Annotated in this window: 52 protein-coding genes and 1 riboswitch (2 of these 53 cut by a window edge); of the genes, 26 read left to right on the forward strand and 26 right to left on the reverse strand. The window is 60.6% G+C overall.

Going from position 1 to position 56,609, the window contains the following annotated elements:
* Positions 1-747: the 5' portion of an FAD-binding oxidoreductase gene (locus tag RLCC275e_RS11190; RefSeq protein ID WP_033182453.1), read on the reverse strand. It extends 693 nt beyond the left edge of the window; 747 of the gene's 1,440 nt are visible here — the first part of the coding sequence; its start codon is at positions 745-747; the stop codon falls past the left edge of the window.
* Positions 748-996: 249 nt separating this feature from the next.
* Between RLCC275e_RS11190 and RLCC275e_RS11195 the strand changes: the two genes are divergently transcribed.
* Both RLCC275e_RS11195 and RLCC275e_RS11200 read left to right on the forward strand, forming a co-directional pair.
* On the forward strand, positions 997-3,309 hold the full coding sequence (locus RLCC275e_RS11195) for an NADP-dependent malic enzyme (protein WP_033182351.1): 2,313 nt from the start codon (positions 997-999) through the stop codon (positions 3,307-3,309).
* 61 nt (positions 3,310-3,370) lie between these two features.
* Positions 3,371-4,048 (forward strand): hypothetical protein, encoded by a 678-nt coding sequence (locus RLCC275e_RS11200; RefSeq protein ID WP_033182350.1) that lies wholly within the window; start codon positions 3,371-3,373, stop codon positions 4,046-4,048.
* Positions 4,049-4,075: 27 nt separating this feature from the next.
* Here RLCC275e_RS11200 and RLCC275e_RS11205 read toward each other — a convergent pair whose 3' ends face one another.
* The gene (locus RLCC275e_RS11205; protein WP_033182349.1) at positions 4,076-4,609 is read right to left on the reverse strand and encodes a ribonuclease H family protein; all 534 of its coding nucleotides are present in this window, start codon (positions 4,607-4,609) and stop codon (positions 4,076-4,078) included.
* Between the two features lie 250 nt (positions 4,610-4,859).
* Here RLCC275e_RS11205 and RLCC275e_RS11210 point away from each other — a divergent pair, with 250 nt between their 5' ends.
* A complete protein-coding gene (locus RLCC275e_RS11210) occupies positions 4,860-5,954 on the forward strand; it encodes a DUF2865 domain-containing protein (protein WP_033182348.1) in 1,095 nt (364 codons plus the stop codon).
* A gap of 117 nt (positions 5,955-6,071) precedes the next feature.
* Here the strand turns inward: RLCC275e_RS11210 and RLCC275e_RS11215 are convergent, their stop codons facing one another.
* The gene (locus RLCC275e_RS11215; RefSeq protein WP_033182347.1) at positions 6,072-6,818 is read right to left on the reverse strand and encodes an SDR family NAD(P)-dependent oxidoreductase; all 747 of its coding nucleotides are present in this window, start codon (positions 6,816-6,818) and stop codon (positions 6,072-6,074) included.
* Between the two features lie 314 nt (positions 6,819-7,132).
* On the opposite strand from RLCC275e_RS11215, the gene RLCC275e_RS11220 reads away from it, so the two are divergent.
* Positions 7,133-7,975, forward strand: coding sequence for a PhzF family phenazine biosynthesis protein (locus tag RLCC275e_RS11220; RefSeq protein ID WP_033182346.1), 843 nt, complete (start codon positions 7,133-7,135; stop codon positions 7,973-7,975).
* 241 nt (positions 7,976-8,216) lie between these two features.
* Here the strand turns inward: RLCC275e_RS11220 and bluB are convergent, their stop codons facing one another.
* On the reverse strand, positions 8,217-8,903 hold the full coding sequence (bluB, locus tag RLCC275e_RS11225) for a 5,6-dimethylbenzimidazole synthase (protein ID WP_033182345.1): 687 nt from the start codon (positions 8,901-8,903) through the stop codon (positions 8,217-8,219).
* A 42-nt stretch (positions 8,904-8,945) separates the two neighbouring features.
* Positions 8,946-9,133: riboswitch (cobalamin riboswitch) on the reverse strand.
* Positions 9,134-9,306: 173 nt separating this feature from the next.
* On the opposite strand from bluB, the gene RLCC275e_RS11230 reads away from it, so the two are divergent.
* The 4 genes from RLCC275e_RS11230 to RLCC275e_RS11245 all read left to right on the forward strand — a co-directional run bounded on the left by RLCC275e_RS11230 (position 9,307) and on the right by RLCC275e_RS11245 (position 14,911).
* A complete protein-coding gene (locus tag RLCC275e_RS11230; RefSeq protein ID WP_130707662.1) occupies positions 9,307-10,713 on the forward strand; it encodes an MFS transporter in 1,407 nt (468 codons plus the stop codon).
* Positions 10,714-10,934: 221 nt separating this feature from the next.
* Entirely contained in the window at positions 10,935-12,821 is a 1,887-nt protein-coding gene (locus RLCC275e_RS11235) for a methyl-accepting chemotaxis protein (RefSeq protein ID WP_033182344.1), read from the forward strand.
* 59 nt (positions 12,822-12,880) lie between these two features.
* Complete coding sequence (locus RLCC275e_RS11240; RefSeq protein ID WP_033182343.1) at positions 12,881-13,462, forward strand: hypothetical protein; 582 nt, start codon at positions 12,881-12,883, stop codon at positions 13,460-13,462.
* 381 nt (positions 13,463-13,843) lie between these two features.
* Positions 13,844-14,911: a 3-deoxy-7-phosphoheptulonate synthase gene (locus RLCC275e_RS11245; RefSeq protein ID WP_033182342.1), complete on the forward strand. Its 1,068-nt coding sequence runs from the start codon at positions 13,844-13,846 to the stop codon at positions 14,909-14,911.
* Positions 14,912-15,147: 236 nt separating this feature from the next.
* Here the strand turns inward: RLCC275e_RS11245 and RLCC275e_RS11250 are convergent, their stop codons facing one another.
* Positions 15,148-15,714: a hypothetical protein gene (locus RLCC275e_RS11250; protein WP_028741215.1), complete on the reverse strand. Its 567-nt coding sequence runs from the start codon at positions 15,712-15,714 to the stop codon at positions 15,148-15,150.
* A gap of 409 nt (positions 15,715-16,123) precedes the next feature.
* Here RLCC275e_RS11250 and RLCC275e_RS11255 point away from each other — a divergent pair, with 409 nt between their 5' ends.
* Positions 16,124-16,579 (forward strand): hypothetical protein, encoded by a 456-nt coding sequence (locus RLCC275e_RS11255; RefSeq protein ID WP_245276839.1) that lies wholly within the window; start codon positions 16,124-16,126, stop codon positions 16,577-16,579.
* 60 nt (positions 16,580-16,639) lie between these two features.
* Here RLCC275e_RS11255 and RLCC275e_RS11260 read toward each other — a convergent pair whose 3' ends face one another.
* Both RLCC275e_RS11260 and RLCC275e_RS11265 read right to left on the reverse strand, forming a co-directional pair.
* A complete protein-coding gene (locus RLCC275e_RS11260) occupies positions 16,640-17,470 on the reverse strand; it encodes a TolB family protein (RefSeq protein WP_033182341.1) in 831 nt (276 codons plus the stop codon).
* A gap of 62 nt (positions 17,471-17,532) precedes the next feature.
* Entirely contained in the window at positions 17,533-19,212 is a 1,680-nt protein-coding gene (locus RLCC275e_RS11265; RefSeq protein WP_033182452.1) for an NAD+ synthase, read from the reverse strand.
* A gap of 194 nt (positions 19,213-19,406) precedes the next feature.
* Here RLCC275e_RS11265 and RLCC275e_RS11270 point away from each other — a divergent pair, with 194 nt between their 5' ends.
* Positions 19,407-19,937, forward strand: coding sequence for a DUF1003 domain-containing protein (locus RLCC275e_RS11270; protein WP_033182340.1), 531 nt, complete (start codon positions 19,407-19,409; stop codon positions 19,935-19,937).
* On the opposite strand, the gene RLCC275e_RS11275 is transcribed toward RLCC275e_RS11270, so the two are convergent.
* A complete protein-coding gene (locus RLCC275e_RS11275; RefSeq protein WP_033182339.1) occupies positions 19,934-20,332 on the reverse strand; it encodes a GFA family protein in 399 nt (132 codons plus the stop codon). The two genes, RLCC275e_RS11270 and RLCC275e_RS11275, sit on opposite strands and share 4 nt — an antisense overlap.
* A gap of 366 nt (positions 20,333-20,698) precedes the next feature.
* Here RLCC275e_RS11275 and RLCC275e_RS11280 point away from each other — a divergent pair, with 366 nt between their 5' ends.
* The 3 genes from RLCC275e_RS11280 (at position 20,699) to RLCC275e_RS11290 (ending at position 24,902) form a co-directional block, all read left to right on the forward strand.
* Positions 20,699-21,121 (forward strand): TadE/TadG family type IV pilus assembly protein, encoded by a 423-nt coding sequence (locus RLCC275e_RS11280; RefSeq protein ID WP_033182337.1) that lies wholly within the window; start codon positions 20,699-20,701, stop codon positions 21,119-21,121.
* Between the two features lies 1 nt (position 21,122).
* A complete protein-coding gene (locus RLCC275e_RS11285) occupies positions 21,123-22,859 on the forward strand; it encodes a pilus assembly protein TadG-related protein (RefSeq protein WP_033182336.1) in 1,737 nt (578 codons plus the stop codon).
* Between the two features lie 204 nt (positions 22,860-23,063).
* Entirely contained in the window at positions 23,064-24,902 is a 1,839-nt protein-coding gene (locus RLCC275e_RS11290; protein WP_033182335.1) for an ABC transporter ATP-binding protein, read from the forward strand.
* Positions 24,903-25,238: 336 nt separating this feature from the next.
* On the opposite strand, the gene RLCC275e_RS11295 is transcribed toward RLCC275e_RS11290, so the two are convergent.
* Complete coding sequence (locus RLCC275e_RS11295; RefSeq protein WP_003540243.1) at positions 25,239-26,612, reverse strand: class II 3-deoxy-7-phosphoheptulonate synthase; 1,374 nt, start codon at positions 26,610-26,612, stop codon at positions 25,239-25,241.
* A 219-nt stretch (positions 26,613-26,831) separates the two neighbouring features.
* Between RLCC275e_RS11295 and RLCC275e_RS11300 the strand changes: the two genes are divergently transcribed.
* Entirely contained in the window at positions 26,832-28,121 is a 1,290-nt protein-coding gene (locus tag RLCC275e_RS11300; RefSeq protein ID WP_033182334.1) for a vWA domain-containing protein, read from the forward strand.
* A gap of 179 nt (positions 28,122-28,300) precedes the next feature.
* Here RLCC275e_RS11300 and gor read toward each other — a convergent pair whose 3' ends face one another.
* Positions 28,301-29,686 carry a glutathione-disulfide reductase gene (gor, locus tag RLCC275e_RS11305; RefSeq protein WP_033182333.1) on the reverse strand — a complete coding sequence of 462 codons (1,386 nt, stop codon included), beginning with the start codon at positions 29,684-29,686 and terminating at the stop codon, positions 28,301-28,303.
* Between the two features lie 249 nt (positions 29,687-29,935).
* On the opposite strand from gor, the gene RLCC275e_RS11310 reads away from it, so the two are divergent.
* A complete protein-coding gene (locus RLCC275e_RS11310) occupies positions 29,936-30,148 on the forward strand; it encodes a hypothetical protein (protein WP_003540246.1) in 213 nt (70 codons plus the stop codon).
* A 170-nt stretch (positions 30,149-30,318) separates the two neighbouring features.
* Here the strand turns inward: RLCC275e_RS11310 and RLCC275e_RS11315 are convergent, their stop codons facing one another.
* From RLCC275e_RS11315 to rpiA, 3 genes are all read right to left on the reverse strand, one after another.
* Positions 30,319-30,603, reverse strand: coding sequence for an acylphosphatase (locus RLCC275e_RS11315; protein ID WP_033182451.1), 285 nt, complete (start codon positions 30,601-30,603; stop codon positions 30,319-30,321).
* A 97-nt stretch (positions 30,604-30,700) separates the two neighbouring features.
* Complete coding sequence (locus RLCC275e_RS11320; protein ID WP_003559913.1) at positions 30,701-31,264, reverse strand: DUF2059 domain-containing protein; 564 nt, start codon at positions 31,262-31,264, stop codon at positions 30,701-30,703.
* A 15-nt stretch (positions 31,265-31,279) separates the two neighbouring features.
* Positions 31,280-31,978, reverse strand: a complete 699-nt coding sequence (rpiA, locus tag RLCC275e_RS11325) for a ribose-5-phosphate isomerase RpiA (RefSeq protein ID WP_012757713.1) — start codon at positions 31,976-31,978, stop codon at positions 31,280-31,282.
* Positions 31,979-32,203: 225 nt separating this feature from the next.
* Between rpiA and RLCC275e_RS11330 the strand changes: the two genes are divergently transcribed.
* Positions 32,204-32,920: an HAD family hydrolase gene (locus tag RLCC275e_RS11330; RefSeq protein WP_171816951.1), complete on the forward strand. Its 717-nt coding sequence runs from the start codon at positions 32,204-32,206 to the stop codon at positions 32,918-32,920.
* Between the two features lie 321 nt (positions 32,921-33,241).
* Here the strand turns inward: RLCC275e_RS11330 and RLCC275e_RS11335 are convergent, their stop codons facing one another.
* A complete protein-coding gene (locus tag RLCC275e_RS11335) occupies positions 33,242-35,155 on the reverse strand; it encodes a L,D-transpeptidase family protein (protein WP_033182332.1) in 1,914 nt (637 codons plus the stop codon).
* A 94-nt stretch (positions 35,156-35,249) separates the two neighbouring features.
* Positions 35,250-35,486: a hypothetical protein gene (locus RLCC275e_RS11340; protein ID WP_141653425.1), complete on the reverse strand. Its 237-nt coding sequence runs from the start codon at positions 35,484-35,486 to the stop codon at positions 35,250-35,252.
* Between the two features lie 91 nt (positions 35,487-35,577).
* On the opposite strand from RLCC275e_RS11340, the gene fumC reads away from it, so the two are divergent.
* Complete coding sequence (gene fumC / locus RLCC275e_RS11345) at positions 35,578-36,969, forward strand: class II fumarate hydratase (protein ID WP_033182331.1); 1,392 nt, start codon at positions 35,578-35,580, stop codon at positions 36,967-36,969.
* 127 nt (positions 36,970-37,096) lie between these two features.
* Here fumC and RLCC275e_RS11350 read toward each other — a convergent pair whose 3' ends face one another.
* Positions 37,097-37,930 carry a VCBS domain-containing protein gene (locus tag RLCC275e_RS11350; RefSeq protein ID WP_033182330.1) on the reverse strand — a complete coding sequence of 278 codons (834 nt, stop codon included), beginning with the start codon at positions 37,928-37,930 and terminating at the stop codon, positions 37,097-37,099.
* A 231-nt stretch (positions 37,931-38,161) separates the two neighbouring features.
* On the opposite strand from RLCC275e_RS11350, the gene RLCC275e_RS11355 reads away from it, so the two are divergent.
* Positions 38,162-39,769 (forward strand): fumarate hydratase, encoded by a 1,608-nt coding sequence (locus tag RLCC275e_RS11355; protein WP_033182329.1) that lies wholly within the window; start codon positions 38,162-38,164, stop codon positions 39,767-39,769.
* Between the two features lie 25 nt (positions 39,770-39,794).
* Here the strand turns inward: RLCC275e_RS11355 and RLCC275e_RS11360 are convergent, their stop codons facing one another.
* The gene (locus RLCC275e_RS11360; protein WP_033182328.1) at positions 39,795-40,001 is read right to left on the reverse strand and encodes a hypothetical protein; all 207 of its coding nucleotides are present in this window, start codon (positions 39,999-40,001) and stop codon (positions 39,795-39,797) included.
* A gap of 347 nt (positions 40,002-40,348) precedes the next feature.
* Here RLCC275e_RS11360 and RLCC275e_RS11365 point away from each other — a divergent pair, with 347 nt between their 5' ends.
* Entirely contained in the window at positions 40,349-41,416 is a 1,068-nt protein-coding gene (locus RLCC275e_RS11365) for a GGDEF domain-containing protein (protein WP_033182327.1), read from the forward strand.
* Positions 41,417-41,624: 208 nt separating this feature from the next.
* Here RLCC275e_RS11365 and RLCC275e_RS11370 read toward each other — a convergent pair whose 3' ends face one another.
* Together RLCC275e_RS11370 and RLCC275e_RS11375 are read right to left on the reverse strand one after the other, a co-directional pair.
* Positions 41,625-42,236 carry a pyridoxamine 5'-phosphate oxidase family protein gene (locus RLCC275e_RS11370; protein WP_033182326.1) on the reverse strand — a complete coding sequence of 204 codons (612 nt, stop codon included), beginning with the start codon at positions 42,234-42,236 and terminating at the stop codon, positions 41,625-41,627.
* Positions 42,237-42,273: 37 nt separating this feature from the next.
* Positions 42,274-43,254 carry an alpha/beta hydrolase gene (locus RLCC275e_RS11375; RefSeq protein WP_033182325.1) on the reverse strand — a complete coding sequence of 327 codons (981 nt, stop codon included), beginning with the start codon at positions 43,252-43,254 and terminating at the stop codon, positions 42,274-42,276.
* A gap of 47 nt (positions 43,255-43,301) precedes the next feature.
* Between RLCC275e_RS11375 and RLCC275e_RS11380 the strand changes: the two genes are divergently transcribed.
* Positions 43,302-43,769, forward strand: coding sequence for a MarR family winged helix-turn-helix transcriptional regulator (locus tag RLCC275e_RS11380; protein WP_033182324.1), 468 nt, complete (start codon positions 43,302-43,304; stop codon positions 43,767-43,769).
* Between the two features lie 3 nt (positions 43,770-43,772).
* On the opposite strand, the gene RLCC275e_RS11385 is transcribed toward RLCC275e_RS11380, so the two are convergent.
* Positions 43,773-44,963: a low temperature requirement protein A gene (locus RLCC275e_RS11385; RefSeq protein WP_033182323.1), complete on the reverse strand. Its 1,191-nt coding sequence runs from the start codon at positions 44,961-44,963 to the stop codon at positions 43,773-43,775.
* 62 nt (positions 44,964-45,025) lie between these two features.
* Positions 45,026-45,400, reverse strand: coding sequence for a gamma-butyrobetaine hydroxylase family protein (locus RLCC275e_RS11390; protein ID WP_032980674.1), 375 nt, complete (start codon positions 45,398-45,400; stop codon positions 45,026-45,028).
* A gap of 136 nt (positions 45,401-45,536) precedes the next feature.
* Between RLCC275e_RS11390 and moaA the strand changes: the two genes are divergently transcribed.
* A complete protein-coding gene (gene moaA / locus RLCC275e_RS11395; protein WP_033182322.1) occupies positions 45,537-46,583 on the forward strand; it encodes a GTP 3',8-cyclase MoaA in 1,047 nt (348 codons plus the stop codon).
* 277 nt (positions 46,584-46,860) lie between these two features.
* On the opposite strand, the gene RLCC275e_RS11400 is transcribed toward moaA, so the two are convergent.
* On the reverse strand, positions 46,861-47,646 hold the full coding sequence (locus tag RLCC275e_RS11400) for a class I SAM-dependent methyltransferase (RefSeq protein ID WP_033182321.1): 786 nt from the start codon (positions 47,644-47,646) through the stop codon (positions 46,861-46,863).
* Between the two features lie 115 nt (positions 47,647-47,761).
* Here RLCC275e_RS11400 and RLCC275e_RS11405 point away from each other — a divergent pair, with 115 nt between their 5' ends.
* Genes RLCC275e_RS11405 through RLCC275e_RS11415 form a run of 3 tightly spaced genes read left to right on the forward strand, consistent with a single transcriptional unit; the run spans position 47,762 to position 50,721 of the window.
* A complete protein-coding gene (locus RLCC275e_RS11405) occupies positions 47,762-48,898 on the forward strand; it encodes an ABC transporter substrate-binding protein (RefSeq protein ID WP_033182320.1) in 1,137 nt (378 codons plus the stop codon).
* A 6-nt stretch (positions 48,899-48,904) separates the two neighbouring features.
* On the forward strand, positions 48,905-49,975 hold the full coding sequence (locus RLCC275e_RS11410; RefSeq protein WP_033182319.1) for a FecCD family ABC transporter permease: 1,071 nt from the start codon (positions 48,905-48,907) through the stop codon (positions 49,973-49,975).
* Positions 49,969-50,721 (forward strand): ABC transporter ATP-binding protein, encoded by a 753-nt coding sequence (locus RLCC275e_RS11415; RefSeq protein ID WP_033182318.1) that lies wholly within the window; start codon positions 49,969-49,971, stop codon positions 50,719-50,721. The genes RLCC275e_RS11410 and RLCC275e_RS11415 overlap by 7 nt, the downstream gene beginning before the upstream one ends.
* 25 nt (positions 50,722-50,746) lie before the next feature.
* Here RLCC275e_RS11415 and RLCC275e_RS11420 read toward each other — a convergent pair whose 3' ends face one another.
* From RLCC275e_RS11420 to RLCC275e_RS11435, 4 genes are all read right to left on the reverse strand, one after another.
* Positions 50,747-51,697, reverse strand: a complete 951-nt coding sequence (locus RLCC275e_RS11420) for a sugar-binding transcriptional regulator (RefSeq protein ID WP_033182317.1) — start codon at positions 51,695-51,697, stop codon at positions 50,747-50,749.
* Between the two features lie 21 nt (positions 51,698-51,718).
* A complete protein-coding gene (locus tag RLCC275e_RS11425) occupies positions 51,719-53,185 on the reverse strand; it encodes an FGGY-family carbohydrate kinase (protein WP_033182316.1) in 1,467 nt (488 codons plus the stop codon).
* Between the two features lie 67 nt (positions 53,186-53,252).
* Positions 53,253-54,209: a transketolase family protein gene (locus tag RLCC275e_RS11430; RefSeq protein ID WP_033182315.1), complete on the reverse strand. Its 957-nt coding sequence runs from the start codon at positions 54,207-54,209 to the stop codon at positions 53,253-53,255.
* Positions 54,209-55,018, reverse strand: a complete 810-nt coding sequence (locus RLCC275e_RS11435; protein WP_011652254.1) for a transketolase — start codon at positions 55,016-55,018, stop codon at positions 54,209-54,211. The genes RLCC275e_RS11430 and RLCC275e_RS11435 overlap by 1 nt, the downstream gene beginning before the upstream one ends.
* 206 nt (positions 55,019-55,224) lie before the next feature.
* Between RLCC275e_RS11435 and RLCC275e_RS11440 the strand changes: the two genes are divergently transcribed.
* Positions 55,225-56,205 (forward strand): ABC transporter permease, encoded by a 981-nt coding sequence (locus RLCC275e_RS11440; RefSeq protein WP_033182314.1) that lies wholly within the window; start codon positions 55,225-55,227, stop codon positions 56,203-56,205.
* A 117-nt stretch (positions 56,206-56,322) separates the two neighbouring features.
* On the forward strand, positions 56,323-56,609 hold the 5' portion of the coding sequence (locus tag RLCC275e_RS11445) for a sugar ABC transporter substrate-binding protein (RefSeq protein WP_003540275.1). It continues 643 nt past the right edge of the window; the window shows 287 of its 930 coding nt (coding positions 1-287); the start codon lies at positions 56,323-56,325; its stop codon lies beyond the right edge, outside the window.

The following is a 56,609-nucleotide window of genomic DNA, read 5'->3' on the forward strand; positions in this document are numbered from 1 at the left end:
TTCCAGCGCCTGTCGGTACTCCTTGAGCACCTTTTCCGCATCGGCAAAGGGGTGTACGACCAGCCCGGCCAGAACCTCTGTGTTGAGAGGGTTGAGCTGGAATTCGAAGGAAGTGACAACGCCGAAATTGCCGCCGCCGCCGCGCAACGCCCAGAAGAGGTCCGGCCTTTCCGTCTCACTCGCCTTGACCAGCCCGCCATCGGCCGTCACCACATCAACCGAAAGCAGATTATCGAGCGTCAGCCCGAATTTGCGGGTCAGCCAGCCGAAACCGCCGCCGAGCGTAAGCCCGGCGATGCCGGTGGTGGAATTGATGCCGGTCGGCAGCACCAGCCCGAAGGCCAGCGTTTCCTTGTCGACGTCGGCAAGTGTTGCGCCGGGCTCGATCCTGGCGCGCTTGGTCTGCGGATCCACCCGCACCGATTTCATCGCCGACAGGTCGATGACGATACCGCCCTCGCAGACGGCGTTGCCGGCAATACCGTGCCCACCGCCACGCACCGAAACGAGCAGATTATTGTCGCGTGCAAACCGCACCGCCCGCACGACATCGGCAGCACCGGCGCAACGCGCGATAAGCCCGGGCCGGCGGTCGATCATCGCATTCCAGATCGTCCGCGCTTCGTTGTAATCCATGTCTTTACTGGTTAGGAGACTGCCGCGAAATCCGGCGGCAAAAGCATCGATGGCCACGTCATTGACCATCGTCTGGCCCCTTTGCAGGGTCGTGAGGTTCAAATTGTCCATGATTTCCTCCATGCGACCGGCGCCCCGCACCGTCGCGGCCGGCATCCTGCGCCTGTTGAGGTCGTCAAACAAGTTTTCCAAAAGGATTAGCTAACCGGGGCAACCATATCGACCGCCTGGCATCAAGGCCGAATAGTCGTGCCGTGGGCACCCACCACGAAAACTTCTCCCACCACCCATTTCCATACTGTCCCCCTCACCCGATTGATGTATGGAGAAAGTTCAAAAAAGACGTGCACGGAGGCGGCGATGGATCACCCGGAAAAATCGAAGACGGAAAAGAACCTGACAAGCGGCGATCTCGACGAACAGGCGCTTTTCTTCCACCGCTATCCCCGCCCCGGCAAGCTTGAGATCCAGGCGACCAAGCCGCTCGGCAACCAGCGCGACCTGGCGCTCGCCTATTCGCCCGGCGTTGCCGCCCCTTGCCTTGCCATCCGCGACAATCCCGAAATGGCGGCCGAATATACCTCGCGCGCCAATCTCGTCGCCGTCATTTCCAACGGCACCGCCGTGCTTGGCCTCGGCAATATCGGCCCACTTGCCTCCAAACCGGTCATGGAGGGCAAGGCCGTGCTCTTCAAGAAATTCGCCGGCATCGACGTCTTCGATATCGAGATCGATGCCCCAGGCGTCGACCAGATGGTCTCGACCATCGCCTCGCTGGAGCCGACCTTCGGCGGTATCAACCTCGAAGACATCAAGGCGCCGGAATGTTTCGAGGTCGAGCGGCGCCTGCGCGAGAAGATGAAGATCCCCGTCTTCCACGACGATCAGCACGGCACGGCGATCATCGTCGCCGCCGCGATCCTGAACGGGCTGGAACTTGCCGGCAAGAAGATCGAGGACATCAAGATCGTCGCCTCCGGCGCCGGTGCTGCCGCCCTTGCCTGCCTCAACCTGCTGGTGATCCTGGGTGCCAAGCGCGAAAACATCTGGGTCCACGATCTCGAAGGCCTGGTGTATGAGGGCCGGATCGAGCTGATGGACGAATGGAAATCCATCTATGCCCAGAAGAGCGAAACGCGCACGCTGGCCGAAAATATCGGCGGCGCCGACGTCTTCCTCGGCCTTTCGGCCGCCGGCGTGCTGAAGCCGGAACTGCTGGCGCAGATGGCAAAAAAGCCGCTGATCATGGCACTTGCCAATCCGACGCCGGAGATCATGCCGGATCTCGCCCGCGCCGCCCGGCCCGACGCGATGATCTGCACCGGCCGCTCGGATTTCGCCAACCAGGTCAACAACGTCCTCTGCTTTCCCTATATCTTCCGCGGCGCGCTCGATTGCGGCGCCGAGACGATCAATGAGGAAATGAAGATGGCCGCCGTGCGTGCCATCGCCGCCCTTGCTCGCGAAGAACCGTCCGACGTCGCCGCCCGCGCCTATTCCGGCGAGACCCCGGTCTTCGGCCCCGATTATCTGATCCCCTCGCCCTTCGATCCGCGCCTGATCCTGCGCATCGCGCCTGCTGTCGCCAGGGCTGCCGAACAGAGCGGCGTCGCCCGCCGCCCGATCCAGGATTTCGACGCCTATCTCGACCAGTTGAACCGCTTCGTCTTCCGCTCCGGCTTCGTCATGAAGCCGATCTTCACCGCCGCCAAGGCCGCCGAGCGCAAGCGCGTCATCTTTTCCGAGGGCGAGGACGAGCGCGTGCTGCGTGCCGCCCAAGTGCTGCTCGAGGAAGGCCTTGCCGAACCGATCCTGATCGGCCGCCCGCAAGTCATCGAGACGCGCCTCAAGCGCTACGGCCTGCGCATCCGGCCGCTGCAGGATTTCGAGGTCATCAACCCGGAAGACGATCCGCGCTTCCGCGAATATGTCGATCTCTATTTCTCCCTCGTCGGCCGCCGCGGCGTCATCCCGGAAGCTGCCCGCACCATCGTTCGCACCAACACGACAGTCATCGGCGCACTGGCGCTGAGGCGCGGCGAGGCCGATGCGCTGATCTGCGGCCTCGAAGGCCGCTATGAGAAGCATCTGCGCGATGTCCGCCTGATCATCGGCAAGCGCAAGGATGTCCGTGATTTCTCGGCCCTCAGCCTGATGATCTCGCAGCGCGGCGCCACCTTCTTCACCGACACCTACGTCACCTTCAATCCGACTGCCGAGGAAGTCGCCGAGGCGACGGTTCTGGCCGCCGAGGAAATCCGCCGTTTCGGCCTCACCCCGCGCGCCGCCCTGGTCTCGCATTCCAATTTCGGCTCGCGTGAATCCGAAAGCGCCACGAAGATGCGCAACGCCCTGCAGCTCGTGCGCGAAGCCGCGCCCGATCTCGAGGTCGATGGCGAGATGCACGGCGAAAGCGCCATCACCGAGGCACTGCGCAAGCGCGTCATGCCGGACACGACGCTGCACGACGAGGCGAACCTCCTAGTCTTCCCGAACCTCGATGCCGCCAACATCACGCTCGGTGTGGTGAAGTCGATGACGGACGGCCTGCATGTCGGCCCGATCCTGCTCGGCACCGCCCTGCCCGCCCACATCCTCGCCCCCTCGGTTACCTCCCGCGGCGTCGTCAACATGGCAGCACTCGCCGTCGTCGAGGCATCGCAGCCGGCGTGAGCCGGTTGCTCCACGCATCAAAGAGTGAATAGTAGCTCATCGGTCCAACCGGGGAGCTATTATGGATTTCATGCGGCTGCTGAAGTCGTTCGAGGAGTTTCTGTATGAGATTGCCTCGTGGATCGTGTTCTATCCGATAACGATGTGGCGAACGCTACGCCACCCCTCTCAGATGATGCGCTATGCGGATGCCGAATTGCTCGATAATGAGGCCGATCAATACACCGACACGCTGAGCCCTCCGCTCTTTCTGCTGGTGACCCTGTTGATCGCGCACGGCATCGAGTTGAGCTTTTCGCGCCAGGACTCATCCGTCGCTCTGTCCTTTCTCTCCACCGATGCCAACCTGCTGATGTTTCGCGCCATCTCATACAGCATCTTTCCCTTGCTCATGGCTTTGAAATTGTTGCGTAAATCCAAGACCCCAATAGATAGAAAAACGCTTCGGCCGCCATTCTACAGCCAGTGCTATCTGGCGGCACCCTTCGCGCTCGGAATCGGTATCGCGACGATCCTGATACGAACAGGCACGGACATTCCGAGGCTGGCGGGACTTGCGGTTCTCCTGTTGGCGCTCGCCTGGTACCTGACGATAGAGACGCGGTGGTTTCGCGCTGACCTCGGCATCTCGACAATAAGGGCCGCTTTGGCAGTGGTCGTGACCGTCTGCGAAGCAACGGCCGTTGTCATCCTCTGCGGGGTGTTCGTCGTCTACGGTATGCCCGGCAAGACTGGTTAGTTGCCGTCGCGATAGCGCGCGCACATATCAAGTGTTCAATATCGACAGCCGTCCTCTATCCGCAAGCTCATCCGCGCGTTCATTGCCGGCAATGCCGGAATGGCCCTTGCACCAGGCAACTGATATCAGCCGGTTCTGCGAGAGCTGAAGATCGACCGCTTTCCAGAGTTCCGCATTGGCGATCGTTCGGCTTCGGCCATTCCCGTTCGGGCTGCGTTTCTTCCAGCCGTTGTTCTTCCAGATATGTCGCCTGATGTTGCAGCCTGTGACGGCGTAGATGGAATCGGACCAGATGACCGCATGTTCGCCAGCGGCCTCGCTGTTGATCCAGATTGCCGCCCTGAGGACGGCGGTCAATTCCATCGAATTATTAGCGGAATCTTCGACCCCACCGAAGCCGGACGCGATTTCCGCGGCATCGCGATAGACGACGAATGCCCAGCCTCCGTGCCCAGAACCGGGTTCATAACAACCGTCCACGAAGACGTGGAAGCCGTGTTGGGTTTCCGGCAGCCCGACTGTCGTTGCGGGGGAGCTGAGTTCGTTGGCAATACCTGTCATTTTCGACGTCCGGATATGAGTACGTTCCCCAAGCGACTGAGGAGATTGGAGTGGAGCACTTAGCCTCGTTGATTATCACCGGCAGCATCTTCATAGTCGAATACTGGGTCTCTGGCTGTCCGCTGGATAAAATCGCGAAAATACGCTAAGTATTTATTCCAGCTTATTAAGAGAAATACCCTAAGAGAAACCCGCGGCGATCAACGCCGCAATCGACCGATCGATTCTTTGCTCATTCCGGGACGACGCCGTGAAACGCCGAAACCTGTCTCTTGCCCTTCTCCTTGCCCTTGCGGCGCCTGCCGCCGCGCAAAGCAGCGCCGTCTGTGAGGACCTGCGCGGCCGCCTTGCCGACCTGCCGCGATCGATCGGCAATGGCAACGGCCCGGTGGCGCGCCAATATTCCAGCGCCATGGCCGAACAGAACCTTGAGCTGCGCAAGGTTCGCAACGAGCTGCGCAGCAATGACTGCACCTCGGGTAGCATGGTCGTGATCGGCGGCGAGAATGCCGATTATTGCGCCGAACTCTCGCAGTCCGAAGCCCGCATGATCGACAATATCCGCTATCTCCAGGACCGCCGCAACGAACTGGCCGGCCAGAACGGCGCCGATGACGGCGCACGCCGCGAACTGGTCGCGGCTCTCGACCGCAATGGCTGCAGCAGCGAAAACTTCTATGCCCCGAGCGATCGCAGCGCCAACGAACCGGCTCCGAGCGTCGAAGAACAGGCGATGCGCACCGATACCTTCATTCCGCTCGGCGGCGGTGAAGAGGTCGATCCGCGCTACGGCGTGCCGCGGGCCGAGATGCTCTCACCGGTCAGCACCATGTGCGTGCGCAGCTGCGACGGCGGCTTCTTCCCGATCAGCTCGAACGCCACGTCGGTCGATTTCGGCCGCGACGCCCAGACCTGCGCCAAGATGTGCCCGGGCATCGAGACCGAACTGTTCTATCGTGACGTGACGAGCACCGAAGCCTCGAACATGATCTCGGTTGCAACGGGTACGCCCTACAGCGCCATGAAAAATGCCTTTGCCTACAAGAACCGCACGCCCGGGGAAAAGTCCACCTGCGCCTGCAATCTCACCGCCTACTACGAGGAGATGCGCGGCAAGCAGGCGGTAAGCGAACCGCCGCAACTGGGCTCGATCACCACCATCCGCACCAATCCCCCGAAAGATGCCGCAGCCGCCGCGCCGCAACCATCCGTTCCCGAGCGCCCCTACGATCCGACGCAGAACCGCGTCCGTCAGGTCGGCCCGCAGTTTCTGGCCGGCGATCAGGGCTCGATCGACCTCGCCAATCCGGCAACGTCAGGTCCGCAGCCGCAACAGCAGCAGTGATCGAACAGCTGGCACGGCGGTGGCCGAGCCATAGCGGCGTCCTCCCAGGGTGGATGAGATGACGGCGATGTCACGTGAACGTGCGGCGGGATGTGAATGCGGATCGCTTGAGCATGGTCAGTAGGTCGTACGACCGCCGCTCAGGTCGAACGCCGATGCGGTCGTGAAGGAGTTCTCCTCGGAGAGCAGCCAGACGACCATCGAAGCGATCTCATGAAGTTCAACAAAACGGTCACGCGGAATGCGGACGCGCATATATTCGATAAACTCGGATGTCAGCCCGTCCAATATAGGTGTCTTTGCTGTGGTCGGCGTTACCGCGTTCACCGCGATTCCCGTCTTTGCGAGTTCCTTGCCAAGCGACTTGGTGAAGCCCAGCACACCAGCTTTCGCTGCGCTGTAGGCGGCGATGTTCGGATTTCCTTCCTTGCCCGCAACCGAGGAGATGTTCACGATCCGCCCGTAGTCGCGCTTTAACATGACCGGAACGACGTGCCGGCAACAATTGAAGGTTCCGGTGAGGCAGACATCGACGACGTCTTTCCACTCACCGAAGTCGTATTCGATCGTGGGCTTTACCGGGCCGGTAATCCCGGCGGAATTGACGAGGCCGTCGATACGGCCAAAAATCTCCTCGGTCGTCGCCGCCGCGTTTTTCACTGATACAGGATCTGCGACGTTGACGCTGAAAGCGACCGTGCCAGATCCGAGAGCGGAAGCGCTGTCCTTCGCCATGTTTTCGTTCAGGTCCCAGATGGCCACCTTGCCACCAGACTGGATGACGCGCTCTGCGATGGCGTAGCCGATGCCGCGCGCACCGCCTGTGATCACGATGATCCGTTCCTTCAAGTCGATCATGTTCATTGGGCCGTTATCCTCCGATTGAGCCGCCGATAGCCGAATATCTATTGGAAATTCCGGGATTTCTCCTTCAGCGTATCGATGTGAAGGTCAGGAATTTATCCCGAGTCCGAAACTATGCCGAGCCCATTCCCTAAAGCCCGAGATTTCCGGTAATCAAGGATTTAAAAGCTCGGCGTAATTTGAACGCTTTGGAAGACCGGGTATGGCCCGAAGCGAAAATCTTTGTCTGCATCCGTTACTCCGAAAGGCATTCTGCAGCCCCTTGTGTATAGACATTGCCGCACGCCATTAGCGAACGAACAGTAGGAGATGCTATGAACAGCAATCTTAAAGAGCTATCGTTTCAACAGGTTGATGTTTTTTCCTCGGAGCGAATGGGTGGAAATCCACTTGCGGTGGTAGTGGATGCGGACGATCTTGATACATCAACGATGGCCAAGTTTGCCAACTGGACCAATCTAAGCGAGACGACCTTCCTCCTAAAGCCGACGGTCCCGGATGCTGATTATCGCGTCAGAATTTTCACGCCACATCAGGAGCTACCCTTTGCCGGACACCCGACTTTGGGTAGCTGCCACGCATGGCTGACCTTGGGCGGAAAGCCAAAGCAGCCAGTTGTCATCCAGGAATGTGAGGCGGGTTTGATCCGGATCAGAAGAGACGACGATATCCTCTCATTTCTGGCTCCAGATTTGATCAAGACTGGACATATCGATAACGATCTAATGAAACGAGTTATGAGCGGTCTAAGTCTGTCACCTGAGATGATAGTCGATGCGAGTTGGGTAGACAACGGTCCCGGTTGGATGGCCTTGCTCCTGAAAAGCAGAGACGATGTCCTACGTGTCCGTCCGAACTACAAGAGTATTTCCGGACTAAGGGTAGGCCTGATTGCACCATGTTTGGGGGACGTCGATGGCGTGGATTTCGAGGTCCGCGCCTTCACCGCCGCTGGTTACGAAGACCCAGTCACTGGTAGCCTAAATGCGGGTTTGGCAAAATGGCTCATTTCCGCAAATCTCGCTCCGCCTTCATACATCGCTGCGCAAGGGACGGTCTTGGGCAGGTCAGGGCGGGTACATGTCCGGCTCGAATCCGAAGATGTTTGGGTTGGCGGCAATGTCGTTACCTGCATAAACGGAAAAGCTATCCTCTAAGACAGTCATCGGCCTGAGGCCGATGACTGCAATTGGCGCTTTCCTGCCTACTGAAAGTTCCTCGATAATTGGTGGGCTCGGCATAGTTTCGGACTCGGGATAAATCCCTTATGCCGAGTTCGGCATAAGGGAACAAAGATATCTCGGCCTCGCACGGCGTCGACGATACCGACATCGGTTTGCTCACCTTGACTGTCAATGGCGTGACTGTGCGATTGAGGCCATGCTCAACCGCACTGCCCTAGGTGTTCAGTCCCCATCCATCATGAAAGACGAGTTCATCGAGCGGCAGCCGCTGCCGCCAACCTTTGACGGAGAGTTCCGGCTCGTCATAGAGCCGGTCGACGAAACCGGCACAGAGCCAGGCGACCACCTCGATATGCTGGGGTATGCCGAGAATGCTCTTCAGGTCGCCTTCATGAAAGATGCTGACCCAGCCGATGCCGACCCCTTCCGCCCGCGCCGCAAGCCAGAGATTCTGGATGGCGCAGACAGTGGAATAGCTATCCATCCTGGGATTGTGCGTGCGCCCCAGTACCACGCTGCCGCTGCGAGTAGGATCGCAGGTCACGCATATGCCGAGCGGCGCCTCGACGATGCCTTCGAGCTTGAGCGAGCGGTAGGCCCGCCGCCGTTCGCCTTCGAACATCAGCGCCGCCTCCTCGTTGGCCCTCGCAAAAGCATCCCGGACGCGCGCCCGCACGGTTGCGCTTTTCACCAGAATGAAATTCCACGGCTGCATGAAGCCCACGGAGGGTGCATGATGGGCCGCCGTCAGCAGCCGCCGCACAAGGTCATCCGGCAAGGGATCGGGCAGGAACTGGCTGCGAACGTCGCGCCGCGTCATGATCGCGTGATAGACGGCCTCGCGTTCGGCCAAGGAAAAACCGGACGCCGCCGAAAGGGCATCCTCATCAAAGGGTCGCATCGTCAAATCCCCAACAACGCAACCGCCCCGCCGTCCGCGCGGATCGGTCTATCTAGCCAGGCCGGTCTTCTGACTCGGCGTCATCCGTCTGCCGCAGCCTTCCCGGCAAGAAGCCAGTGGCGTGATGAAGCGGCAAGCGTCGGCCTTACAGCGTTGGGCACGTTCCGGCCTTGCACCGGATTCCCGATTCTCCCGCCTGGACGGCGGGCACCTGACGGCGCATCTATTTCAGGAAAGCGCGGCGGCGGCAAGCCGGCCCTCATGCCGCCGACACGCTGCATGCGACATCGATTTCATGGACAGAGGCGCATCGCTGCCTTAGAAACAAACCGATCCTGACCGACGCCCATGGCGCCGCACTTTTCTCTTTGCATTTTGGTTGCCCGTGCCCCGCCTCACGCCCATGATCCTTGCGGTCGCCCTGTTCATGGAACAGATGGATTCGACCGTGATCGCCACCAGCCTGCCGGCGATCGCCGCCGATATCGGCACCTCGCCGATCGCGCTGAAGCTCGCCGTCACCAGCTATCTCGTGGCGCTGGCGATCTTCATTCCGATCAGCGGCTGGATGTCCGATCGGTTCGGCGCGCGTAACATTTTCCGCATGGCGATCGTCGTTTTCATGATCGGCTCGATCGCCTGCGCCTTTTCCAACTCGATCACGGCCTTCGTCATCTCACGCCTGATCCAGGGCGCTGGCGGCTCGATGATGACGCCGGTCAGCCGCTTGCTGCTGGTCCGGGGAACGCCGCGTCACGAACTCGTCGATGCCATGGCCTGGCTTACCATTCCAGCTTTGATCGGTCCGATCATGGGTCCGCCGATCGGCGGCTTCCTCACCACCTACCTCACCTGGCACTGGATCTTCTGGATCAACGTCCCGATCGGCGTGCTCGGTATCATCCTCGTCACCCGTTTCCTGCCGGCGGTCGAGCCGCGCAGCCCGCGGCCGATGGATTTCCCCGGCTTCTTCCTTTGCGGCATCGGCTTCTCCGGCTTCGTCTTCGGCCTGTCGGTGATCAGCCTGCCGGCCGTGCCCGTTATCTACGGTTATGTCACGGTTACGATCGGCGTCCTTGCCGGCCTCCTCTACCTCCTGCATGCCCGCCGCGTGCCCTATCCGCTTCTCGATCCGAAGATGTTCCGTTACCCGATGTTCCGGGCGGCAATCCTCGGCGCCTCGAATTTCCGCATGGGACTTGGCGCCCTGCCTTTCCTGATGCCGCTGATGCTCCAGCTCGGCTTCGGCCTGACGCCGCTGCAATCGGGCTCGGTCACCTTCGTCAGCGCGCTCGGCTCCATGGGCTCGAAATTCGCCGCCTCGCGCACATTCAATGCTTTCGGCTTCCGCACGGTGATCTCGCTCACCACCTTGCTGGCGGCGATCTTCCTCGGCATCAACGGCCTGTTCACCGCCGAAACGCCGCTGTTCCTGATCATGGCCTGCCTGCTGATCGGCGGTCTGTTCCGCTCCATGGCTTTCTCGGGCGTCAACGCCATGGCCTTCGGCGACGTCGATGATGCCGACAGCAGCCAGGCAACCGCGATCAATGCCGTTGCCCAGCGTATCTCCATGGCGATGGGTGTGGCGATCGCCGGCGGCATCCTCGAAATTTCCAGTAGCTTCCACGACGGCAAGCTGCTGGTCTCGGATTTCCACATCGCCTTCTTCAGCGTCTCGGCGATTTCGGCGCTGGCCTGCATCACCTTCCTGCGCCTGCCGCACGATGCCGGCGCGGAACTGACGGCGCGCGGCCGCAAGCGCCGGCACGCCGAGCCCGAAGAGGCCGTGGCGGAAAATAGCTCCTAGATTACTTGTGGCGGGAATGCGCCTCGCGATGAGCGAGGTGAGATCGTCCAATTCTACTTTATGATTTATTCACACATAAAATACACACTGCGTTTGCGCGTTTTGGGTTGCAGCGAGAGCATGGGCATGAGCGTCCATGATGCGACCGCCAGCGTGATGCCCGTATTGATACGCCGGTCGAAAACATATCCGACTGAGCCGCATTTCGAGGCCCCCGCGGAATGTTCCATTTTTTGAAGACGCTGCCTCTGACAGCCAAGCTGGCGGCCATCATCGTTGCCGTCAATCTCTGCGGCATTTCCGCTTTAGCCACCTATACGTGGATGTATGAAACGCGCGCGTTAATCGATGGCGCCAAGGCGAACTGGTCCAAGGATGCCGAGCAGTTTGCATCCGTGGCCGCTGGCGGCGTGAAATGGGGCAAGGCGAACGCCGTTCGCGAAGCTTATTCGCTCTACCGCGACGACCCCTCGCTCGACCTCGTCCAATTTGCCGCATTCAATGCGGACCTCGCCGCCGTCGACACCTGGGCGCGCGATGGCATCAGCGGTCTGCCCGCCGCAGCCGATCTAGCGAAGAGCCTAAGTGCGAAGCCGGAAAAAACGACCGTCGACGACAGTGGAATATCTGTCGGCGTGGTGACGATCATCGCGCCGCTGCCGCTGGATAAAGCGGGAAAGATCACCGGTTACGTCGTCACCAACTGGTCCGTCGAGAAAATCGCCGCCGAAGTCAAGCACAAGGTGCTGATTTCGCTGCTGACCCAGTCCGCAATCACCGCCATCGCCGTTGCCGCATTCCTTCTCGCCATGCGCAGCCTGGTCGGCCGGCCGATCCGGATCATCAGCGAACGGATCAGCGCGCTGCAGAAGGGCGATCTGGTCTCTCCCGTTACCTACAAGGAAAACGGCGATGAAATCGGCTTTCTCGCACGTGCCCTGGAAGTTTTCCGTCACGAGGCGATCGCCAAGGTCGAAAGAGAGCAAGCAGCTGCCGAGCAGAGTGCCTCGCTCGACGCCGAGCGGGCGCGCAACACATTGTTGACCGAAGAAGCCAGCAACACGCAACGGCTGGTCATGAACGCCCTCGAAAATGCCCTTGAACAGCTCGCCGCCGGCGACTTTTCCATACATCTGGCCGATGTCGGTCCCGAATTCGATAAATTGCGGCAGGATTTCAACAACATGGTCGATGCGGTCGCGGCCGCCCTGACCGAGATCAAGACCGCTTCCGTGGCGGTTGAAACCGGTTCGAGCGAGCTGGCGACCTCCGCGGATCAACTCGCCAGGCGCACCGAGCAGCAGGCAGCCGCATTGGAAGAGACGGCCGCCGCGCTGGATGAAGTGACCACGACGGTCAGAACATCCTCGCAACGCGCCGAAGATGCCGGGCAGTTGGTCGAGGAGACGAAGCGGAGCGCGCATGTCTCTGCAACGGTTGTGCGTGATGCGATCGGGGCGATGGACCGGATCCAAACCTCGTCTAGCCAGATCGGCCGCATCATCGGCGTGATCGACGAAATCGCGTTCCAGACAAACCTGCTGGCGCTGAACGCCGGCGTCGAAGCCGCACGCGCCGGCGAGGCCGGCAAGGGTTTTGCTGTTGTCGCCCAGGAAGTGCGTGAACTCGCCCAGCGCTCTGCCAATGCAGCCAAGGAAATCAAGAACCTCATCAACGTTTCCAGTCAGGAGGTCTCTGTCGGCGTCGGGCTGGTGAATCAGACCGGCGATGCCCTCCTGAAGATCGAGGAACAGATCAATCGCATCAGCGACAGCATCGCTTCCATTGTTCACTCCTATCGCGAACAGGCGACGGGTCTGCAGGAAATCAATGGTGCGATCAACCAGATGGACCAGACGACACAGCAGAATGCGGCAATGGTCGAGGAAACGAACGCCGCCTGCCACGAGCTACTGTCGCAGGGACGCCTGCTGCAGGACTCAGCCGGCCGGTTCACCGTCGCCGCATCTGCGATGAGCCAGCCCAAACCCGCTCAACCCGCTCGTCAACCCCGCGCCGAGCACCGCCCCGAGCAAAGAACTTTCCTGCAGCGCCGTGCAGGAAATACCGCCGTAGCCGCTTCTCCCGATGCATGGGAGGAGTTCTGAAGCCAAGCCCATCCGATAAGCCGCATTCCTCAGCAACCGATAATCAGGAAACGAACAATATGAAGAAAGTTGTGACCGCATTTCTTTTTGCCTGCACCGCATCTGCCGTGCCCATGGGCGCATCCATGGCACAGGATGCCAAGCTTGCCCCGATCTCCGACTACGTGACGAGCGACGTCAAGCCCTGGCTCAACGACCCCGCCATCGTCGAGGCCGTAAAGGCGCAGAACGCTGCCAACGCCAATCTCAGCGCAGCCGACGTCGACGCCCTCGACAAGAAGTGGCGTGCCGAAGTCGATGGCTCCGACCACTCGATGATCGACGGCGTGCTCAACAATGCACTGTCGAAATTCCTTCAGGGAAAGAAGGAAGCTTCCGGCGGCAAGATCACGGAAATCTTCGTCATGGATGCAAAGGGCCTGAATGTCGGTCAAAGCGACACCACGTCGGACTACTGGCAGGGCGACGAAGCAAAGTTCCAGAAGTCCTTCGGCGCCGGCAAGGACGCCGTCTTCGTCGATGAGATCGAAAAGGACGAATCGACCCAGACGCTGCAGTCGCAGGCAAGCGTCACGATATCCGACGACAAAGGCACGCCGATCGGCGCCATCACCGTCGGTGTCAACGTCGACGCCCTCTGATATCCGGAACCGTGCTTAGTTCGTAAAGCAGTGCAAATGCATAGCGCCCAAAAGCATAGGCGATATGCATAAACAACGACTTGGAGCACGTCGCATAAGAGAGATCGAATGCGACGTGCTTTGTGGGTCCCCGGGTGTATCTTCCACAAGAGTGCCCGATTTTCAGACAGAAAATTCCGCGTGACAACGCCTGGGCGTGACGTTACATACGCGCCATGTCGATCACATCAATCAACGCCTCGCGATTTTATTGGTACCGCTGCTCACAGCGGATGCGGGTCCATGCGTAACTGAATTCGACGCGACGACAACCCGAACAGCCGCTAGTCTACCTGGCGGCTTTTTTGTTCCGCGCGGGTATGACCAAACAGGAGCCATACCGTGTCTGATACCATTGACGATCTGCGTATCGTCGAAATTACCCCCTTGACCAAGCCTGCCGATATCATTGCGGAAATTCCCCGCAATGCTGATGTCAGCAAGACCGTGACCAGCAATCGCGATGCGATCCACCAAATTCTTCGGGGCGACGACGATCGCCTGATCGTCGTTATCGGCCCCTGCTCGATCCATGATCCCGTTGCCGCCAGGGACTATGCCGCTCGGCTCGCGGAACAGCGGCAGCGCTTCGCCGGCGATCTCGAGATCGTCATGCGCGTCTATTTCGAAAAGCCCCGTACCACCGTCGGCTGGAAGGGCCTGATGAACGACCCGCATCTCGACGGCAGCTACCGCATTGAGGAAGGCCTGCGCATCGCCCGGCGTCTGCTGCTCGACATCAATGCGATGGGCCTTCCGGCCGGCGTCGAATTCCTCGACACGATCACGCCGCAGTACATCGCCGACCTCGTCAGTTGGGGCGCGATCGGCGCGCGCACGACCGAAAGCCAGATCCATCGCCAGCTCGCCTCCGGCCTCTCCTGCCCGATCGGCTTCAAGAACGGCACCGACGGCGGCGTCCGCGTTGCGCTGGATGCCATCCTCGCCGCCTCGCAACCGCATCACTTCCCGGCGGTAACGAAGGACGGCCAAGCGGCCATCGCCTCGACAACAGGCAATGACGATTGCCACATCATCCTGCGCGGCGGCAAGCGGCCGAACTATGAAGCTGCCGACGTCGAGGCTGTCACGAACGAAGCCGTCAAGCTCGCCGTCGCCCCCCGCATCCTCGTCGATGCCAGCCATGCCAACAGCGGTAAGGACCCGATGAACCAGCCGATTGTCGTCAAATCCGTCGCCGCGCAGATCGCCGCCGGGAACAACGACATCAAGGGCATGATGATCGAAAGCAACCTCGTCGCCGGCCGCCAGGATCTCATTCCCGGCAAGCCGCTGGTCTACGGCCAGTCCATCACCGACGGCTGCATCGATTGGGACATGTCGGTCGACGTGCTCGATAATCTGGCCCACGCCGTCCGCGATCGTCGCAAGGCCGCCGTCGCGGCCTGAGCGGCACTATCAAGCGCGGCGGGCAGATATCCCGCCGCCCAACAGGGCGGTGGGGGCCAACCCCGGTTATCTCATGGGTACGTCTACCGGATACGGCTTCATAACTCACGCCCGGATGATCGATCCAAGTTCCGATTTGAAAACTGGTACGAGCAACGTGGGGTTACCAACCAACCGCCCCGCCATCATGGGTGGAGCCCGAGGCCGGATCATCGGCACGCGGAATAGGAGCAGATTCAATAGAGCAGCCGTGGATGCACTGAATCGGGCCCGTGTTCAGTCGCGACCCTGTAATAAGTACGCATGTCGTCGCGCTCTTTTTCGTAAGTCCACTTCAAGCCCCATCTGCATTCTTCCGTCATGCAGTCACGGCTCTTCGATTCGAACATATCGAGTTGAAATGCCTCGCCATTGATTTCGCCGGTGATCGAGCCGGTTTTCCCCTTATCCTTCGATATGAGTTCAAACGCCCCTGCTCGACCATCCAGACAGTAGATCTTCCCGCGATAGGTTCGCTCGCCGGTCTCCAGCTTCCAGAAATTTGTCTTCACCTGCGACACGCTGTAGCGACCCTTGCATTGCTGCCTTTCGGCAGAGCCGATCTCAATCGTTCCACCCATCTCCTCACTCTCGTTCCTCGCAGTCACCTTTCCGACCACCGGAGTACCCGTTGCAAGGTAGCTTCCCTCGACACCACGGACAAAAAGATATGAACATCCTGCGAGCGTGAAACCCATTGCCACCACGGAGCCGGCGATCATAAAACCACGTAGCGTCCACGCGCATCTCAAGAGAGCCAGCAAGTCTCCACCTCCAGTTTCATCTTCATGTTTGCGGATGCCAAAAGAGCGAGTTGGAGCAGTGGGCGACCAGTCGTTAACAGCCAGAATAGCACTGATATTCAGGTCACGATATTTCCCCACAATTAAGAAGATGAATGAATGCCACAGCTCATCCTGAAATAGAATACCTCGTCCGCTTCGGCGAGGTGCACGGAACCGGAGGCAGCAACTGCAATCAAACCTTGGCAGTCCCCCAATCACCCACCCCTCATAAGCGTTCGCATCAGCAATTCGGAGATGAGCCCAGGCGCGACGTTGTCACGCACACTGTAACGTGCAATCCTGCCGAATAAACTTTTTCGATAGCGGACGCATGCCTGTAGAAACTCTTCCGTATCCACCTTGGTGGAGAATAGCGATTGCGTTGATCGTGGTTCCCTTAATCGCGTCCTTCGCATACGCTCTTTACAGCCCACTGTATCAGGGCCTGCCGGATATGACCGAGCGCGTTATCCGAACAACTCAGGCCGTCGCGCTCATTGGTGCGTATCCGCCAACTGCTGTGTTGGGGATTCCATTGCTATTCTACTTCAGGCGACGTGTATGGCCGTCCCTTGCAAATTGCGCGATGGTTGGGGCCTTTGTTGCGACCTTCCCCTGGATGTGCCTAGTTGCATTTTTCGGCCCTGACGAGGCTTATACTGGTGACCACATCACTTACCAAAACGGCATGATGACATGGTGGGGATTGCTGGAGACCCTCAAATTCCTCGCAGTGACAGCTGTATTCGGCTTTGCTGCTGGTGGACTGTTCTGGCTAATGGCCGCCGCTGGCGTTAAAAGACAGCCCGTTTCTGAAACGGTTCCCAGCAAAGTGTTCGAGTAGGTGGTCTCTCGATATCATCAGATACCCACCACCCGATCACTAAATGGCCGTGCGTCGCTCTCAAAAGTTCACCGGGAAATACCGCACATAGGCAAACTCGTCACCGTCTGGTGACCAGCAGGGCACGTTGATCGTGCCCTGCCCGCCGAACAGCTCGAACAACGTCTTCAGATTGCCGCCATCCATGTCCATCAGCCGCAGCCGTACGTCGAGGTCGCGCGGATGGTCGAATACCGACGGGTCGTAGGACAGGAGCAGGACCATGTCGTTGTTGGGCGACGGATGGGCGAACCAGTTGCCGTAATCGTCTGATGTCACCTGCTGGAGACCCGTGCCGTCGGGATGGACGCGCCAAATCTGCATCAGCCCGGTACGGCTGGAATTGAAATAGATCCACTGGCCGTCCGCAGACCAGTCCGGCCCGTCATTGCGCCCTTCGCCATGCGTCAGCCGCGTCTCGTCCCCGCCGTCGACGGAGATGGTGTAGATATCGAAGAGGTCGTCGCGGATGCCGCAATAGGCAAGCTGGCGCCCATCCGGCGACCAGCCATGCCAGTAGGACGGCAGGTTCTGAGTAACAAGCCGCGGCGTGCCGCCTTCGATCGGCAAGGTGTAGATCGCCGACTTGCCGAATTCGGTCTTGTCGGAGATGACAATCTGTGTGCCATCGGGCGAAATGCCGTGGTCATTGTTGCAGTTGACGGCAAAGCCGGTATCGACCTTGACCACCTCGCCGCCATCGAGCGCCAGGCGATAGAGCAGCCCGTCGCCATTCAGCAGCAGGTAGGAACCATCAGGCGAAAAGTTCGGGGCCTCCACCAGCCTGTCCGTCTGCCAGACCTCGCGAGCCCTGCCCGTCCTGACATTGTAGATCTCAACCGAGCTGCGCATGTTTCCTCCTGAAAGTCCTGATGCCGTCAGCGATCTCGATTGCGTCAGCGATCTCGATTGCGTCAGCGATCCCTGAAGCGATTGGTGATCGGATAACGTCGGTCGCGGCCGAAATTCTTCTTGGTGATCTTCACGCCCGGCGCCGATTGCCGGCGCTTGTATTCGGCGAGATAGAGGAGATGCTCGACCCGGTGAACGGTCGCAACATCATGGCCGCGTGCGACGATCTCCTCGACCGCCATCTCCTTCTCCACCAGGCATTCAAGGATATCGTCGAGCACGGGATAGGGCGGCAGCGAATCCTGGTCCTTCTGGTCGGGACGAAGCTCGGCCGAAGGCGCCTTGTCGATGATATTCTGCGGGATCACCTCGCCCGACGGCCCCAGCGCACCCGGCGGCACGTTTTCGTTACGCCAGCGGGAAATCGCATAGACCTGCATCTTGTAGAGGTCCTTGATCGGATTGAATCCGCCGTTCATGTCGCCGTAGAGCGTGGCGTAGCCGACCGACATTTCCGACTTATTACCAGTAGTCACCACCATCGAGCCGAATTTGTTGGAGATCGCCATCAGGATGACGCCGCGCGCCCGGCTCTGCAGGTTCTCTTCGGTGATGCCGCTATCCGTGCCTTCGAAAAGGCTGGCGAGAGCGCTGCTGAAACCCGTCACCGGCTGTTCGATCGGCACGATGTCGTAGCGGCAGCCGAGCGCCTTGGCGCAATCGGCCGCATCCTTCAGCGAATCCTCGGAGGTGTATCGATAGGGCAGCATGACGGTGCGCACCCGCTCTTCGCCCAGCGCATCGACCGCGATTGCCGCGCAGATCGCCGAATCGATACCGCCGGAAAGGCCGAGCACCACGGTCTTGAAGCCGTTCTTGTTGACGTAGTCGCGAAAACCCAGCAGGCAGGCACGGTAATCGGCCTCCTCGCTTTCAGGGATATGCGCCATCGGCCCTTCGGCGCAATGCCAGCCGCTGTCGCCGCGCGTCCACGTCGTCACCGCCAGCGCCGTTTCGAATTGGCTCATCTGGAAGGCGAGCGACCTGTCGGCATTGAAAGCGAAACTCGCTCCGTCGAAGACGAGTTCGTCCTGGCCGCCGAGCTGGGCGGCATAGATCAGCGGCAGGCCGGTCTCGATCACCTGCTTCAGCACCACCTGATGACGGATGTCGACCTTGCCGCGATAATAGGGCGAACCATTCGGCGACAGCAGGATCTCGGCCCCGCTTTCGGCCAGCGTCTCGCAGACGCCGAGATCGCCCCAGATATCCTCGCAGATCGGAATGCCGATGCGTACGCCGCGGAAATTCACCGGCCCTGGCATGGCGCCCTGGTCGAAGACGCGCTTCTCGTCGAACTCGCCGTAGTTCGGCAGGTCGATCTTGTCGCGCACCGCGATCACTTTGCCGCCGTCGAGCACGGCGACCGAATTGTAGCGCCCGGTCTCGTCCTGCCGGGGAAAGCCGATGATGACGCCCGGCCCGCCATCGGCGGTATCGGCCGCCAGGCTCTCGACCGCTTTCCAGCAGGCGCGGATGAAGGCGGGCTTCAGTACCAGATCCTCAGGCGGATAGCCGGAGATGAAAAGCTCGGTCAGGACAAGCAGGTGCGCACCCTCGCGGCCGGCATCAACGCGCGCCTCGCGCGCTTTGGCGAGATTACCGACGACATCGCCAACCGTCGGGTTGAGCTGGCCGATGGCGATGCGGAAGATATTCGAAAGAGCGTTTTCCTGTGTCATGTCATCCATTTAGCGCGCGCCTCCGGCTATCGCAACACGTTCGGGCCAAAAGCCGCTATCGGCCGCGCCGAAATTTTTGTGACCAGCTTGCACGCATCCACGCCGGGCAAGACATTGCAGCACCGATACGCATTGCAATTTGGCGGCGGAGCAGAATACTGGCGCGCCAGAGCGTCGAGCATCAGGAACATGCCATGTATAATCTTCCGAACTTCGTGCACCTTCATTTCGGCAAACCCGCTGACGAACTCGGCGATATCGAAAAACGCGTTCTGGCCAAGGCGCATGAACGCAAGATCATCTCGACCGACGTCAATGCGGTGTTGTCCGCCGAAGCCTCCTTCGGCGAACGTATCGCCGATGGCATCGCCCGCGTCGGCGGCTCCTGGTCCTTCATACTCGCCTTCCTCGCCTTTCTCGTCGTCTGGACACTGCTGAACACCATTGGTCTGGTGGCGCATCCCTTCGACCCATACCCCTTCATTTTTCTGAATCTGATCCTGTCGATGATCGCCGCCATCCAGGCGCCGATCATCATGATGTCCCAGAACCGCCAGGCCGAGCGCGACCGTTTCGAGGCCGCAAAGGATTACGAGGTCAATCTCAAGGCCGAGCTCGAAGTGCTCTCGCTGCACCAAAAGATCGATATGAGCGTGCTGACCGAGCTGACGGCGCTGCGCGAGGATGTGGCCCGCCTCACAGCTGCGCTTGCCGCCAAGGGCTAAACCGGAGTCACCTGATATTGCGGCAGGTTGTCCGTTATCTCGTAGAAATCGCCCTTGTCGGCGCAGTAGATGTGATGGCCGAAGGCAAGGCCGCTCGGCTCGTCGAAGGCGCCGGCCATGATCGAAATCTCCGCCGATCCATCCGACTGCCAGAACAGCGCGGAGCCGCAATTCGAGCAAAAGCCGCGCTGCGCCTCCTCGCTCGACCGGTACCAACGGACCGCCTCGGCGCCATCGACCGAAAGAGCCGCGCGGGCCACGTTGACCGCGGCATAATAAAACCCCGTCTGCCGGCGGCATTGCGAGCAATGGCAGCCGATAACAGGTCCTGGCTTCGCCATCGTTGAAAATCGCACGGCGCCGCAAAGGCAGCCGCCTGTATGTCGCTCGGCCATGGTCGGTCCCTGTTCCTGAAAGGAACGTTGCCGCCGATCGTCTCCGCCGTCAAATCCATTTCTCTGAACGAGCCATCAGGAATGTTGAAGGCCGCAGATCTTGTGCGTATCACAGCGAAACATCGGCGCATTGAGAGAGACAAAATCTCCTTATGCGTGCAGCTCTCCTACGAACTACAGAAACTACCACAGATTGCATCCGAGAGAAAACTCCGCGGAAAGATTATGATTTTGCGATAGAAATACGTATTTCATAACATTCACATACATCCATTACGTTTATTAGATAATCCAAAATTAATATCTTTTGATCTACAATCGCAACCGCTGATCGATGTCCAGCGCGGTCAGCCTGCGAGGTGAAAGATGAGAATTCTCCACCACTTCCCTTCGAACAACCGCGGCGCTGCGGCGATCGAATTCGCGATCGTCGCGCCACTCTTCCTCCTAATCGTCCTGACAATGATTGCTTACGGCATCTATCTGAGCGCTTCCCACGCGGTGCAACAGCTGACCGCTGATGCCGCGCGCACCGCCGTTGCTGGCATGACCAGCCAGGAGCGATCGCAGCTGGTAGATGATTTTATCAGCCGCTCGACCATCGACCATCCGCTGCTCGATAAGACCAAATTGCACGTCACCGTCACCACCGACCCCGGCAATGCCAACCAGTTCACCGTGACGGCGGAATACGACGCCAACAACCTGCCGATCTGGAACCTCTACACTTTTCCTCTGCCCGACCACATGATCCGACGCTTCGCGACCATCCGGATGGGAGGGCTTTGAGATGCGTAGCTTCAAGACCCGCCTGCGCTACCTCGCCACCAATGCGTCAGGCAATATCGCCATCATGGCAGCGCTCTCAGCTCCCCTGATCCTCTATTCGCTCGGTCTCGGCGTTGACTATGGCATGATGACGCTGCAGCAGCGGCGCCTGCAGCAGCTGAGCGATATCGGCGCCATCGTCGCCGCCGCCGACATCAACCACGCCGCCGATAACCTCGTCGCCAATTTCGACCAGAACGGCCTCAACATCGCCGTCCGCACCGACACGGCTTATGCGACGAAGAAGGGCGCGCTGCCGCTGACATCTGACCTGACGCAATTCGACGCCGTCGCCGACTTCACTCCCGGCACCTATCTCGCCGATGCCTCAGTGCCGCTCGGCAGCCGTTTTGCCGCCGGCGCCCAGCCCTACGACGCGGTGAAGGTCGGCATCAACCAGAAGGCGGAGCTGATCTTCGCCACCGCCTTTGCCGCCGCTCCCAATCTCAGGGCAGTCGGCACCGCCTCGGCCTCCAAGCTTGCCGCCTTCTCAATCGGCTCGCGGCTGGCAAGCCTCAATGGCGGCGTCCTGAACTCGCTGCTCGGCAGCCTGCTCGGCACCAGCCTCTCGCTGAAGGTCGCCGACTACGAGGCGCTCACATCAGCCGATATCAAGTTGCTCCCCTTCCTCGACATGCTGGCGACCGATCTCAACCTTACCGCCGGCACCTATGACGAGCTGCTGGCGACCGACATCTCTTATCCCAGACTCTTGAAGACGCTCGGCAAGACAGGCGGCCTCACGCCCACCGTCACCAATGCGCTCAATACGATTGAAAAGGCGCTCGGCACGACGCAGGTCAAGATCAAGCTTGAGGATCTCTTCGACCTCGGCTCGACCGGTGAGCGCATGATCGGCAGCGGCTCACACCTCTCGGCCGAGGCGAGCGTGATGGATATCGTCTCGGCGGCAGCCGTTGCCGCAAACCAGAAGAAGCAGGTCGCCGCCAATCTGGGCGCCTCCGTGCCCGGGCTTGCCACGGTCAAACTGACGCTTGCGATCGGCGAGATGCCGAAGGGTGCTGCCTCGAACGGGATCGGCGCCGTTGGCGCCACCGTCCGCACCGCGCAGGTGCGCCTGGCGCTCGAAGTGTCAGTGCTCGGCGCCAATTCCCTCGCCGGGCTGAAGGTACGCGTGCCCCTTTATCTCGAAGTCGCTCATGCCGAGGCCAGGCTCGCGAGCATTTCCTGTCTCGGCGGCGGCGCCAAAAATGCCAGTGTCGGCGTCGAGGTCGTGCCAGGCGTTGCGGAACTGTCGCTCGGCGACGTCGATCCGAACGCCTTCGTCAATTTCGGCAGCGCGCCACGCGTCACCCGCGCCACGCTGATCGACGCGACGCTGCTCAGCGTATCCGGCCTTGCCCATGTCAACGTGACCAATCTCAGCAAGACCAAGCTGACCTTCCAGCCGGCCGACATCGCTGCCAACACCATCAAGAACGTCTCGACCAAGGATACGCTGACCTCGGCCATGGCGTCGCTGGTCAAGGAGACCGATATCCAGGTCTCCATTCTCGGCCTCGGCATCGGCCTGTCGAAGACCGTGGTGCAGAGCGCCGTCGCCGATACGCTCTCCGGCCTGACCAAGCCGCTCGACGAGCTGCTCTTCAACCTCCTGACGCTGCTCGGCGTCAAGATCGGCGAAGCCGACGTGCGTGTCACCGATGTACGCTGCCAGCAATCGGTGCTGGTACAATGAGGCCAAGCATCGCCCCTGCTTAGTCCGAATTGGGCTTCGAACCTGTTGCTCGTCGACAACACCCGGCCGCCTCATCCCGTCGACGCATTGAATCATGCGCGGTTGTCGGCGATACTAAGAGCTCAATTCATCCACGGGAGACTGACATGAGAGCGACCCTGTCCAAACAGAAAGGAACATACCCCCACAAGGACATTCAGCTTCATGAACATTCCGTTCTCCCGCGCGAGGAAAAGCTCGCGACGCCATAACCTCTTCCTGAACTTCTTCCGCGACGACCCGAATACCGCCGACCGCGACCGGGGTAGGCCGCGCATGCTCAAATTCCTCTCCTATTATCGGCCGCATCTGCCTTTGCTGCTGGCGGATCTGCTATGCGCCATCCTCGTCGCCGGCACGGCGGTCGCCCTGCCGCTCTGCGCCAACGTCGTCACCAGCCGCCTTCTGGCCCTGCCCGACGCCCCGCAGGCCTTCGCACAGATCCTGGCGATGGGCGGCGTCATGCTTGCCGTTCTCGCGGTCCAGATCGTTGCGATCTTTTTCGTCGATTATCGCGGCCATGTGATGGGCGCCCGGATCGAAGCGACGGTCCGTCAGGAACTGTTCGAGCATTGTCAGAAGCTCTCCTTCAGCTTCTACGACCGCCAGCGCACCGGGCAGCTGATGAGCCGCATCACCAATGACAGCCTGTGGCTGGGTGAACTCTTTCACCATGGCCCCGAGGATCTCGCCATCGGCGTGCTCAAATATAGCGGCGCCATGCTGGTGCTGTTCTTCATCGATCCGCCGCTGGCGGGCCTCATCCTTCTGCTCACGCCGGTGGCGGTGGTCTATGCGCTGCATTTCAATCGGCGCATGAACCGGGCGCTCGAAGCCAGCAAGCGGCAGATCGCCGCCGTCAACGAGCGGGTGGAGGATGCTCTGGCCGGCATCCGCGTCGTCCAGTCCTTCGCCAACGAAGCGCTGGAGCGGGAGCGCTTCGCCGAGCAGAACCGGCGCTTCCTGCACAGCCGCGCCGAGGGTTATCGCAGCGAGGCCTGGTTCTCGGTCGGCACCGAAACCTTCGCCCAGCTCATCACCATACTGGTCATCATCGTCGGCGGCCTGCGCATCCTGGCAGCGGAGCTGACCGTGCCTGACATGCTGACCTTCCTGCTTTGCGTCGCCGTGCTTGTTGATCCCGTGCAGCGGCTCGCCAATTTCGTGCGCCTCTGGCAGGAAGGCTACACCGGCTTCATCAGGGCGATGGAAATCCTGGAGATCGCTCCCGATATCACCGACGGACCGGCCGCCCGTCCGATACCGGCCCCCAAGGGCGAGATCAGTTTCACCGATGTCGCCTTCGGCTACGAGGCCGATGGCCCGCGCGTGCTCGAACGGCTGTCGCTGACCATCACACCCGGCGAGTTCGTGGCCCTGGTCGGCCCGTCAGGCGTCGGCAAGAGCACCTTGTGCGCGCTGATACCGCGCTTCTACGATGTGCAGGCCGGGACGATCCGCATCGATGGCACCGATATACGCGAGGTGACGCTTGCCTCGCTCCGGCGCCATGTCGGGGTGGTGCAGCAGGATGTCTACCTCTTTGCCGGCACCGTGGCGGAAAACCTGCGCTACGGCCGGCCAGATGCCACGGACGCCGAGCTGGAAGCCGCGGCACGCGCCGCCAATGCGCACGACTTCATCATGGCTCTGCCACATGGCTACGACACCGATATCGGCCAACGCGGCGTCAAACTGTCAGGCGGCCAGCGCCAACGCATCACCATCGCCCGCGCCTTCCTCAAGAACCCTGAGATCCTGATCTTCGATGAGGCGACCAGCGCGCTCGACAACGAGAGTGAACGGGCGGTGCAGCAGGCGCTGCTCAGCCTGGCAAATGGCCGAACCACCCTGGTCATCGCCCACCGTCTGTCGACCGTCCGCCATGCCGACCGCATCCTGGTCCTGACGGCTGATGGCATCGTCGAACAGGGCACACATGACGAGCTCATGGCGCAAGACGGCGTCTACGCCAATCTGCACAGCGTCCAGGCGAGTATATGAGGAGGCTGGTTCGCGTGCACGGCAACAAAAAACCCGGCGGTTCGCCGGGCTGCTTGAACAGGATGATTTTAGGCCGGGTCGGCCTAAAATCTGAATCCTGTTCTAAATTAAGTAGTTAGAGCATGATGTCGCCAGAAAACCACTCAGACTTTTCGGCATCATGCTCTAACAAGTCGGCCAACTCCTCTTTCGTCATGCTCGGGCTTGTCCCGAGCATCTACATCCGGCGGAGCAGATCCTCGGCACAAGGCCGAGGATGACGTTGAGCAAAGAGCGAGGCCTCTCAATAAAAAAGCCCGGCGAACCGGGCTTTTCGTCATCCGTTTCAGGCTGATCTCAGCCGTTGGCGACCATCCGCTTTTCGTCGCGGCCGCCCTTCATGCGCTCGGCAAGCAGGAAGGCGAGTTCGAGCGCCTGGTCGGCGTTAAGGCGCGGATCGCAATGGGTGTGATAGCGATCCTGCAGGTCTTCTGCGGAGACCGCGCGGGCGCCGCCGGTGCACTCGGTCACGTCCTTGCCGGTCATCTCGATATGGATGCCACCCGGATGCGAACCTTCGGCGCGGTGGATCTGGAAGAAGCTTTCGACTTCCGACAGGATCCGCTCGAAGGGACGGGTCTTGTAGTTGTTGAGCGTGATCGTGTTGCCGTGCATCGGGTCGCAAGACCAGACGACCTTGCGGCCCTCGCGCTCGACGGCGCGAATGAGCTTCGGCAGGCTGTCGGCGACCTTCTCATGGCCGAATCGGCAGATCAGCGTCAGGCGCCCTGCCTCGTTGGCAGGATTCAGGATGTCGATCAGTTGCAGCAGGTCGTCGGCCTGCAGCGAGGGGCCGCATTTAAGGCCGATCGGGTTCTTGATGCCGCGGCAATATTCGACATGCGCATGGTCGGCTTGGCGCGTACGGTCGCCGATCCAGATCATATGGCCCGACGTTGCATACCAGTCGCCCGACGTGGAATCCACGCGCGTCAGCGCTTCCTCGTAGCCGAGCAGCAGCGCCTCGTGGCTGGTGAAGAAATCGGTCTCGCGCAGCGCCGGCTGGTTTTCCGAGGTGATACCGATCGCCTTCATGAAATCCATGGTTTCGCTGATGCGGTCGGCAAGCTTGCGGTAGCGCTCGCCCTGCGGGCTGTCCTTGACGAAGCCGAGCATCCACTGATGCACGTTTTCGAGATTGGCGTAACCGCCCATCGCAAAGGCGCGCAGAAGGTTCAGCGTCGCAGCCGACTGGCGGTAGGCCATGGCCTGGCGTTCCGGGTTCGGAATGCGCGACTCCTCGGTAAACTCGATGCCGTTGATGATGTCGCCGCGATAGGCCGGCAGCGTCACGTCGCCCTGCTTCTCGACATTTGACGACCGCGGCTTGGCGAACTGGCCGGCGATGCGGCCGACCTTGACGACCGGCAGCTGCGCGCCGAAGGTCAGCACGACAGCCATCTGCAGGAATGCGCGGAAGAAGTCGCGGATATTGTCGGCGCCGTGCTCGGCGAAGCTCTCGGCGCAGTCGCCGCCCTGCAGCAGGAAACCGTTGCCTTCGGCGACATTGGCGAGATGCTTCTTCAGGCGGCGCGCTTCGCCTGCAAAGACAAGCGGCGGATAGCTGGCGAGCGTGGCTTCCGTTGCCGCCAAAGCGGCTGCGTCGGGATATTCGGGAACCTGCAGGATCGGTTTTTGCCGCCAGCTGCTCGGGGTCCAATTGTCTGCCATCTCACTCACCTGTTCTCACATCCATACCTCAGGATGCCCTCAATATGCGGCGGCTTATAGACCTTTAGGTCAGGCTTGCAAAGACCATTCGCCGACAGTTGTCGCCTCACCGCCGCCGCCCGCCCTGCTCTAGTTAAACCAGCGTATACCATGTCGATTTTCCCATACTTTAGACTTTCAATGTAGAACCGGAGAGAGTTTCAACTACGGGGACATGGCATGGCGATCCTTCCGCCCGGTTTCATATCGGACCGCTCGGGCAATTTCGGCATCATGACGGCACTGCTGGTGGTGCCGCTCTTCGGTGCGGCCGGCATGGCGGTAGATTTCGCTCACGCGCTCAGCCTGAGGACGCAGCTCTACGCCGCTGCCGATGCCGCTGCCGTCGGTTCGATCGCGGAGAAATCCGGCGCCGTCGCAGCCGCCATGACCATGAGCGGCAACGGCACGATCTCGCTCGGCAAGGACGACGCCCGCAGCATCTTCATGTCTCAAATATCCGGGGAGCTGACCGACGTTCATGTCGATCTCGGAATCGATGTCACCAAGACCGCCAACAAGCTGAATTCGCAGGTTTCCTTCAGCGCGACCGTGCCCACCACCTTCATGCGTGTGCTCGGCCGGGATTCGATCACGATCTCTGGTACAGCGACGGCCGAATACCAGACCGCGTCTTTTATGGATTTCTACATCCTGCTCGACAACACCCCTTCGATGGGCGTTGGCGCCACCGCGACAGACGTCTCGACGATGGAAAAGAACACCAGCGATACCTGCGCTTTCGCGTGCCATGAAACGCAGAACAACAACAATTATTACAATCTCGCCAAGAAGCTCGGCGTCAGCATGCGCATCGACGTCGTGCGCCAGGCGACCAAGGAACTGACGGTGACCGCCAAGTCCACGCGTGTTTCCAGCAATCAGTTCCGCATGGGCGTCTATACGTTCGGCACCAAGGCCGAGGATGCCAAGCTGACCACCATATCCGACCCGACGGACGATCTCGACAAGGTGCGCAGCTATACCGACGCCGTCGACCTGATGACCATTCCGTATCAGGGCTATAACAACGACCAGCAGACGAGCTTCGACAGCGCGCTGACGCAGATGAAAACCATTATCACCACCCCCGGCGACGGCAGCACCGCCACGACACCGCAGAAGATTCTGTTCTTCGTCTCGGACGGCGTCGGCGACAGCGAAAAACCGAAAGGCTGCACCAAAAAACTCACCGGCAACCGCTGCCAGGAGCCGATCGACACGTCCTTCTGTCAGCCACTGAAGGACAAGGGTATCAGGATCGCGGTGCTCTACACCACCTATCTGCCGCTGCCGAAAAACAGCTGGTACAATACGTGGATCAAGCCTTTCCAGGGCGAGATCCCGACGAAGATGCAGGCATGCGCCTCGCCCGGCCTCTATTTCGAGGTGACGCCGACCGAAGGTATCACCGATGCGATGAAGGCGCTTTTCCTCAAGGTCATCCGGGCGCCGCGCATCACCAGCTAGCGCATCTGCCCGAAAATCGGAATCGATTTTCGGAAAGCACGATGCGTAGATTCAAGGTGTTAGAGCGTCGTTTGTGCGTCCGAAAGGACGCACGGGGCTCTAATGCATGTCGCCTGGAAGTGTGCAGCGGTTCCGGGTCAACGACATGCATAAAACAAAGAGCTAAAGCCCGTCGCGGCTCAAAGCCGTTTGCCGTCGCGGATCCGATAGCTCGGCGCATACATGGTCACGAGCTCTTCGGCCGCTGTTGGATGAAGCGCCATCGTCCGGTCGAAATCGTCCTTGGTGCAGCCGGCCTTCAGTGTGATGCCGAGCAACTGCGCCATTTCGCCGGCATCGTGGCCGAGGATGTGGGCGCCCACTACCTTGCGGCTCGCCGCATCGACGATCAGCTTCATGATCATCCGCTCGGCCCGGCCGGAAAGCGTGGCCTTCAGCGGCCGGAACTGGGCGCGATAAACCTCGAGTTCGCCGTAACGTTTGCCGGCATCCTCTTCCGAGAGGCCGACAGTACCGATCTCCGGCTGTGAGAACACGGCGGTCGGGATCAGCTCGTAGTCCGGCCGGGTCGGATTGTTCTTGTATTCGGTCTCGATGAAACACATCGCCTCGTGGATCGCCACCGGAGTCAGCTGTACCCGGTTGGTGACATCGCCGAGAGCGTAGATGTTTTCGACATTGGTGCGGGAATATTCATCGACGATAACGGCGCCGCGCTCGTCGATCGCGACGCCGGCCGCCTCAAGGCCGAGGCCTTCGGTGTTCGGATCGCGTCCGAGCGCCAGCATGACGACGCCGGCTTGCAGCGTGCCGTTGTTCAGCGTCTCCAGAATGAGCCCGTCCGCACCCTTCGAAACCTTCTGCAGCGTATCGTGGCACAGGATGCGAATACCCTTGGCGACCATCGCCTCGTGCAGCCCGCGCCTCAGGTCTTCGTCGAAGCGCGACAGGATCTCGGCGCCGCGATAGATCAACGTCGTCTCGACGCCGAGGCCATGGAAGATATTGGCGAACTCGACGGCGATATAGCCGCCGCCTGATATCACGATCGATTTCGGCAGCTCTTCGAGATGAAAGGCCTCGTTGGAGGAGATGCAGAGTTCGTGACCGGGAAGGGCTGCATGCGGGTTCGGCCGTCCGCCGGTGGCGATGACGATCGTCTTTGCCGTCACCGTTTGCCCAGTCTTCAGCAGCCGGACCGTATGGGCATCGACGAGTTCGGCGCGCGTTTCAAGGATTTCGGCATTGGCGCCGGCGAGCCCCTTCTTGTAGAGACCTTCGAGTCGAGCGATTTCGGCATCCTTGGCCGCCACCAGCTTCTTCCAGTCGAAGTTGCTTTCGCCGACGGTCCAGCCGAAGCCCGCCGCATCCTCGAAATGCTCATGGAACTGCGAGGCGTAGACGAAGAGCTTTTTTGGCACGCAGCCGCGGATGACGCAGGTGCCGCCATAGCGATACTCCTCGGCGATCGCCACTTTCTTGCCGAGCGAGGCGGCGACACGGGCGCCGCGCACGCCTCCGGAACCGCCACCGATGACGAAGAGGTCGTAGTCGTAGGAAGACATGAGGAGCTCCGGAAGGGAATCGCAGAAAGAATGTTCCTGATATAGGGGCGATCGTTATGAAAACAAAAGCCCGCTCCCGCGTCATCCGGTTCCCATCGCCGAATCTTCATTGTAAAGGGCTGATCCCAGTCACCGTCTACGGTTGACCCGGTCACCGTCTTCGGTTGACCCGGTTACCGTTTACGGTTGACCCGGTCGGCCGAGGCTGGCAGGCAATCCATGGGATGGAAAAGAATGGCGGAGCAAAAGATGGATCAAACTCTCTTCAGCAACCTGTGCAAGGCTGGCAAATTCAAGGAAGCGCTCGGCCTCGCCATTCAGGGCCATGAGGACGAAAAATACACGCCGAGCCGTTTCTCAATCGACAAGAAGACGAGACTGCCAATCTTCTATCGCGGCAACAAGCGCGTGGAGCCGGATGAGGAGGGTGTGTGGCAACTTGCAAAGAACCCGAACCCATAGGGGCTGAGTTGCCGCGCACATGCGATGCCAATTGCATCTGCCTATATCAGGATGATTTTAGACCCGATCGGACTAAAATCTGAATCCTGATCTAAATCAAAGAAGTAGACCATGATGTCGTTCGAAAACCGCTCACACTTTTCGGGATCATGCTCTGGTGATTGATGCTGTCAGCGGGTAATGCGGAAATCCGTCGAGCTCTTCTCAAGCTGGGTTGCTTCCGTCTCGACGCTCGAAACCGACGCCCCCGAAGGCCCGCGCCTGAAACGCTCGATCATCGTCGAGATGGCGCTGTCGGGTCCTGCGATCACAGCGACGACGGCCCCGTCCTCTTCATTGCGAACCCACCCCGTCAAACCGAGCCGTACCGCCTCATCGCGCGTCCAATAGCGAAAACCGACACCCTGGACCTTTCCGGATATCCGCACTCGGACAGCCTTATCATGAGCGAACATGTCTGCGGTCACCTGAAGCCTCGCCGGCGGCATTTGCCGTATCATAGCAAAAAAGCCCGGACGATGCCGGGCTTTCGCAAATTTGATGGGACAGGCCTTACTGCTGGGCAGCCGGTGCCGGAGCGGGAGCGGTCGGGCTGTCGGTTGCCGGCGGCGGTGCCTTGATGACCTTGGAAAGCTCGACGTTGCTCTGTTTTTCCAGGTCGCGGGAAATGCCCTGCGCCCAGATGTCGGCAGCCTTCGCCGTCTCGCGCGAGGCGACCGGGCCGTCGCGCAGCAGCTTCTTGCCGACGTCGGAATTATAGAAGTCGGCGATCGCCTTCAGCTCGTCGACGGTGAAGGTCTTGGCATAGGTGAGTGCCGCCTCCTTCTCCAGATCGCCGCGGCGCGGCGCCAGCGCCAGCGCCTGCGCGTCGACCGTCGACGAAATGATGTCCTGGTAGTTCGGCGAATCCTGGATCAGCCCGGCCTTCAGGCGCTCGGCGAGACCAGGCAGGATGTTGTCGAACTGGGCAGTGGCGCCAATGGCGTCGATCGCCGCGCGAGACGCCTTCAGCTGCTCCTCGGAGACCTCCTGCGCCTTGACGGCGGAGCCGAAGGCAAGCCCGGAAAGTACGACGGTCGCAGCGGCGAGACGGCCAAAACCTGCAATGTTCATCATGAGTATATGCTCCTGTTATCTGTTTGCCTGCAGCGTGCGCGCACCCGCAGGACCGGCAATGATCGCAAGTGCCGCCATATTGATAAAGAGCCCGTGTTCGACGACGCCGGGTATGGAATTCAGCTCGCTCGAAAGCGCCTCTGCATCAGGAATGCGGCCAAAAGATGCATCGATGATGTGATGGCCGCCATCCGTGGTAAACTCTCCGTCACCCGACTGGCGCAGAGCGAGTTCACCCGAGAGGCCGAGCCGGGCCGCGACCTTTTCGATCGCGATCCGCGTCGAGACGAGCCCGAACGGATTGACCTCGATCGGCAGCGCGAAGGCGCCGAGCGTATCGACCAGCTTGCTCTCGTCGGCGATGACGATCATTCGCTCTGAGGCGGCCGCGACGATCTTTTCGCGCAGCAGCGCACCGCCGCCGCCCTTGATCAGCCTGAGCGCTTGATCGACCTCGTCGGCGCCATCGATCGTCAGGTCGAGTGCCGGCAGTTCGTCGAGCGACTTCAGCGGCACGCCGAGTTCGACGCAGAGCCGCGCGGTTCGTTCGGACGTCGGAACGCCTTCGACCCTGAAGCCGCCCGCGACCTTCTCTGCCAGCAGGCGAACGAATTCTTCCGCCGTGCTGCCGGTGCCGATCCCTAGACGCATCCCGCTTTCGACATGGGCGAGTGCGGCCTCGGCGGCCTTGATCTTCATTTCGCGGGCATCCATGCGCCGCCAGCTCCTGATATTGCGTTGGATGTGCTGTTTACACGGCTCGCCTGGCAAACGAAAGTCAAAATCATCACGGAAAATGAAAAGCCGAAACAGAGGCCTGCGGCCTTTCCGGCCATCGCCGGACGTTGCTTTCCGCCGCGTGATCGCCTACCTCAGGGACGATCCATCGTTCCCTTGGACGATCCATCGCTCCTCAAGACGACCCTCGCTCAAAGAGACATGCCCTTGACCCCTGCCCCCACTCGCCCGGCGCTCGTCGTCTTCGATCTCGACGGCACCCTTCTCGATACGCATGTGGATCTGGTCGAGAGCCTGAACCACACGATCGCGGCCCTTGACCTCGAGCCGGTCAGCTACGACGACCTCACCCATCTCGTCGGCCAGGGCGCGCGCGTAATGGTCGAGCGCGCCTGCCGGCTGCGCGGCCATCCGCTCGAAGGCGACGCCCTGCCGCCGCTGGTCGAGCGTTTCGTTGCCCACTATGCCGGCAACATGCCCGGCCGGACCGAACCTTATCCCGGCCTGGTCGCCGCCATGGACCGGCTGAAATCTCAGGGTTACCGCCTCGCCGTCTGCACCAACAAGATGGAAAGCCTGGCAGTCGGCCTGCTCGACAAGCTCGACCTCACCCGATATTTCGACACCATCACCGGCGGCGACAGCTTCGAATACCGCAAGCCCGACGCCCGCCACCTCACCGGCACCATCGAACGCGCTGGCGGCGACATCGCCCGCACGGTGATGATCGGCGACAGCGTCAACGACATCGCCGTGGCAAGAAACGCCGGGGTACCGTCGATCGCCGTGCCTTTCGGCTATTCCGACGTGCCGGTGAACACACTTAACCCCGACCGCATCATCACCCATTTCGATGAGTTGACGCCGGAGTTGGTGGAAACGCTGTTGCGGGAATATGCGGAGAAGGTTTCCGTCTGAGACGGAGCCGTCCCTCTTTCTGCTGGCGAGCGGTGTGGCCCCCCCTCTGCCCTGCCGGGCATCTCTTCCACAGGTGGGGAGATTGGATAGGCGCGCCGGCTTTCCCCAAACAATCATAGTCGCCGCCGGCAAAGCGGAAGATGGGCCGGAAGGTCGTGCCACTTGCCGATCTCCCCACTTGTGGGGGAGATGCCCGGCAGAGCAGAGGGGGGTACCACGCGGCAAGCCCTCTCCACTTTATTCCCATTCCGTGGGCGCGGTAAAAAACAAAAACGGGCAGCCAAAAGACTGCCCGCCGGCACCACTAATCAGGGCTGATTATCAGATCTGCGCCCCACGCGCCTTGGTCGTCGCGTCGAAGGCCTTGTCGACATAAGCGTCGCGGCCATAGACGTCGTCGAAATATTCCACCACGCCGTCCTTGTTCGGCCAGGCGGTGAAGTAGGAGACGTAGACCGGGATCTTCTGTGGCACGCGCACCGCGTGGTTCTGGCCGCTGGCGATCTGCTTGGCGACGTCGTCGACCGTCGTGCCGAGCACGGCGGCCGCCATTGCGCGCGGATCAGCAAGGCGTACGCAACCGTGGCTCAGCGCCCGCATGTCGCGTTTGAAGAAGCTCTTCGACGGCGTGTCATGCATATAGATCGCGTGGCTGTTCGGGAACAGGATCTTCAGTTCACCGAGCGCATTGTCGCTGCTCGGCGGCTGGCGCACCGAAACATTATTGGTCGAGCCGTACCAGTCGACGCTCGACGAGGCGACAGCGTGGCCGTTCACCTCGACCTCATAACCGAGCTGGTCGAGATAGTTCGGATCCGAGCGCAGTTTCGGTAGCATCTCGTTGATGATGATCGACTGCGGCACGCCCCAGAAAGGGTTGAACTCGACCGTCTCGATTTCGTCGTCGAAGAAATAGGTCTGATTGTTCTTGCCGCCGACCACCACGCGCATCGACAGCTGTTCCTTGCCGTCATTGTGGTAGTAGACCATGTAGGCAGGCTGGTTGATCATGACATAACGGGAGCCGAGATCTTCCGGCAGCCAGCGCGCCTGCTCCATGGCGACGACGAGCTTGTCGATCTTCGAGGCATTGGTGTCGCCGCCGGTCATGGCGCGTACGGTCGCCTGGCCGATGACGCCATCGGCCTTCAGCCCACGCTCCTTCTGGAAGTCCTCGACCAGCGAAACGATGTCAGGCGAATAGTCGATGCTGCCGGCGTAAGCAGCAAGCGTTGCCGCATGATCGGTCCTCAGCGTTTCGGAACCGTGCTTGCCGATCGCCTTGACGATATTGGCGATCTCCGGCGAGCTGTCGCCAGGCCTCAACAGCCTGTCGAGCGAAACGACGATTCGCTCCTCGTTGCCGCCGTCGGCGGCGCGAAGCTTGGCAAGCTCCGCCTTCAGCGCCTGGAATTGCGGACTATCAGGCGAGCGGCTGCCTATATAGGCGCCGACATCGGGGCTCAGGCGGGCAAGCTTCAGCACCGGGGCCAGGTTAACCAGCTTGCGCTGGAAGTCGTGATAGCCGGAGATCTTGTTCGGATCGATGCGGCCACGCACCGTGTCCTGCACGAAGGCGAGCACCTTGGCGGAGAGATCGAGTTCGAACTGTGTCAGCGCCCGATCGCGGAAGGCGGGATCGGGATTGGCCGGGTCGATATCAGGGGTCTGGACGGCGTAATCCGCCGGGTCGAGGCCAACGAAGGATGCATCGGCAAGTACCAGCATCGCGGACTTGGCGCGGTCGTTGATCTGGTTGCCCTCGACCCAGACGAGCGGATTGCGGCTGTCGCCGTAATAGGCTTCGAGCGCCTTCGCGACGTCGGCATTGGCGCGCACCTTGGCCTGCGCCAGGAAACGGCGCTGCACGGCCGGCTCGGCGTTGGCATCACCGCTGCCCGAAACATCGGCGACCGCGCCGGTGACGACGGGATCGGAGAACTTGCCGGTATCGACGAACTGCAGCGTCTCGGTTTTGTAGGTATAATAACGCGGACCGCTCACCTTCGGCAGCGGCGCTTCCGGATCGAGCCCGCCGAGAGATCCGCCGACGCCGTCGCGCGGGCCCACACGGCCAGGCGGCATCTGGTCCATGAAGATAGTGCTCTGGCTCCGCTGCCTGTCGCCGCGCAGCATGTCCATCAATGTATAAGCATGCGCGGGTGCGGCACTCATCACCGCCACGCCGCAGGAAATTGCCAATGCGGATGCCGCGCTTTTCAAAACGAACGTCATATATCTTCCAGTCCCGGTGTCATGCTGTTCTTGTCACGAGCGCAAGGCTCAAGCTCAAATCCCGCGAAACTCAAGCAGCGTAAGGCCTCATTGATCAGAAACCGGCCTGCGCCGCCAGCGCCGGCGGGCTCAATTTTGTGTGACGGAGATCCTGCACGGCGCCGCCCAGCAGTTCACACAAAATTATGAAATTATTGGTTAATTTTTTACCGAATTTTCGCCGCCAGACCAGTGCGGCGAAAACGCCCGGATGCATAAAATTTCCAAAGTGGCTTAAAAGGCACGCCGGAAAGCCTGCGCAAACATGACTTCCGGTTTCAATATTTCGCACGGCGTCCAGTTTTCTTGTCGGACTTTCCAACCTATAAGACCTCATCTTTCGAAAATGCCCGAAAACAGCATGTAAAGGGAAGGCAAGGCTGATGACCGCAACCCGCACCGAAACCGATACTTTTGGCCCGATCGACGTCGCCGCCGACCGATATTGGGGCGCCCAGGCCGAGCGTTCGCTCGGCAATTTCAAGATCGGCTGGGAAAAGCAGCCGCTGTCGATCGTGCGCGCACTCGGCATCGTCAAGCAGGCCGCCGCCCGCGCCAACATGTCGCTCGACCAACTCGATCCTGACCTCGGCAAAGCGATCGTCGAGGCCGCCCAGGAGGTGATCGAGGGCAAGCTGAACGACCACTTTCCGCTGGTGGTCTGGCAGACCGGCTCAGGCACGCAGTCCAATATGAATGCAAACGAAGTGATCTCCAATCGTGCGATAGAAATGCTCGGCGGTGTCATGGGTTCCAAAAAACCTGTACATCCGAACGATCACGTCAATATGAGCCAGTCGTCGAACGACACCTATCCGACGGCCATGCACATCGCCTGCGCCGAGCAGATCGCCCATCACCTGCTGCCGGCCCTGAAGCACCTACATGCCGCCCTCGACATGAAGGTCACCGAATTTAGCCACATCATCAAGATCGGCCGCACCCACACCCAGGATGCGACGCCGCTGACGCTCGGCCAGGAATTCTCAGGTTATGCCGCCCAGGTCGGCTCCGCCATCAAGCGCATCGAGATGACCCTGCCCGGCCTTTGCGAACTTGCCCAGGGCGGCACCGCCGTCGGCACCGGCCTCAACGCGCCGGTGGGCTTTGCCGAAAAGGTCGCCGAGGAGATCGCCGCCATCACAGGCATGCCTTTCGTCACCGCGCCGAACAAGTTCGAGGCGCTCGCCTCGCATGACAGCATGGTCTTTTCCCATGGCGCCATCAATGCGGCAGCCGCCGCCCTCTTCAAGATCGCCAACGATATCCGCTTGCTCGGTTCCGGCCCGCGCGCCGGCCTTGGCGAGTTGGCGTTGCCGGAAAACGAGCCCGGCTCCTCGATCATGCCCGGCAAGGTCAATCCGACCCAGTGCGAGGCGCTGACCCAGGTCTGCATCCATATCTTCGGCAACAACGCGGCTCTGACCTTCGCCGACAGCCAGGGCCATTTCGAACTCAACGTCTACAATCCGATGATGGCCTATAACTTCCTGCAGTCGGTGCAGCTGCTCGCCGACGCAGCGGTCTCCTTCACCGACAATTGCGTCGTCGGCATCGAGGCGCGCGAGGACAATATCAAGGCAGGCCTCGAACGCTCGCTGATGCTGGTAACCGCACTCGCCCCGAAGATCGGCTACGACGCAGCCGCCAAGATCGCTAAAACAGCGCACAAGAACGGCACGACGCTGAAGGAAGAGGCCCTCGCCAGCGGCCTGGTGACATCGGAAGAGTACGACGAGATCGTGCGCCCGGAAACGATGATCGGGCCGAAGTAGGAAGGTCGCATAGGCCACAGCCCCTGATCCGGCTGCCGCCACCAACTGGGGTCGAGCCACAGGTCTCGACCCGTCCTTCGGACCCCCGCTCGCGGGGAGAAGGGGATATGCCGCAACTCCCTCAAGCCTATAGCAAGGCAAACAGCGAAAAATTGTCCATCACGACGGAATTGCCCATGAAGTCGAAACGGATTTCTTCGATGTCTTCGAGATTGACCTCGAGAGTGGGGCCGGTGACCTCGAACTCCTGCTGATAGACGATCTGGCCGTCGTTCAGCGCGGTGAGCGTCAGGTGAAAGGGCGCTGCCGACAATTCGGCAATCGAAACGCTCTGAAAGGTGAATTCCCCGCCATCGAGCATTTTCAAGCTTACGGGCGCAGAACCCGGCGATAGAACGGTATCGCTGAAACCGTCCTCGGTGATGGCATCGACACCCGGGATGGTATCATAGACATACCCGTTCAGAAGCGTCACCTCGTGGCTTCCATTCACCGAGAGCGCAAAGTTGCGATAATCAGGCAGAGAGAAATTATCGGCCCTCGATGTGACGCCCAAATCGTCGAAATCCAGGTTTTCATGGTATTTGTCGCCTTCGTTGACGCCGTCGATCGCGAGCGTCAACACGCCGAGGTCCGTGCCTCCCGAGCCATCGGACATCTTGAAGCTCAGCGTCTCGATGAGCTGATCGTATTTTGTTAAATTTTTCACGACGTCGAGCGTGTAGTCCAGCTCGTACTCGAAGTGACCGTCAGGTTTCAGTCTGAAGGTCCCGTATTCGCCCCTTATGATCGTTTCGTGGTCAGGTCCATGTTTGGCGTCGATACGAACGCCATTGACGAAGCGAACATACATGTCCGCTCCCTCGGGATCGCTGGAGAGGCGCAGCAGATTCCCGCGGATCCAATTGTCTTCGAAAAAAACGAGAAGGTCGTCGACAGCAGTTGGCTTTGCATTTGTCATTGGAAGCCCCGGCAGGTTAACGCTGCCGGGAATATGAACTGGCCGCGGACCGAAGGCAACCTGGAGTCGTCTTTGTCGAGGCGATTACGCTAGCCTCACCCAATGCGCGTGATGCAGCACGCGCGACCATGGCTTAACCTGCCAGACTCCGGCGCATCCTGATTGCTTTTGCCCCACGGCAGATTTAGACCGCTTCCAATCTAGCGACGCCCTACCAGAAAGGTCACTTCGATGGCTGACGATCTCTTTCCCCTCGGCAAGGATGCCACCCCCTATCGCAAGCTCAGCGGCGACCATGTGTCGGTCGACACGTTCAAGGGCCAGGAGATCCTGACCGTCGAGCCGGAGGGGATCCGCCTGCTGGCCGAAACCGCCTTTGCCGACATCAACCACCTGCTGCGTCCCGGCCACCTGAAACAGCTCGCCTCGATCCTCGACGATCCCGAAGCGACCGACAATGACCGTTTCGTCGCCTACGATCTCTTGAAGAACGCCAATATATCAGCCGGCGGCGTGCTGCCCATGTGCCAGGACACCGGCACGGCGATCATCATGGGCAAGAAAGGCCGGAGGGTCTGGACCGAGGGCGAGGATACGGCAGCGCTCGCCCGCGGCGTCATGGACGCCTACGAGAAGAAGAACCTGCGTTACTCGCAGCTCGCGCCGGTCAAAATGTTCGAGGAGAAGAATACCAGGAACAACCTGCCGGCCCAGATCGACATCTACGAGGAAGGCACCGACGCCTACGAATTCCTGTTCGTCGCCAAGGGCGGCGGCTCGGCCAACAAGACCTTCCTTTACCAGGGCACGCCCTCGCTCCTGACCCATGACCGGATGATCGACTTCCTTAAGGAGAAGATCCTGACTTTAGGGACGGCAGCCTGTCCTCCCTACCATCTGGCGATCGTCATCGGCGGCACCTCGGCCGAGATGAACCTGAAGACTGTCAAGCTCGCCTCCACCCGCTATCTCGACGAGCTGCCGACCGAAGGTTCCGAGAGCGGCCACGCCTTCCGCGACATCGAGATGGAGAAGGAAATCCACAGGCTGACCCAGCAGATGGGCGTCGGCGCCCAGTTCGGCGGCAAGTATTTCTGTCATGACGTGCGTGTCATCCGCCTGCCCCGCCACGGCGCCTCGCTGCCGATCGGCCTCGGCGTCTCCTGTTCCGCCGACCGTCAGGCCAAGGGCCGCATCACCCGCGATGGCATCTTCGTCGAGCAGCTCGAAACCGATCCGTCGAAATACATGCCGGAAATCGACGAGGCGAAACTGTCGGAATCGACGGTGCGCATCGATCTCAATCGGCCGATGGCCGAGGTGCTTGCCGAACTTTCCAGGCACCCCGTTAAGACGCGCCTATCGCTGTCGGGCACCATCATCGTCGCCCGCGACCTCGCCCATGCCAAGATCCGCGAACGGCTGGAAAAGGGCGAAGGCATGCCCGATTACCTGAAAAACCACCCGGTCTATTATGCCGGCCCGGCCAAGACACCGGTCGGCTACGCCTCCGGTTCCTTCGGCCCGACGACGGCCGGCCGCATGGACAGTTACGTCGATCAGTTCCAGTCCTTCGGCGGCTCGATGGTGATGCTCGCCAAGGGCAACCGCTCGCGCGCCGTGCGCGAGGCCTGCAAGAAACACGGCGGCTTTTACTTGGGCTCCATCGGCGGCCCCGCCGCCCGTCTTGCCCGGGACTGTATCCGCAAGGTCGAAGTCTTCGAATATCCCGAACTCGGCATGGAAGCGGTCTGGAAGATCGAAGTCGAAGACTTCCCTGCCTTCATCGTCATCGACGACAAGGGCAATGATTTCTTCCAGGAGCTGAATTTGGGGTGATGGGCAGGCTGCGTTGCCGCCCGTTCTACCGGACCGACGCCTTGTCCGACGCACTGATGTTCCGCGCCGTCACCGCCTCGCCCACGCTCACCACATCCCCGGCATCGACCCTTGCCAGGATCTCCGTTCGGAAAGCACCGGCGAAGAAACCGGTGTGCTCCAGCAGCAAGGCGCTGGCGGCAAGGACGGTGAAGGTCAGGATGGCGAAAGAAATATGACGGGAGGTTTGCATGATTTCACGCCCTGATTTGTGGGCTAAGATCGGGTTCGTTGCAGAAAATACGATCCCAAAAGTGTCGAGACTGCAATACGAAACGGCCAAAACCAGCTGTCGACAAGATGAATACGGTCTCCAGCAGAGAAGAACTGTAAGTCTTTTAGACGCTGTACCCGCTCAGCGAGTATGCACTGTCTCACTAAACATACGTTTTTCCATGGAGAATCATAGGCCTGATCGAAGTATTATCCCGTGGGGCATTTGTCGCATGTAATCTTTGGTATATATCGCTTTAATCTTTTCCCAAGAAATTTAAGCTAACAAATAGAATATTGCCTTTGAATATATGAGGAGTTCGCCGGATGAATACGGCTGTCGCGCCCAAGGTGCCAGTTCCCGACGTTGCGGGTCAGATCACCTATGCCATGCGCTCCATGGGCGTCGCGCCGATACCGCGCAATTACCAACTCTTCTACGAGGCCTATATCGGCTCCAATCCAGCCCTCACCCGCGACCTTGCGGCCCTCGGCGGCCAGGTGACCCAGGCCGAACTCGATGCGCTCGGCGCGCAGCACTTCACCCACAGCCCGGCCCGTGTCTTCGACGATGCCCATACGCGCATATCAGGCGAACTCGATGGCCTGCTGCGCATTCTCAGGCAGGAGCAGAGTTCGCTCGAGAGCTACACCAGACTGCTCGGCGAGACCCACAAGCGCATCACCTCCAAGAGCAACGCCAGCGTCGAACTGATCGAAAACGCCATCGATCTCCTGAGCCAGGCGACCGGCGACACCATGGCGCATGGCGAACGCACGGTCGAGGACGTCGTCCAGCGCTCGCACGAGATGGATCAGGTCCGCAAGGAACTCGACGAATACAAGCGCATCGCCAACACCGACTCGCTGACTCGCCTTTCCAACCGCCGCGCCTTCGACGACCGCCTCGCCGCCATCTTCGACAATTCGAGCATGCGGCCGGTGACGGCGCTGCTGCTCTGCGACATCGACAATTTCAAGAAGATCAACGACACCTACGGCCATCCGGTCGGCGACAAGGTGCTCGCCACCGTCGCTTCCGTCATCCGCAGCAATGTCCGCCGTGACATCTTCGTTGCCCGCACCGGCGGCGAGGAGTTCGCCCTCATCGTCGACGGCAACACGCCCGAGGAAGTGACCGCGATCGCCGAGCGCATTCGTCGCACGCTGGAGACGACGCCCTTCAAAAACTCCCGTACGCGGGTGAATTACGGTCCGGTCACCGTCTCGATCGGCATCTGCATGGCCTCCAGCGCCGGGGATGCCGGCGAACTCTATAGCAAGACCGACATCGCCCTTTACGGCGCCAAAAATGCCGGCCGCAACTGCACCATCCTCTATCAGGACGGCATGCAAAAGGATTTCACCAAGAGTTGGCTGATTTATAAGACGTAACGGCCTCCCACGCCACACGCACGCTGTCACCGACAGGTGACGGCGACAAGCTGCTGACACTCCGGCCAACTCCTCTTTCGTCATGCTCGGGCTTGTCCCGAGCATCTGCAACCGGTGCAGCAGATCCTCGGCACAAGGCCGAGGATGACGTCGAGTAAAGGCCGAGGTTTGTCAAAAAACTGAGCCGTCACAACAAGATGACGGCGTTTTACCACATCGTCTTCGCCGCCCGCCCCGGCCATTCCCGATCGTAGGTTTCCTGGTCGAAATCGCCGGTTGCGGCCTTCAGCATCTGCCCTGGCGTCGGCAGCTTCGCCGGATCGGCGAAGTGTTCTTCATTCCAGAGTTCGGCCCGCATCACGGCGCGCGCGCATTGGAAATAGACCTCGTCGATCGAAATGACGACGACGGTGCGGGGATGTTTGCCGTCCATCTCGAAGCTCGAAAGCAGCGCCTCGTCATCGGAGACGACGCCGCGGCCGTTGATGCGCATCGTCGTGTTCGAACCCGGGATCAGGAACATCAGCGCCAAGCGCGGATCGCGCACGATGTTGGAGAGCGAATCGACGCGGTTGTTGCCGCGCCAATCCGGCAGATGCAGCGTCTCGTCGTCGGCGACGCGCACCACGCCGCCAAGATCACCGCGCGGCGAGCAGTCGAGACCCTCCGGCCCGACGGTCGCAAGCGCCGCAAACGGCGAAATCTCGATCATCTCCCGATAGAGGGGGGTCAATTGCTTCGTCACCTTGGTGACGGAGGCCGGCGACAGGCCGGCGCCATAAATCGTATTGAGCTCTTCGATGCTGCTGATGATTTTCATGAGGCGTCCCGCCGCGGCTTGATCTTCGCGACGGACGCTACAATGCCGCGCGCCTTGCCGGAAGCTCAAAAAACGGAATGATCTCCGCATCTTTTTTGATGCTTTCATCGGGCACTTCACCCACGCCCCGATCGCCGTCGAGAAACGCCGCTATCGCGGCAAGAACCGCTTCGGCGCCGATGATCCGCCGGTGGCCGAAACCGTTCGCCCAGAGGAGCCGAACGCTCTCGCCCGCCGCGCCATAGCGCCTGGCATGGAGAGGCGACACTTCCTTATCGTCCTCAGCATGGATGACGAGCACCGGCCGGCCGATGCCGCCCGCAGCCCCGCCGACGTCGAAATCCTCAAGTCTCCGTCCGGTGACGCGATGGACCTCATTCTCCAGTGCCGCTTGCGCCGCAGGGCGAAGACCGACCATCCGACCGAAATCGGTAAACAGCCAGGCCATTTCGCTCGGCGCGCCGATCAGCGCCAGTCTCTCCGCGGTGACGGGTGCCACACCGGGCAACAGGCCCACGGCCGAAACCATCAGTGCCGCACCGCCGAAGGAATGGCCAATCACCGCGTCGAAGGCGCCGAAGCGCGTCTGCGCCGCCGCGATCGTTTCCACCGCCAGCCCCATATGCAGGAAGCGTCCGCCGGAACGACCGTGGCCGGGAAAATCGAGCGCCACGACCTCCGCTCCCGTTGCTGAAAGCATCGAGACGAGCTCGGCCATATATGCGGCGCTGGAGCCCCAACCATGCGTCACCAGGTAGCGCTTGCGTTTGCCCCTCGCCCCGCCGTTCAGCCGACAGGCATGCGCTTGGAGCCCGCCGCCAAGCCTGAGGGTGAAGCGTTCGGCGCTGGCAAGCAGGGCCGCACCTGCCGCATGCGCCGCCTTCGCCTTGGCTCCACTTGGCCGCGGCGACGGTGTCCGGCAGAACAGCTGGAACGCCGCTCTGCCTGCCAGATCAGGCGAAACTGCCTGTAGAGCCGAAAACCCGAGGCGGGTGACGTCAAGCGCAAAGTTTGCCATAGTGGGATTCCAAAAGACTGTTCAACACTGAACAATAAAGTACAACGATGAACAAAAATCAATCCCTTCCCTGGGATCATCCGCGTTTTCGCAGCTGGATCGCGGTGGCTCGCGCCTGCCAGCTGATGCAACAATCCCTGGCCCGCTCGCTTGCCGATCTCGACATCAAGCCGCCGCACCTCGATATCCTGGTCAATCTCTACCGTTTCGAAGGAATCTCGCAGCAGGAGCTGGCGCGCAAGCTGCTGGTCGGCCGCTCCAATATGAGCATGCTCTTGCCGCACATGGAGAAGCGCGGTCTGATCCTTCGCCGCGATGACGAGCGCGACAAGCGCGTGCTGCGCCTCTATTTGACGCCAGAAGGTCGGAAGCTAAGTGAGGAAGCCATGGCCATCCAGACCGGCCTCATCGACCGCGTGCTGTCGGATGAGCCGATAGAGCAATGCATGGCGACTGCCGATTCGATGGAGCGGATCATCACTGTGCTGCTGAAAGATCTGCGCGACGAAGACTGATGTTCAATGCAGCGTCGGCGCTGCCTCCGTGCCCGTCAGGGAGCGATATTCCCAGGCGGCGACGACGATCAGCACCAGCGTCGCCAGAATGCCCATCAGATAGACCTCGATGAAGGGCGCGACAAAGGCAAGCAGGATCAAAAGCACCAGGCCGGCGAGATGCGAGAGCGGCATTCGCCCGCTGGTCGCGCCCTTGAACCAGAGATTGCCGATCAGGAACAGGCCGGAGCCGCCGAGCACAGCTGCGGCGATGCCGAGATCACCGGTTTCGTGCGGATGCGAGAACATGAACTCGACCGCCACCGCATGGACGATGATGCCGGCGAGGATAGGGATATGCCCATAGGTGAAGGCCTGCCGCGCCAAGCTTCCCGGCGTCTCTTCATGCTCGATACGGTGGGCAGCGCGCCCGTGGCCGAAGCGGAAGTAGAGCCACCACATGGCGACCGTGCCGATGAAACCGGTGACGAAGACGGCGCTGGTCAGTCCTGAGAACGGCAGCTCCGCAAAGGTGCGGCCGGACACCAGGATCGCTTCGCCGAGGCAGATGATCACGAAGAGTGCGCAGCGCTCCGCCATGTGCGCGCCAGAAACATCCCAGTCCCGCGCCGTCGAGCGGCCGAGCCCCGGCACGGCAAAGCCCGCGGCCGGCCCGGCATATTCGATCGCAAGCGCTATCACCCAGGCGATCAGCCGGGCTTCATGCTCGAGCAGCCCGCCGGCGATCCAGAAGACGCCTGCTGCCACGAGCCAGGCGGTGATGCGGACGAAATTCAGCGTATTGGCGCGGTCGACGCGCGTCATCGCATAGGTCGTAAACAACGAGCGCCCGACCTGCATCGCCACATAGGCGCCGGCAAACAGCAGGCCCTTGTCGCCGAAGGCCTCGGGAATGGAGGCAGACAGCAGCAGCCCGAGCATCATCAGCGCCACCAGCATGCCGCGCACCGGCATCTTGTCCGGATCGAGCCAGTTCGTCACCCAGGCGGTGAAAATCCACACCCACCAGACGGCGAAGGTCATCAGCGCCGCTTCGGCGGCACCGAGCGGCGTGTAGTGGGCGGCGAGCGCATGCGAGAGCTGCGAGATCGAAAAGACGAAGACCAGGTCGAAGAACAGTTCGAGGAAGGTCACCTTGTTGCCGCTGGCGCTGCCCTTGGCGCGCAGCCAGTTCTTTCCGTTCGTTTTCGCCATATGGCCCCCCGATGGCTGGAATTATGAGTCTGTTGAAGCTGATAGCGGCGCGCTCGTGAGCGTCAGCGCGGCTTCTCCGCCGTGTCGCGGTTCATGCCCTTTTCGCTGAGCTCGTCCTCATAGGCCGAAAACAGTTCCGCGCCCCGTTCGCCGAGCTCGCGCAGATAGGTCCAGGTGTAGATGCCGGTATCGTGCATGTCGTCAAAGCCGATCCGGACTGCGTAATTGCCGGTCGGCATCATCGAGATGATCGCAACATTGCGTTTGCCCGGCACCGTCACCTTCTGCCCCGGCCCATGGCCCTGCACCTCGGCCGAGGGCGACAGCACGCGCAAGAGTTCGGCTGACAGGTCGAAGCTCTGGCCGTCGTTGAAGGTCACCACCAGCCGCTGCCTGTCTTTCGAGACGCGAAGTTCGCTCGGCCAGATATCGCTCATCATTTTGTCCTCTTCTCATGCGAGGAGTAGGCGCTGATCTTTTTCAGCGCAAGCTGAAATTGGCATGCTCGCGCGGGCTGTTTCCCTTGACGCGACAACAGCATATGCCCACATTGAAGAGAGTACGGAGATACAGGTGAACACCAGAGTCGGAACGATAGGCGATGCATTGCCGCTGGTAGCGGATGCACATCCGATGATCGACCCCTTCGGGCGGGCGGTCACCTATCTCCGCGTCTCCGTCACCGACCGCTGCGATTTCCGCTGCACCTATTGCATGGCGGAGAATATGACCTTCCTGCCCAAGAAGGATCTCTTGACGCTGGAAGAGCTCGACCGGCTCTGTTCCGCCTTCATCGCCAAGGGTGTCGGCAAGATCAGGCTGACCGGCGGCGAGCCCCTGGTGCGCAAGAACATCATGTATCTGGTTCGCCAGCTCGGCCAGAAGATCGGCTCCGGCCTCGACGAATTGACGCTGACCACCAACGGCTCGCAGCTTTCGCGCCATGCCGAGGAGCTCTATGATTGCGGCGTGCGCCGGATCAACGTCTCGCTGGATACGCTCGACCCCGACAAGTTCCGCAAGATCACCCGCTGGGGCGATTTCGCCAAGGTCATGGAAGGCATCGACGCAGCTCAAAAGGCAGGGTTGAAGATCAAGCTCAACGCCGTGGCGCTGAAGGATTTCAACGATGCCGAGATGCCGGAGCTGCTGCGCTTCGCCCATGGCCGCGGCATGGATCTCACCGTCATCGAAACCATGCCGATGGGTGAGATCGAAGAAGACCGCACCGACCAGTACCTGCCGCTTTCGAAACTGCGCGCTGATCTCGAAGACCAGTTCACCCTTGCTGACATCGATTACCAGACCGGCGGCCCGGCGCGTTACGTCAGGGTCGAGGAAACCGGTGGCCGCCTCGGCTTCATCACGCCGATGACCCATAATTTCTGCGAGAGCTGCAACCGCGTCCGCCTCACCTGCACCGGCACGCTCTACATGTGCCTCGGCCAGAACGACGCCGCCGATCTCCGCGCGAGCCTCCGCGCCACCGAAGACGACGCCCTCCTCCACGCCGCCATCGACGAGGCCATCACCCGCAAGCCGAAGGGCCACGACTTCATCATCGACCGCACGCATAATCGCCCAGCAGTCGCGCGGCATATGAGTGTCACCGGAGGGTAAGGCGCGGTCCCGCAAAGCGGGAGCGATCGATCCAGTGAATCGATCGCAGCGCCGAACGCCCTGAGCTCAAGCGAAGGGCCGGGATACGGTGCGGCAATTTCCCTCTTCTCCCCAGCGGGGAGAAGGTGGCCCGCAGGGTCGGATGAGGGGGCCGCACGGCACAACCTTCATTGCCCTGCGCTTGCGCTCAGCGCATTCGCGGCTTCGCCGCTCACCCCCTCATCTGCCCTGACGGGCATCTTCTCCCCGTCGGGGAGAAGAGGGAGCCGGATCCCCATCACCCAGGCTTACGCGCACAAATCGCAAACCGCTCCTGCACCATCCGCTCCAGCCCGCGCAAAAACGGCATCTTGCGCGCCTGCGCCCAATGAATATCGCTGAGCTTGCGGTCGACGACAATATCCGTAAATCCGGCTTGGCGCAGAAGATCGACGACTGCTTCGGCCGGCATCTGGCTGGAGAAATGCACGCGTGAGCGGATCTTCTGGTGCCGGGCCATCATCTCCGGCGTCATGTGGCTTGCCGCCGGCTTGCCGGTCACCTTCGTCCAGAGCTTCTGCAACCCCTTCACCCAGGTTTCCTTGCCCATATTGCCGTCGAGGATCAGCACCTTGCCGCCCGGCTTCAGCACCGCGAACCATTCCTTGAAGGCGGAAGCTGGGTCCACCAGCGTCCAGACGAGATGCCGGTTGGTAATGACGTCGTAGCTTTCCCGTGGCTCCATCGTGTTTTCGGCGTCGCCGGACACGAAGCGGATATCGGTGCCACGCTTCTTCGCCTTGGCGCGCGCCTGTGCCAGCATCGCATCCGACCAGTCGAGGCCGGTGACCGCAAAGCCGGCGCCGTGCATCAGATGCGAGATGACGGCGGTGCCGCAGGCAAGATCGAGCGCCGCTCGCCCTTGCCCCTCGCCGAGATGTTTTCTGATCAGCCGCTGCCAGCCTTTGCGCTCCGCTTCCGAAAAGATTTCATGACCGACGCTCTGGTCGAAGGTCGCCGCCCGTTCCGACCAGAAATCGCGGATTTCATCGCGGATGGAGTAGTTCGTATTCATGGAATTCATGTGAGGCACCCCGGCATCGGATCAGTTTGGAAACGCTCTAAAACATAGAACTTGATTCATAAAGTCATATTTCTTATGCCTGCGGACATTATTCAGACCTCGGGGGAATTTCCAGATGAATTTCGTGAAAATACTCGCAGTCTCCGCAGCGGCGATTGCGAGCCTATTGCCGCTTTCGGCTTGGGCGCAGTCCTTCACCGTCAAGGATGTGGCCGACCGTGAAGTGACCTTCGACAAGCCGGTCGAGCGTGTGATCCTTGGGGAAGGCCGCATGCTCTACGCCGTCGCGCCGATCGAGAAGGAAGATCCCTTCGCCAAGATCGTCGGCTGGCGCAACGATCTCTGGACCACCGATAAGGACGGCTTCAACGCCTATGTCGAGAAGTTTCCGAAGGGCAAGGACCTGCCCTTTCTGGGCAACCTGACCGACGGAACGCTGCAGACCGAGACGGTCGTCAAGCTTCATCCCGATGTGCTGCTGCTGCCGATCGGCAACAAAGCGGCCGCCGACGAGGTGAAGCTCGAAGACATGCTGAACGGAATCGGCGTGAAGATCGTCTACATCGATTTCCGCGAGCACATTCTCGCCAACACCGAGCCGAGCCTGAAGATCCTCGGCCAGATCTTCGGCCATGAAGACCGCGCCGAAGCCGTCGCCAGCTTCTGGAAAGAGCAGATGGCCCGCGTCACCGACAGACTGAAGGCCGCCAATCCTCCGAAGCCGAATGTCTTCATGTACCGCGCCGCAGGCCTGGTCGAATGCTGCGGCACCTTCGGCCCCGACAATTTCGGCCTGATGGTCGATTGGGCCGGCGGCCACAATCTCGGCTCCGATTTCCTGCCGGGCTATACCGGCTCGATCAATGCCGAGCAGGTCGTCGCCTCCAATCCTGACGTCATCGTCGTCACCGGCTCCAACTGGAGCCAGACCAAGAATGCCAAAGATTTTGTGAATGTCGGCCCGAATGCGGCAGCCACCTTCGACGACGGCCGCAAGGCGCTGAACACGCTGATGGAAAACCCTGCCTTCACCGGCTCCAGGGCGGTTGCCGGCGGCAATGTCCATGCGATCTGGCACCAGTTCTATACCAGCCCCTACCAGTTCGTCGCCGTGCAGCAGCTGGCCAAGTGGTTCCATCCGAACCTCTTTGCCGATCTCGATCCCGATGCCACCTTCAAGGAATTCCACGAAAAATTCCTGCCGGTCGCCTATCAGCCAGGTTACTGGGTCGACGCCAAGGCGGGTCAGTAATCCGACATGGCCGAGATCGCCGCCATATCGATAGAAGCCGAAGCCGGGAGGGAGCGCTACCGCGCCCTCGCCCGGCGCAAGCTTCTGATCCTTTTTGCCATGACGGCAGTGCTTTGTCTGTCCTTCGCGGTCGATCTCGCCTGGGGGCCGGCCCGCTATAGTCTCGGCGAGGTCGTCTCCGCCCTCTTCGACCCTTCCTCCGTTTCGGATCAGATCCGCGCCGTCGTCTGGGACATCCGGATGCCGGTTGCCGTGATGGCGATCGTCGTCGGCGCCTCGCTCTCCGTCGCCGGCGCGCAGATGCAGACGATCCTCGCAAATCCGCTCGCCAGCCCGTTCACACTCGGCATTTCAGCGGCGGCAAGCTTCGGTGCCGCCCTGGCGATCGTCACCAGCGTTCCGCTTCTGCCTGTAGCAGCCGGGCTACTGGTGCCGGTCAATGCCTTCATCATGGCGCTGATCGCCACGCTCTTCATCCATTTCGTCTCGCAGGCCCGCGGCGTCTCGGTGCAGACGGTGGTGTTGCTCGGCATCGCGCTGGTCTTCACCTTCAATGCAGCTCTCGCCTTCCTGCAATATCTCGCCTCCGAACAGGCGCTGTCGGCTGTCGTCTTCTGGACAATGGGCAGCCTCACCAAGGCCACCTGGCCGAAGATCTGGGTGACGCTCGCCGTCCTGCTGATGGCGCTGCCGCTCTTTGCCCGCAATGCCTGGGCGCTGACCGCCATCCGCCTTGGCGAGGACAAGGCCGCGAGCTTCGGCGTCAATGTCCGCCGCATCCGGCTGGAAACCATGCTTGTGGTCTCGTTGCTTGCCGCAATACCCGTCAGCTTCGTCGGCACGATCGGTTTCGTCGGCCTCGTCGGGCCGCATATATCACGCATGATCCTCGGCGAGGACCAGCGTTTCTTCCTGCCGGGCTCGATCCTGTCGGGCGCGCTGCTCCTCTCGCTGACCTCGATCGTCTCGAAGTCGATCATCCCAGGTGTCGTCTTCCCGATCGGCATCATTACCGCCCTGGTCGGCGTGCCCTTCTTCTTTTCGCTCATCCTCTCGAACAGGAGCCGGTCGTGGTAGCGCTTCAGTTGCAGTCCGTCGGCGCCTATCACGGGCGCAAGCTCTTCGTCGAAGACGTGACGACGCCGGTGATGACATCGGGCGAGGTCGTCGCAGTGATCGGCCCGAATGCCGCCGGCAAGTCGACGCTTTTCAAGCGCATCACCGGCCTGCTCAAGGGGCCGGGCCATGTCGTCGTTGAAGGGTCGAAGACAAAAAACGCCATCAGCTACATGCCTCAGGATACCTCGGCAAACGCGGTGCTGACGGTCTACGAATCTATCCTGCTTGCCCGCAAGCAGGGCCAATCCTGGGCCGTCAGTGACAGTGACCTGCGCTTCATCGACGAGATCATGAAGGCGCTCGATATGTCAGCCATCGCCTTCCGCGATCTCGGCGCGCTTTCCGGCGGCCAGCGCCAACTCGTCTCCATCGCCCAGGCCCTGGTCCGCGAACCGGAGATCATGCTGATGGACGAGCCAACCAGCGCGCTCGATCTTCACCGCCAGGTCGAGGTCCTCGATTTCATGCGCCGCCAGGCCCGCACCAAGGGCATGATCGTGCTGATCGCCATTCACGACCTCAACCAGGCGCTCCGCTTCGCCGACAAAGTCCTCGTCATCGCCAACGGCCGCATGCACGCCTGCGGCACCCCCCGCGACGTCGTCACCGCCGAGATGCTGCGGGAGATCTACAGGGTCGAGGCCCGGGTGGAGAAATGCTCGCTTGACCACGACCACGTGATCGTCGATGGGACAGCGCATTGAGGCTGCCAAAAATCAGTCTGCCCCGTCAGTCGATCAATCGCTGCGCGGTAAACTTGTCCGTAACAAGCATGTCGATCACCCCCACGCGCAGCGCGCCTGCGATAGCCTCGATCTTTTTGGACCCGCCAGCAAGAGCAATGACCCGGTCCACCCGTTCGAGATCCTCAAGTGGAAGGCCTATGACCCGGTCGTCCAGGGGTGTCTTGACCGGCTTGCCGTTTTTATCGAAGAAGCGAAGTGAGATATCGCCGACGGCTCCCGCTTCCGCGAGATCAGAGAGTTCGCGAGACGAAAAGATGTTGCCGGACCGTGCGAGAAGTTCGGACGGCTCGACTGCTCCGATTCCGACGATCGCAAGCGTTATGCTGCCGAACAAGTCCATCGTCTCCCGAACGTATGGATCGGCCTGCATAAGAAATTTTGCCTCTCTGGACGTCGTAACGCCTTGCACAGCGAGCAGTTTTGGCTCAGCGCCGGTCAGCCGAGCAAGCCGCGTGGTAAGCTGCGTCGCATGCGTCTGCACTGAAGGATCGCCCATGCCTCCAAGGGTTTGGACGACGTATTTCGCCTGAGCGCTCTTCAGGGGATGAATGTTCTCGACCATCTTGGAGATGGTCTGGCTCCAACTCGAAACGCCGATGATCTCCCCTGGCGCAAGCGTCACTTCCAAGAGATGAGCCGCTGCCTCTCCGATACGGGCCATGATGGCTCCGTCCCGATCTTCCGTACACTCAACGACGATCGCCTCCGGCAAATCATATTTCTCGCGAAGTGCGCTCTCAAGCTCGCTGTAGGTGCCAACGGGAGGGGTCACGCTGGTTCGCACAATATCTTCGGCCTCGGCACGCTTGAGCATGCGCGACACCGTCGCCTGCGACAGACGAAGGTGCTGTGCGATCTCCGCCTGTCGCCGTCCCTCCAAGTGGTACATCTGGGCGACCCTTGAGATGAGGCGGAGTTCATTGAGGCGAGTCATCGCTAATCCTAGGGTGAATTTTTATTCATCATTAGCCGTTGTTTCGCGTGCCGTCGAGCGGGCAAGTGCATCATTCCAGGTATTCAGAAGCACCGCTCGATCCACGGGTTCCGGGTCAATAATATGCGAGCTCCGGGGCAGCTCTGCGATAACCTGGAGATCGCTCCACAGGCCAAGTGAAAGACCCGCGAGATATGCGGCCCCCAAAGCCGAGGCCTCGGGTGCTTCGCATTGGATCACGGGATGTTCGATGAGGTTCGAGACACACTGCATCAGGAAGCGGTTCTGGCTCGGTCCGCCGTCCACATAGAGCGCCCCGAGCTCGCCGCCGCTTTGTACTCGCATGGCGGCGATCACGTCGTGCACCTGGAAGGCGATCGAGTCGGTTACCGACCGCGCCATTTGCGCACGTGTCGTATTGAAGTTGATCTGGGAGAACAGGGCACGGGCGTCGGAGTTCCAATAGGGTGCGCCCAGTCCCACGAATGCTGGCACGAAGCCCGGTCCGCCTAGTTCGGCGCTCGCCGCAAGTTCGACAAGGGCCGCCACGTCCGAAAGGCCGAGAATGCCTGCCATCCAGGGGAGACTGGCGGCGCAAACCAAAATATTGCCTTCGAAAGCGAAAGTCGGCTTTCCATTGAGACGCCATGCGACGGTCGTTGTGACGCCGTTGCGTGGAGGAATAAATCGCGGAAGCGTCGTCATCACCGATGAGCCGGTTCCGAAGGTTACCTTGCCATCACCCGGCTTGAATGCTCCATGACCGAACAGCGCAGCATGACTGTCTCCGATCACGGCCATGATCGGAGTTCCATCCGGCACGCCTGGCAACCCTTGCGTCCTGCCGAAGTCGGCAGAGCTGTCGAGTACCTCGGGGAGGAGCGCGATATCCACGCCGAAAATCTCGCCAAGTTCCTCGCTCCAGCTCTGCTCCTGGAGATCGAACAACTGGCTCCTGGCGGCATTCGAAGCATCGCAAACATGCCGGCGCCCGCCCGTCAGGCAGTGGACGAGCCAACTGTCGACCGTTCCCAGCCGCACCGATCGCCCGGCCGGAATACGGTCGAGCAGCCATCGGAATTTCGAACCCGGGAACATCGGATCCAGCGGCAGTCCTGTGAGCGCCTGCACGCGGTCAAGGCGGCCTTCAGCAATGAGACGTTCGCAATCCTGTGCCGTTCGACGGCACTGCCAGCTCACCACCGGTCCAAGTGCCTCTCCCGTTTCGGCGTCCCAGGCAGTGACTGACTCGCGCTGATTGGAAATCGCCACGGCCTCGACAGCCACGTCGGGGGCGGCCTTCAGGCAGGCGTCGATCGCCTCGCAGACGGATGCGTAGAGCCGGCGTGGGTCTTGTTCGACCCAGCCTGGTTTCGGATAGGTGATGCCGACCGGAGCCGAACCCCTGCCAACAATTTCTCCCTTTTCGGAAACCAGAACTGCTTTTGAATTGGTCGTGCCCTGGTCAATGGCCAGAATTGCCCGCATTCTATCCTCCCAGATCAGACGGCAGCCGGGACGACAGAAAGCGTCCGGGCTGATCACGTGATCCCAGTTACTTGCGCCTGATCAGCGACTGCGCCGCGTCGGCGATTGCGGACGGCGCCATCCCGAATTCGTCGAGCAGGAATTCTGCAGAACCGGTCGGAGCGTAGACGCCGGGAACTCCGAGACGTTTCATCGGGACCGGAGCATTGTCGACCACCACTTCGGCTACCGCGGAACCGAGCCCGCCAAAAATCGAATGCTCTTCGGCTGTGACGATCGCTCCGGTTTCCTTCGCCGCGGCGATGATGGCGTCCTCGTCGATCGGACGAACCGTTGCAAGGTTGAGCACTCTGGCGTTGATGCCGCGTTCTGCGAGAATCTCGGCAGCCTTTAGGATTCGATGAGTCAAAGTGCCGTTTGCAATAAGGGTGAGGTCGGAACCCTGGCGAAGGAGGTTTGCCTTGCCAAGTTCGAACTTGTGACCCTCCGGAAGGAGATCAGGCACACCGACGCGAGACAGCCGCAGGAAACAGGGGCCGTTATAGGCCGCGGCCCATTCAACCGCAGCAGCTGTTTCGATGCGGTCACAAGGCGCAATGACCGGAAGATTGGGCAGAACCCGCGTCCAGGCGAAGTCCTCGATCGAGTGATGGGTCGGGCCGAGTTCGCCATACGCCATTCCAGAAGAAATGCCGACCAGCTTGACGTTGGCATTCGAATACGAAATATCGGCCTTGATCTGCTCCAGCGACCGTCCCGTAAGAAACGGAGCGGCGGCGCACACGAACGGAAGGCGTCCGCCATTGGCGAGGCCTGCTCCAACCCCCACCATGTTCTGTTCGGCGATACCGACATTGACGAGGCGCTCTCCAAACTTCGCCTTGAAGCCGCCGAGCTTGGAGGAACCCACGGAGTCGTTGCAGACGGCAACGATCGTTTCGTTTTCGGCTGCCAGCCGCTCAAGCGTAGAGGCGAATGCGTCGCGGCAATCGTAGAGCTTGGGTGCGTTTATTGGCGCGTTCATTACAGTGCCTCCGACAATTCTGCCAATGCGATTTCGTATTGTTCCTTGCTCGGTACCTTGTGGTGCCAGTCGACTCGGTCTTGCATGAACGAGATTCCATGCCCCTTGTTGGTGTGGGCCACGATGCAATGCGGTCTCGATCCCCGGTGTTCGAGGGCTGAAACGACTTCGCTCATATTGTTCCCATTGATCTCGGTGACTTCCCAATCGAAAGCTTCAAGCTTCGGACGAAGCGGGGCGAGATCGTTGGTTTCCGCCAGGGCGGCGCCCTGCTGGAACCTGTTGTGGTCGATCACCAGCGTCAGGTTATCGAGCTTGAACTGCGCGGCCGCCATGATCGCTTCCCAGTTTGAGCCCTCCTGCATCTCACCGTCGCCGGTGACGACATAGGTGTGATATTTCGCGCCAGAGAGCTTGGCGGCTTTTGCCATTCCTATGGCGACTGGAAGACCGTGGCCGAGCGGCCCGGTATTCGTTTCGACGCCAGGAACCTTGTTGCAATTTGGATGCCCGTTCAGCCTCGAATGCGGCTGCAAGAAGGTGGAAATCTCTTCCTCCGGGATGAAGCCGCGTTTTGCGAGCGTCACATACAGAGCGCATGCAGTATGTCCCTTCGAAAGAACGAACCTGTCGCGGTCGGGGTGCTTCGGCTGATCGGGCCAAACATTCAGCACACGAAAATAGAGGGCAGTCAAAATGTCGATGACCGACATCTCCCCGCCAATATGGCCGGCGCCCGCTTCAAAGACCGCCTGGAGATCGCGCAATCGGATCTCGCGAGCGACCCGCTCGAGTTCTGTCGTATTCATGGATTCCTCTCATGCATAAATATTCAGTTATCAATATTTTTGCACAAGACGCCGATTAGTCAAGCCCTTTAAGCAATGCGTCGGCAGTTGCAAGTCTATCAAATCCTATTGACAGCCCGGAGGCAACTTGTTAATGAATTTTCCAGCATTAGTGAATATTTATTCGTCTAGTGAATTAGCGAATAGCCTAGGCATAGGGAGGAACAATGGTGGCGCTCGATATCAATGAACACGGGCTTTCGTCCAGCGCCTGGTTGAGCAAGCTCAAGGGCGCCACCGGCCCACTCGTGGGGCTGCTCGCGCTTTGCGTCTTTCTGAGCCTTAGCACCGACACGTTTCTTTCGGTTCGGAACGGCCTCAACATCCTCGATCAGATCACTGTCCTCGGCATCATGGCCGTCGGTATGACCTTTGTCATTCTGATCGGCGGCATCGATCTCTCCGTCGGCTCGGCACTCGCTCTTGCGATGATGGTCATGGGCTGGACTGCGAATGTCGCCGGCCTACCACTGCCGGTCGGGATCGCTTTTGCTCTGGTCGCAGCGGGCGTTTCGGGGCTGATCGTCGGACTTCTGGTGACGCAGTTCAGGGTTCCAGCGTTTATTGCCACTCTTGCGATGATGTCCGCGGCACGCGGCGTCGCAAATATGATCACGGACGGCCAGCAGATCGTGGGATTCCCCGACTGGTTCATGATGCTGGCAATCGATCGCCATTTCGGCGTGTTGACCGCCACTGTGTTTCTCATGCTTGCGGTTGTTCTTGCGGCCTGGCTTTTCCTGCACTTCCGGTCCGAAGGTCGCATGCTCTACGCGGTGGGAGGAAATCCGGAAGTCGCGCGCCTTGCGGGTATCAACGTCCCGCTCGTGACGATTGGCGTCTACGTCGCAAGTTCAGTCCTTGCGGGGCTCGCAGGCATCGTACTCGCCGCCAGGCTGGATTCCGTCCAGCCGTCCAGCGGTCTTGGCTATGAATTGGACACCATCGCAGCGGTCGTCATCGGCGGGACTTCGCTTTCGGGGGGCGCGGGCGGTATCGGAGGAACACTGATCGGCGTTCTTATCATCGGCGTCCTTCGCAACGGGCTCAATCTTCTCAACGTCTCGCCGTTCCTGCAGCAAGTGATCATCGGCATCGTCATCGTGCTCGCGGTCGGCGCGGAGACTATTCGTCGGCGTCGCGCCTGACGAACGAGGTCCGCCGCGTCGGCGGACCAGGAATTCCGCTCCAAGGGTTTGGGGCGGATCAATACCCCGAGGGGGAGGACATACCCGAGGGTTCCATCAAACAACGGAGGAAATACAATGAAAATAGCGCGCACCATGCTCGCATCTGCTGCCCTGCTCGGCCTCATGCTCGGCCCCGTACACGCGGCGGAACTGAAGAAGCTCGGCCTGGCCGTTGCCAACCTTCAGGCAAACTTCTTCAACCAGATCAAGCAATCGGTCGAGGCCGAAGCCAAGAAGCGCGGCATCGAAGTCATCACGGTCGACGCAAAGGGCGACGGGCCGACGCAGGTCAACCAGATCCAGGACCTCCTGACCCAGAAGATCGACGCGCTGATCTACATTCCGGCCGGTGCGGCGGCTGC

Source organism: Rhizobium brockwellii, assembly GCF_000769405.2.
Classification (GTDB): domain Bacteria; phylum Pseudomonadota; class Alphaproteobacteria; order Rhizobiales; family Rhizobiaceae; genus Rhizobium; species Rhizobium brockwellii.

Coding starts and splice junctions, on each gene's coding strand:
- RLCC275e_RS11195 (WP_033182351.1), top strand. CDS start 997: ATGGATCACCCGGAAAAATCGAAGACGGAAAAGAACCTGACAAGCGGC.
- RLCC275e_RS11200 (WP_033182350.1), top strand. CDS start 3,371: ATGGATTTCATGCGGCTGCTGAAGTCGTTCGAGGAGTTTCTGTATGAG.
- RLCC275e_RS11205 (WP_033182349.1), bottom strand. CDS start 4,609: ATGACAGGTATTGCCAACGAACTCAGCTCCCCCGCAACGACAGTCGGG.
- RLCC275e_RS11215 (WP_033182347.1), bottom strand. CDS start 6,818: ATGAACATGATCGACTTGAAGGAACGGATCATCGTGATCACAGGCGGT.
- RLCC275e_RS11220 (WP_033182346.1), top strand. CDS start 7,133: ATGAACAGCAATCTTAAAGAGCTATCGTTTCAACAGGTTGATGTTTTT.
- bluB (WP_033182345.1), bottom strand. CDS start 8,903: ATGCGACCCTTTGATGAGGATGCCCTTTCGGCGGCGTCCGGTTTTTCC.
- RLCC275e_RS11230 (WP_130707662.1), top strand. CDS start 9,307: ATGATCCTTGCGGTCGCCCTGTTCATGGAACAGATGGATTCGACCGTG.
- RLCC275e_RS11235 (WP_033182344.1), top strand. CDS start 10,935: ATGTTCCATTTTTTGAAGACGCTGCCTCTGACAGCCAAGCTGGCGGCC.
- RLCC275e_RS11240 (WP_033182343.1), top strand. CDS start 12,881: ATGAAGAAAGTTGTGACCGCATTTCTTTTTGCCTGCACCGCATCTGCC.
- RLCC275e_RS11260 (WP_033182341.1), bottom strand. CDS start 17,470: ATGCGCAGCTCGGTTGAGATCTACAATGTCAGGACGGGCAGGGCTCGC.
- RLCC275e_RS11265 (WP_033182452.1), bottom strand. CDS start 19,212: ATGACACAGGAAAACGCTCTTTCGAATATCTTCCGCATCGCCATCGGC.
- RLCC275e_RS11270 (WP_033182340.1), top strand. CDS start 19,407: ATGTATAATCTTCCGAACTTCGTGCACCTTCATTTCGGCAAACCCGCT.
- RLCC275e_RS11275 (WP_033182339.1), bottom strand. CDS start 20,332: ATGGCCGAGCGACATACAGGCGGCTGCCTTTGCGGCGCCGTGCGATTT.
- RLCC275e_RS11280 (WP_033182337.1), top strand. CDS start 20,699: ATGAGAATTCTCCACCACTTCCCTTCGAACAACCGCGGCGCTGCGGCG.
- RLCC275e_RS11285 (WP_033182336.1), top strand. CDS start 21,123: ATGCGTAGCTTCAAGACCCGCCTGCGCTACCTCGCCACCAATGCGTCA.
- RLCC275e_RS11290 (WP_033182335.1), top strand. CDS start 23,064: ATGAACATTCCGTTCTCCCGCGCGAGGAAAAGCTCGCGACGCCATAAC.
- RLCC275e_RS11295 (WP_003540243.1), bottom strand. CDS start 26,612: ATGGCAGACAATTGGACCCCGAGCAGCTGGCGGCAAAAACCGATCCTG.
- RLCC275e_RS11300 (WP_033182334.1), top strand. CDS start 26,832: ATGGCGATCCTTCCGCCCGGTTTCATATCGGACCGCTCGGGCAATTTC.
- gor (WP_033182333.1), bottom strand. CDS start 29,686: ATGTCTTCCTACGACTACGACCTCTTCGTCATCGGTGGCGGTTCCGGA.
- RLCC275e_RS11310 (WP_003540246.1), top strand. CDS start 29,936: ATGGATCAAACTCTCTTCAGCAACCTGTGCAAGGCTGGCAAATTCAAG.
- RLCC275e_RS11315 (WP_033182451.1), bottom strand. CDS start 30,603: ATGTTCGCTCATGATAAGGCTGTCCGAGTGCGGATATCCGGAAAGGTC.
- RLCC275e_RS11320 (WP_003559913.1), bottom strand. CDS start 31,264: ATGATGAACATTGCAGGTTTTGGCCGTCTCGCCGCTGCGACCGTCGTA.
- rpiA (WP_012757713.1), bottom strand. CDS start 31,978: ATGGATGCCCGCGAAATGAAGATCAAGGCCGCCGAGGCCGCACTCGCC.
- RLCC275e_RS11330 (WP_171816951.1), top strand. CDS start 32,204: ATGCCCTTGACCCCTGCCCCCACTCGCCCGGCGCTCGTCGTCTTCGAT.
- RLCC275e_RS11335 (WP_033182332.1), bottom strand. CDS start 35,155: ATGACGTTCGTTTTGAAAAGCGCGGCATCCGCATTGGCAATTTCCTGC.
- fumC (WP_033182331.1), top strand. CDS start 35,578: ATGACCGCAACCCGCACCGAAACCGATACTTTTGGCCCGATCGACGTC.
- RLCC275e_RS11350 (WP_033182330.1), bottom strand. CDS start 37,930: ATGACAAATGCAAAGCCAACTGCTGTCGACGACCTTCTCGTTTTTTTC.
- RLCC275e_RS11355 (WP_033182329.1), top strand. CDS start 38,162: ATGGCTGACGATCTCTTTCCCCTCGGCAAGGATGCCACCCCCTATCGC.
- RLCC275e_RS11360 (WP_033182328.1), bottom strand. CDS start 40,001: ATGCAAACCTCCCGTCATATTTCTTTCGCCATCCTGACCTTCACCGTC.
- RLCC275e_RS11365 (WP_033182327.1), top strand. CDS start 40,349: ATGAATACGGCTGTCGCGCCCAAGGTGCCAGTTCCCGACGTTGCGGGT.
- RLCC275e_RS11370 (WP_033182326.1), bottom strand. CDS start 42,236: ATGAAAATCATCAGCAGCATCGAAGAGCTCAATACGATTTATGGCGCC.
- RLCC275e_RS11375 (WP_033182325.1), bottom strand. CDS start 43,254: ATGGCAAACTTTGCGCTTGACGTCACCCGCCTCGGGTTTTCGGCTCTA.
- RLCC275e_RS11380 (WP_033182324.1), top strand. CDS start 43,302: ATGAACAAAAATCAATCCCTTCCCTGGGATCATCCGCGTTTTCGCAGC.
- RLCC275e_RS11385 (WP_033182323.1), bottom strand. CDS start 44,963: ATGGCGAAAACGAACGGAAAGAACTGGCTGCGCGCCAAGGGCAGCGCC.
- RLCC275e_RS11390 (WP_032980674.1), bottom strand. CDS start 45,400: ATGAGCGATATCTGGCCGAGCGAACTTCGCGTCTCGAAAGACAGGCAG.
- RLCC275e_RS11400 (WP_033182321.1), bottom strand. CDS start 47,646: ATGAATTCCATGAATACGAACTACTCCATCCGCGATGAAATCCGCGAT.
- RLCC275e_RS11405 (WP_033182320.1), top strand. CDS start 47,762: ATGAATTTCGTGAAAATACTCGCAGTCTCCGCAGCGGCGATTGCGAGC.
- RLCC275e_RS11410 (WP_033182319.1), top strand. CDS start 48,905: ATGGCCGAGATCGCCGCCATATCGATAGAAGCCGAAGCCGGGAGGGAG.
- RLCC275e_RS11420 (WP_033182317.1), bottom strand. CDS start 51,697: ATGACTCGCCTCAATGAACTCCGCCTCATCTCAAGGGTCGCCCAGATG.
- RLCC275e_RS11425 (WP_033182316.1), bottom strand. CDS start 53,185: ATGCGGGCAATTCTGGCCATTGACCAGGGCACGACCAATTCAAAAGCA.
- RLCC275e_RS11430 (WP_033182315.1), bottom strand. CDS start 54,209: ATGAACGCGCCAATAAACGCACCCAAGCTCTACGATTGCCGCGACGCA.
- RLCC275e_RS11435 (WP_011652254.1), bottom strand. CDS start 55,018: ATGAATACGACAGAACTCGAGCGGGTCGCTCGCGAGATCCGATTGCGC.
- RLCC275e_RS11440 (WP_033182314.1), top strand. CDS start 55,225: ATGGTGGCGCTCGATATCAATGAACACGGGCTTTCGTCCAGCGCCTGG.